Genomic DNA, 56430 nt, shown 5'->3' with positions numbered 1-56430 from the left:
AGGCGACGACGACGCTGGTGGCCAGGGCGGCGCGGATCTTTTCCATCGTCAGCACCTTTTCCTGGATCAGGTACTGGCCCACGCCGAAGTCGCGCACCACCTGGGCCACGCCGACCAGCACGGCGCCGACCGAGTAGACGCCGATCTCGGCCGGCGTCAGCACGCGCGACAGCACCATGCTGGCGCCTATGCCCAGCAGCAGCACCGTATACTTTTCGGCGAAGGAAAATAGCAAGGAGGTGCGGGTGGCGTTCACGGCCGCCCCGTCACACCAGGCCGCGGTAGAAATCCAGCACCTGCCGGCGCAGGCGCGCGTCGGAATACGTGGCCAGCGCTTCGCTGCGGCCCAGGCGCGCCATGTCGGCGCGCCGCGCCGGGTCGGCCAGCAGCGCGGCCACGGCGGCCGCCGCCGCGTCCTCGTCGTCGAGCGGCACCAGCATGCCGGCGCCGCTGCCGCGCAGGATGTCGGCCGTGCCGGGCACGTCGGTGCCGACGACCGGCACGCCGCAGGCCATCGCCTCGATGGTGGCGATGCCGAAACCCTCGTTGCGGCTGAGCAGCAAGTGCAGGTCGAAGGCCGGCATCAGGGATTCGACGGCGCCGCAGTAGCCGGTGAAGCTGACGTGGGCGGCCACCCCGGCCGCCTCGGCCTGGGCGCGCAATGCCGTCTCCAGCGGACCGGCGCCGGCCAGCACCAGGCGCAGGCCGGGGAACTGGCCGCACAGCGCGCAGAACAGCCGCAGCAGTGCCTCCGGCCGCTTCTGCGGCGCCAGCCGCGCCACCGAGCCGAGCACCAGCGCCTGCTGCGGCAACTGCAGCGCCGTCCGCGCCGCCGCCCGCGCCGCCGCCGACGGCACGAAACGCTGCGTGTCGACGCTGTTCGGTATCACCGCCAGCCGCGTCGCCGGGCCGATGTAGTCGGCGTACAGCGCCAGGAAATGCTGCATGGCCGAATCGGACACGGCGTAGATGCCGCGCACCGAGGTGAACGCGGCGGCCAGCAGCGGCCGGTGCCAGGCGCTCATCTCGGCCGGCGGAAAGGCATTGTGCACGCTCAGCACGCAGGGCAAGCCGCAATCGTGGGCCAGCCACAGCGCCGAGGCGCCGTAGGTGTGCCAGCAAAACGCCACATGCACCAGGTCGGGCCGGTGGCGGCGCAACTGGCGCGCCGCGCCCAGCCTGGCGCGCCATTTGTTCAGGCGGCGCCAGCGCCACTGCTCGAACACGGGCGGCGGGTCGAACACGGCCACGCCGACGCCTTGCGCGCGCAGCGCATCGGCCCAGGCGTCGAAGCCGGGAAAGCGCCGCACGGCCAGCGTGCTGGCATAGCCGGCCCCGGCCAGCAGGCGCGCCTCCTGGCCCATGCGCAGCTCCATGCCTCCCAGCTCGCCCGAATAACTGGTCACCAGCACCCTTGGCGGCCCGCGGCGCCGGTACAGCACGGCCTCGTGCAGATAGCCGCGCAACTGGGCGCATTCCCAGCGCCGCAGGAACAGTTGCTCGGCGTCGCCGGCCAGGCGCGCCCGCAGCGCCCCCCACAGCTCCTGCGCCAGCCGGCGCAGCATCCAGCGCGGCACGCCGGCGGCCGCGCCGGCGGCCCCGCAGTCCTGCCGGTACTTGCCGCGGCCGAACAGATAGGCGCGCCGCAACACATAGCCGGCCTCGATCTGCCGCGCGCGGATATGGTGGGCCACCCGGGCCGACGGGCAAAACCAGGACAGATAGCCGTCGCCGAACAGGCGCCGCGTCAGCTGGGTTTCGCTGCCCATGGCATACGCGGCCCGGGCGCCGTTCGGCCCCAGCGATTCGTCGAAGCGGTAGCCGGCGTCGAAAATGGCGCGCCGCAGCGCCATGTTGGCGCCCCATACGAGGCCGGGAAACACGGGGCCGTCGGCCAGGCCGGGGTCGGTGATGCCGAAGGTCAGGCCCAGCGGCGCCAGGCGCAGCAGCCAGTCCGGCGGCGCCGCGGCCCAGTCGGCGACGATGGCGCCGCCGAACACGGCATAGTCGGGCCGCGCGGCGGCGCATTCGGACAGGCGCAGCAGCCAGTCCGGCTCCGGCGCGGCGTCGTCGTCGGTGAATACGAACAGCGACGCCACCGTATCGGCCAGCGCCACCGCCACGCCCGCGTTCAGCGCCGCGTTCTTGCCGCGCCTGCCCTCGTACAGATAGCGCAGCGGCAGGCGCGCGCCGTACTCGCCGAGCACGGTGGCGGTGGCGTCGTCGCTGCCGTTGTCGACGACCAGCAGCGACCAGCCGCCGGCCGGCGCAATCAGGCGGCAGTAGGCTTGCAAGACCTTCGGCAAGGTGCGCGCGCCATTGTAGCTAGCCATGAGAACGGTCAACAAGGGCGCCCCTCCTCTGTCTTACTATTCCAAATGCATCACCACGCAGTGTACTGATCGCCCCCTGTCGGCTTGTTGACAGTAGTCAAACCTATCGCCGCGAAAGCCCCAGCGACCCATGCGCGACATTCTCATCACCCTGGCCATCTTCGCCTCGCTTCCCCTGATCTTGAAGCGTCCGGCCATCGGCGGCCTGATGTGGGTACTGGTCAGTGTCATGAATCCGCACAGCCAGGGCTGGGGCTACGCGACGCGCATGCCGTTCGCCTTCATCATCGCCGTCGTCACCATGTTCAGCCTGCTGCTGTCGCGCGAGCCGAAACACCTGCCGCTGACGCCGGTCAGCCTGACGCTGATCGTCTTCGTGTTGTGGATGAACGTGACGACACCGCTGGCGCTGCAGCCGGCCGCGTCCTATGTGCAGTGGAACAAGGTCATGAAGATCATGCTGATGACCTTCGTCGTGCTGATGGTCATCCGCAGCCGGCGCGACATCCAGCGCCTGATCTGGGTGCTGGTGATCTCGCTGGGTTTTTACGGCGTCAAGGGCGGCATCTTCACGCTGCGCAGCGGCGGCACGGAAAGGGTGTGGGGGCCGGCCGACAGCTTCATCGGCGACAACAACGCGTTCGCGCTGGCGCTCATCGTCACCATCCCGCTGATGTACTACCTGTACCAGCACAGCGCCAACAAATGGCTGCGCCGCGGCCTCGGCGCGATGATGGCCCTGTCGGCCCTGTCGGCGCTGGGCTCCTACTCGCGCGGCGCGCTGCTGGCGATCGCCGTGATGACGCTGTTCATGTGGTGGCGAAGCGGCCGCAAGCTGGCGCTCGGCAGCCTGCTGGTCTGCTGCGCGCCGCTGTTCTTCCTGTTCATGCCGCAGCGCTGGGCCGAGCGCATGGACACCATCGGCAACTACCAGGCCGACGATTCGGCGATGGGCCGCATCAACGCCTGGCGCATGGCCTACAACCTGGCGCAGGACCGCCTCTTCGGCGGCGGCTTCGAAGTCTCCGTGCCATCCGTGTTTGCCCGCTACGCGCCCAACCCGAACGACGTCCACGCGGCCCACAGCATCTACTTCCAGGCGCTCGGCGAGCACGGCTTCATCGGCCTGGCCCTGTACCTGGCGCTGGGCATCGCCACCTGGCGTTCGGCCAGCTGGATCGTCCAGCGCGCCGGGCAACGCGCCGACCTGGCCTGGGCCGGCGGCCTGGCGACGATGATACAGGCGAGCATAGTGGGCTTTGCCGTGGGCGGCGCCTTCCTCAGCCTGCTCTACTTCGACCTGCCCTACTACCTGATGGCCGCCATCGTCGCCACCCGCGCCCTCGTCGAACAGCAATTGCGCGACGAGGCGGCGGCGCCGCAAGCCATCGGCGCCGCCCGGGCCACGGCGCGCACCCGGGCGGCGGCCGGGCCATGAGGCGCTGGCCCGCGCCGACGCTGTCGGTCTTGATCTACCACCGCGTGCTGGCGCGCGCCGACCCGCTGCTTCCCGCCGAGCCGGACGGTGCCGCCTTCGAGCGCCAGCTGCGCCTGCTCAAACGCTGCTTCACGCTGCTGCCGCTGGGCGAGGCCGTGCGCCGGCTGCGCGACGGCGGCCTGCCGGCCCGCGCGGCCAGCCTGACCTTCGACGACGGCTACGCCGACAACGCCGAAGTGGCCCTGCCGCTGCTGCAAAAACACGGCTTGAGCGCCTGCTTCTTCATCGCCGGCGGCTATCTGGACGGCGGCATGATGTGGAACGACCGCATCATCGAGCGCGTGCGCCGGGCCGGCGACGCCGAGCTGGATTTGACGGCGCACGGGCTGGGCCGCCATCCGCTCGGCAGCGCGGCGCAGCGCTGCCAGGCCATCGCCAGCATTCTCGGCAGCCTGAAATACCTGCCCTTCGCGCAGCGCCAGGCCAGCGCCGCCGCCATCCACGGCGACGCCGGCGAGGCGCTGATGATGAGCAGCGCGCAGGTGCGCGCGCTGGCCCGCGCCGGCATGGAAATCGGCGGCCACACGGAGCGCCACCCGATCCTGGCGACACAGACGGAGGCCGAGGCGCGCAGCGACATCGCGGACGGCAAGCGCCGGCTCGAAGCATTGATCCAGGCGCCGCTGACCCTGTTCGCCTATCCCAACGGCAAAGCCGGGCGCGACTACGACGGGCGCCATGTCGCCATCGTCCGGGCGCTGGGCTTCGAGGCGGCCGTGGCGACCGACAGCGGCGTGGCCCGGCCCGGCTGCGACCTGTTCCAACTGCCCCGCTTCACGCCGTGGGAGCGCAACCGCCTGCGTTTTATGCTGCGCATGGCGCAGAACATGCTGCGCCCGTAGGCGGCGCGCCGGGCCGGCGCCCTGCCTTGCAGGCCGCCCGCCTACGCCGCCGTCACGTGCAGGCCGCGCAGCAAGGTCGCCGCCAGGCTCGCGGCAAAGGCGGCGTCGAGCGGCGCGTGCCCCAGCAGCAGCCGGAAAAACAGCGGCCCGTAGATCAGGTCCAGCGCCACCTCCAGGTCGAGGTCGGCGCGCACCTCGCCGGCCGCGACGGCCCGCAGCAGCAAGGCCCTGCCCTCGGTCCGTCGCGCCAGCACGAAATGGTTGCGGAAAGCCTTGGACAATTCCGTGTGGGGATCGGCCGCCGCGATCAGCGTCGCCACGTTGCGCCCCGTGCGCGAGGCCAGCGTCGCGACGATCCCCTGCAGTTGCTGGGCCAGCGCCTGCAGCGGCGCCTGCGCGGCGGCGCCGCCGGCGTCCGGCGCCGGCGCCTCCATCAACGCCGCCATCGTGACGGCGTGGCGGTCCGGCCACCAGCGATACACGGTCGGCTTGCCGACCCCGGCCTTGGCGGCGAGCGCCTCCATCGTCACGCCGGACGGGCCGAGCTCATCGAGCAGCGCGCGCGCGGCGTCCAGGATCGCCGCGCGCAGTTCGAGGTTGCGCGGCCGGCCGCGCGGCCGCGCTTGCACAGTTTTGTTGACAATTGTTTTCATTTATGGAACGATGCGTAACGTAATAAAACCGCTATTTTATCAAGGAGATCAACATGAGTACACCACTAGCCGTGCCCGCCAACTGTTTGACGCCATACCTGATCATCGCCGACGCCGCCAAGGCAATGGCATTTTACCAACGCGTGTTCGGGGCCACGGAACTGTTCCGCCTGGCCGACGCCGCCGGCAAGATCGGCCACGCCGAGATGCGCATCGGCGAGGCCACGCTGATGCTGGCCGACGAGTACCCGGATTTCGGCGCCCTCGGCCCGGCGCGCGTGGGCGGCACGCCCGTCACGCTGCACCTGTATGTCGCCGACGTCGACGCGACGGTGGGCTTGGCGCTGGACGCGCAGGCGACCTTGCTGCGTCCGGTCAAGGACGAGTTCTTCGGCGACCGCACGGCCACCATCGTCGACCCGTTCGGCCACCGCTGGCACCTCGCCACGCGCGTCGAAACAGTGTCGCCGGAGGAAATGCAACGCCGCTGGGACAGCGCGATGGCCGGCTGAGGCTGCCCGGGACTAGGCCGGCGCCCTCAGCTGGCCTTTAACGCCGAGCAGCACCGTGTAGGAAGTGGCGACGTGGCCGAGGAAACGCAGCGGCGGCAGCGCGCGGATCAGCCATAGGGCGATACGCGCCAGCGCGCCGCGTCCGGACACGTCCATCATGTCGAAACGGTCCATGCAGGCGACGCCGCGCGCCGCCAGGTGGTCGCGCAAGCCATAGTAGGTGAACCAATTCACGGCCGGATAGACGGCATAACCGGCCAGCTCGGGCCGCGTGCTGCGCGCCAGCGCGACGACGCGGCGCTTGAGCGCGCCCGGATACCAGGCATACAGCGGCAGCGTGAACTCCTCCTGGCGCGGACACAGGCGGTTGCTGGTGCTCAAAAACAGCGCGCCGCCCGGTTTCAGCACGCGCACCAGCTCGGCCAGCACCCCCTGCCAGTCGGCCACATGTTCAAGCAGCTCGGGCGCGATGCACAGGTCCATCGACTGGTCCGGCCACGGCAAGGCGGTGGCCGAGGCGACCTCGAAACTGATCTCCAGGCCGGCCTGCAGCGCCCGCTTGCGCGCCAGCGCGATCAGCGCCGCGTTGATGTCGACGCCGTAGACGCGGTGGCCGTGCTCGGCCCACATGCGGCATTGCGTGCCGGCGCCGCAACCGATATCGGCGACCGCCAGCGGCCGGTGCGGCCGTCCCAGCAAGCGCAGCAAAGTCGCCTGGATGGCGCCGAAGCGCTGCCGCGCCGCCTCGCTATTGCTCTCCTTTTCATAATAGGCGTAGAAATCCCCGTGGCTGCCGCTGTCCCAGACCGGCTCATCCGCCGGCGCTTTCTCGCTCATCGCGCCCCCTGACAAAGTCGGCCGCGCCGTCATGGTGCTGCCGCAACCACTGTTCCAGCATCATCAACACCCATACCATCGTGCCGTGGTAGGCCGGGTGTTCGGCCAGATGGCGGCTTTGCAAGGTGTCGATAAAGCCGGCGCGCACGATGCCGCGGCCCTTCAAGTCGCTCAGGCTGTCGAAGGCCAGTTGGCGCAAGCCCTGGTGCTGCTGCACCCACAAGCCGAAGGGCAAACCGAAGCCGTGCTTTTCCTTGCGCAGGATGGCCGGCGGCAGCGTGTCGCGCAGCGCCTGCTTGAAAAAATAGCGCAGGCGCGTGCCCTTGAGCTTTTGCCGCGGCGCCAGCCTGGCCGAGAACGCCACCATCGCGTCGTCGAGGAAGGGAAAGGCGGCCTCGACGCCGGCCAGTTCGCACGCCCCCGCCACTTTCGGCAAGTCGTTGTCGGCCAGCGTGAACTTCATGTCCATCGCCAGCATCTGGTTGATCTGGCTGTGGCCCTGGGTCAGCCAGTACGCCTCGTTCAGGCTGGCGAGAGGCGCGTCGGGGTCGACGTCGCGCAGGAAATCGTCTTCGAGCACGCTGCGGTGGCCGTAGCGCTGCAGCAGGTTGTAGCTCTCCATGCGCGCCGGCAGCGGCAGCGACGCCTGCTCGATGTAGCTGCGCGCCTTGCACAGCAGCTTATGGCGCTGGCCGACGGCGACCTTGAACAGCAGCGGTTCGACGATGACCTGGCGCAGCAGCGAGGGCACCCTGTCGTAGCGGGCGAACAAGGCTTGGCGGGCGTAGCGCTCGTTACCGCCGAACAGTTCGTCGCCGCCGTCGCCGCCCAGCAGCCGCGTGACGCCGTCGGCGCGGGCCATTTGCGCGCAGCAGTAGGCGGCCACGGCCGAGGCGTTGCCGAAAGGCTGGTCGAAGACGGCGGCGATGCGCGGCACGGCGTCGACGATGTCGTCGGCCGTCACATAGCGTTCGTGGTGGACGGTGCCGAAATGACGGGCGGCCAGGCGCGCATACGCCATTTCATCGTAGCCGGGCGCGTCGAAACCGATCGAATAGCTGCGCGCCGGCCGGCCGCTCACCTGCCCCAGCACGGCGGCCAGCGTCGAGCTGTCGGTGCCGCCGCTGAGGAAGGTGCCCGTGCCGGCGCCGGCGCCTTCCACGCTGCGCTCGACGGCGCGCCTGAGCGTGCCGAGAAACTCCGCCTTGAGCGTCTTGAACGGCAGCGTCTCGCACTCCTGGTACGCCATCGTCCAATAGGCGGCCCGGCTCAGTTTGCCGGCGCGGTAATGCAGGTATTCGCCCGGCAGCAGGCGCCGCTGGCCGGCGTAGACGGCGCCCGGCCCCGGCACCATATGGAAATACAGATAGTTGTAGAGGGCCTGGGGGTCGAGCGCGCGCGCGGCGCCCGGATGGGCCGCCAGCGCCTCGGCCGACGAGGCGAACAGCAGGCCCTGCTGCGGCGTACACTGGTAATGCAGCGCGTGGACGCCGCCGCGGTCGACCGCCAGCAGGGCCTCGTTGGCGAATTCGTCGAGGATGCACAGCGCGAACGGCCCGGCCAGCGAGGCGCAGGCCGTGGCGCCGTAGTTGCGCCACAATTGCGCCATGCGCGCCGCCAGCGCCGGATCGGCGCCCGGCGCGCCGGCCAGTTGCGGCCGGCCCCACAGCGCGATCAGCAAGCCGTCCTTATGGTACAAATGGCTGGCGCCGGCGCCGGCCGCGACGGCGGCGGCGCTGCCGTTGCCGACCACGGCCGTCAGCGCGCTGGCGTCATAGCGCGACAGCGGCGCCGCCATGCGCGCGATGAGGCGCGCGTTGGCCCGCGTCGCGTCGGGGGCCTCGTGCGCGGCCAGCCAGCCGCACAAGCCGCTCATACGAGCACCTCCAGCGCGGCCGGATGGCCGAGGAAGGCGGCCGGGCTGGCGCTCAGGCCGTAGGCGCCGGACTGGAACACGACGACCAGGTCGCCGGCGTCAGCCTTGGCCATTTCCATCTGGTCGGCCAGCAAGTCCAGCGGCGTGCACAGCGGCCCGACCACGGACACCGTCTCGCGCGGGCCGCCGGCGAGGCGGTTGCCGATCGCCACCGGGTAATTCTTGCGGATGACCTGGCCAAAATTGCCGGACGCGGCCAGGTGGTGGTGCAGGCCGCCGTCGGTGATGAGGAAGACGCGCCCGCGCGACACCTTGCGTTCGAGCACCCGGCAGACGTAGACGCCGGCCTCGGCCACCAGGTAGCGGCCCAGCTCCAGCACCAGCCGCGTCGCCGGCGAGGCCGCGCGCAGCAGCGCCATCTGCAGCGCCAGCGATTCGCCCAGCGCGCCCAGGTCGAGGGGCCGCTCGCCGGGGAAATACGGCACGCCGAAGCCGCCGCCGATGTTCAGCAGCCGCAGCGGCGCCGGCGCCTGCGCCGCCAGCGCCAGCGCCAGTTGCACGCTGCGCGCCTGGGCCTCGGCGATGGCGGCCGCCGCCAGGTTTTGCGAGCCGCAGAAGATGTGGAAGCCGAGGAAATCGAGGCCCAGCTGGCCGAGCCGGCGCAGCAGCGCCGGCACCAGTTGCGCGTCGACGCCGAACTGGCCCGCGCCGCCGCCCATTTTCATGCCGGAGTGCTTGAGCTCGAAATCGGGATTGACGCGCACGGCCACGCGCGGCGTCAAGCCCTGCCGCTCGCCGACGATGGCGATGCGCTCCATCTCGCGCTCGGACTCGACGTTGAGCAGCACGCCGGCGGCCACCGCGCAGGCCAGCTCGGCATCCGTCTTGCCGGGGCCGGCGAAGCTGATGCGGGCCGGCGGCAGCGTCGTGTCCAGCGCCGTCTTCAGCTCGCCGCCGGAGGCCACGTCGATGCCGTCGACCAGCGCCGCCATCATGTGCACCAGCGCCGGCATCGGATTCGCCTTCATCGCGTAATGCAGCTGCACGCCGGCCGGCAGCGCCTGGCGCAGCGCCGCGACGCGCTGGTGGATGTGGCCGCGCTCGTAGGCGTAGAACGGCGTGCGCCCGACCCGCTGCGCCAGCCGGGGCAAGGCCAGCGCGCCGATCTGCAGGCAATCGTCGTGGACGGCGAACTGGCGCTGCGGCGCATGCAGCGGCGCCGTCATCGGGCGCCGCCGCAAAACAGATCGGCCAGCTCGGCGGCCAGCAGCTTGCGGTCGATCTTGCCGTTCGGGTTGCGCGGCAGCGCGCCGGCGCGCACCTCGATCCAGGCCGGCGCCATATACGCCGGCAGCTTCGCCTTGCAGGCCGCCATCAGCGCCTGGCGCTCCAGCGCGACGCCGGGCGCGGCCGTGGCCAGCAGCGCGATCGCCTGGCCCAGCACCGGATGGCTGACGCCGATCGCCGCCGCCTCGCCGACCAGGCCGGTGGCGTACACCACCGCCTCGATCTCGGTCGGGCTGACGCGGTAGCCGGAGGTCTTGATCATCTCGTCGTTGCGGCCGACGAAATACAGGAAGCCCTCGGCGTCGCTGCGCACCGTGTCGCCCGACCACACGGCCAGTTCCCCGAGCGCCAGGCCGTCCTGGCGCGGCGGCAGGGGGCGGAAGCGCTCGGCCGTTCGCTCCCGGTCGTTCCAGTAGCCCATCGCCACCAGCGCGCCGCGGTGCACCAGCTCGCCCGGCTCGCCGCTGCCGCACGCGCTGCCGTCCGGGCGCAGCACCATCACCTCGGCGTTCGGGATCGCCTTGCCGATCGAGTCCGGGCGCGCATCGAGCTGCTCGGGCGCCAGATAGGTCGAGCGGAACGCCTCCGTCAAGCCGTACATCAGGTAGATGCGCGTGTGCGGCAGCGCCGCGCGCAGCTTGTCGAGCGTGCCGCGCTGCATCGCCCCGCCGGAATTGGTGATATAGCGCAGGCCGGGCAGCGCCGGCCAGCTCAGCTGCGACAACTGTATCCACAGCGGCGGCACGGCGGCCAGCGCCGTGATGCCTTCCTGCTCGACCGTCTCGACGATGTCGCGCAGCAGCAGGTAGTTCATCAGCACGGCGCAGGCGCCGCGGGAAAACGCCGTCGTCAGCTGGCTCAGGCCGTAATCGAAGCTCAGCGGCAACACGCACAGGATGCGGTCCTGGGCCGTGTTGCCCAGGTAGCTCGCGACGCTGTCCGCGCCCGCCACCAGGTTGCGGTGCGACAGCACCACGCCCTTCGGCATGCCGGTGCTGCCCGAGGTGTACAGGATGGCCGCCATGTCGCAGTCGATGGCGCGGTGCGGCGCGCCGGGCGGGGCGTGGGCCAGGCATTCGGACCAGGCGACGAAGCGCAGGCAGCTCACCAACGGCGGAGCCGCCGCCTCGGCGCCGACGACCAGCACCGTGTGCAGGTCGGCGCAGGCGGGCAGCACGTCGAGCAGCAGCCGCAGACGCTCGCGCGAGGTCACCAGCAGGCGGGCATTGCAGTCGTTCAGGATGTAGGCCAGTTGCTCGGGCTTGAGCAGCGGATTGACGGGCACGAAGACGGCGCCGGCGGCGGCCGCGCCGAACATGGCCACCACGGCCTCCTCGCGCTTTTCCAGATACACGGCGACGCGCTCGCCGCGCCCCAGTCCCAGTGCCAGCATGGCGCCGGCGGCGGCCCGCACCGCCTGCGCCAGCGCCGCGTAACTGAGCGGCACGCCCTGGTAACGCAAGGCCGGGGCCAGCGGCGTGCGCTGCGCGGACTGGAAAATGAACTCCTGTATCAGATGCGCCATGTCTCCCTCGTTGTCGATCAACGATAGGCGCGCCGTCACGCCCGCCTCACTATCGCTATGATTGGGACAAACGGCGCCGCCCTCATTGATTTTTGTCAATAAAGCAAGAAGGCGCGGCGGGCACGGCCGCGCCGCCGCCGGCCTTGAGCGGACTCAAGCCGCGCGCCGCCGGGGCGGTGTTAAATGGACTGCATCGGCCTGCGCGCCCCGTTTCCTTTCCCTGTCATGGCGAACCGTCTCATCCAGAGCGTGGCACAACTGGGCAGCCTGAACGCCGCCCTGTACGCCTGCGACCGCGTGCTGCGGCGCCTCTCCGGCGGCCGCTGGGCGCTCTATAAATACCAGTTTCTCGCCCAGGCCGTCGGCGCCGCGCCGCTGTGCGGCGGCCGCGGCGCGCGCATCGCCGTGCGCCTGTGCCGCAGCCTGCACGAGCTGCCGTCCGGCTATCCGCGTCCGGCCGCCGTGTTGCGCGCCCGCTACGCCCAGCACGCCTGCAGCCTGGCGGCCGTCCGCCACGGCGAACTGGTCGGCTTCCTGTGGCTGCTGTTCGGCGCCTGCCAGGAAGACGAGGTGCGCGCCCGCTATCTGCTGGCCTCGCCGCACTCCTGCTGGGACTTCGACGTCTGGGTGCGTCCGCAGGAGCGCCTCGGCCTGGTCTTTCCGCGCCTGTGGGACGAGGCCAACGCGCTGCTGCGGGCGCGCGCCGTGCGCTGGTCGTGCAGCCGCATCTCCGCCTTCAACCCGGCCTCGCTGGCCGCCCACGCCAGCATAGGCACGGTCGCGCTGGGCAGCGCCACCTTCCTGCGCTGCGGCCGCTGGCAATGGATGCTGGCCACGCTGGCGCCCTACTTCCACCTGTCGCGCCACGCCGGCGCGTTTCCGCGCCTGTGCTTCGACACCGGCACCCTCCCTCTCCCCCCCGTCCCGGAGTCGCCATGCCCCACCTCGAAGCCGTAAAACACATCCTGTCGACCACGCTGGGCATCGGCCAGCAAGACCTGTGCGCGGAAACGCCGCTGCTGGGCAGCGTGCCCGAGCTGGACTCGATGGCCGTCGTCGGCGTCATCGCGGCGCTGGAAAGCCACTTCGGCATCGCCGTCGACGACGACGAAATCCACGCCCGCCATTTCGCCACGCTGGGCAGCCTGAGCGACTTCGTGCACGCGAAGCTGGCCAAATGACTGCCATGCCGTTCTTTCTGCCGGCCAGCCCCGGCGAGCGCTACTGCCTGTTCCACCCGGCGGACGCGCCGGCGCCGCGCGGCGCCATCCTGTACGTGCATCCCTTCGCCGAGGAGCTCAACAAAAGCCGGCGCATGGCGGCGCTGCAGGCGCGCGCCCTTGCCGCGCTCGGCTACAGCGTGCTGCAGATCGACCTGTACGGCTGCGGCGACAGCAGCGGCGAATTCGCCAGCGCCCGCTGGCACATCTGGAAGCGCGACCTGGTGCTGGCCTGCGAATGGCTGGCCGAGCGGGTCGGCGCGCCCGTCAGCATCTGGGGCTTGCGCCTCGGCGCGCTGCTGGCGCTCGACCTGGCCAACCGCGCGCCGCTGCCGCTGGAGCGCCTGATCCTGTGGCACCCCGTCTTCAAGGGCAAGGCGCATATCGACCAGTTTCTGCGCATGCGCCTGGCCAGCCGCATGCTGGCGGCCGACGCCGGGGCCGACGGCGCCGACGCCGCGCCGACGGCGCGCCAGGAACTGGCCAACGGCGCCGGCGTCGAGGTGGGCGGCTATTTGCTCGCGCCCGAGCTGGCCAACGCCATCGACAGCCTGGACGGCGGCGGCATGCTGCCGCGCTGTCCGCTGCTGTGGCTGGAAATGATCGCGCCCGACGGCGACGTCGGCCCGGCCGCCGCGCGCCAGGCGGCCAGCTGGCGCGCCGGCGGCGCCGCGCTGACGCTGCTGCCGGTGCGCGGCCAGCCCTTCTGGGCCAGCAGCGAACTGCTGGAATGCCAGCCCTTGCTGGCGACCACGACGGCGGCGCTGGCATGATCGTCGAGCAGCGCGCGCTGCGCTTCCAGTGCCAGTCCTGCTGGCTGTTCGGCATCCTCAGCCTGCCGGAGCGGCCGCGCCCGCGCGGCGTGCTGATCGTCACCGGCGGGCCGCAGTACCGCATCGGCAGCCACCGCCAGTTCACGCTGCTGGCGCGCGTGCTGGCCGAGCGCGGCATCCCTGTGCTGCGCTTCGACTACCGCGGCATGGGCGACAGCGAGGGCGCGGCGCGCAATTACGAGGACGTCGGCGCGGACATCGACAGCGCGCTGCGCCAGTTCTTCGCCGCCGTGCCGCAGATGCGCGAACTGGTGCTGTGGGGCCTGTGCGACGGCGCCACCGCCGCCGCGCTGCACGCCTGCGCCGACAGCCGGATCTGCGGCCTGATCCTGCTCAACCCCTGGGTGCGCACGACGCCTGGACTGGCGCGCGCGACGCTGCGCCACTACTATCTGGCGCGGCTGCGCGACCCGGCCTTCTGGCGCAAGCTGGCGGGCGGCGGCCTGCGCCTGGCCGAGGCGCTGCGCTCGCTGCTGCGCCTGGCCGGCGCCGCGCGCGCGCCCGACGCCGAGCCGGCGAAGTCGGCGCCGCAGCGCATGTTCGAGGCGCTGTCACGCTTCAAGGGCCGCGTGCTGATCATCCTCAGCGGCGACGACCTGACGGCCTGCGAATTCGCCGACCTGCAAAACAGCAGCCCGGCCTGGCGCAAGATCAGCGCCGGCCCGCTGCTGCGCCAGGTGCACCTGGCGCAGGCCAACCACACGTTCTCGCGCGCCCTGTGGCGCGACCAGGTGGCGCAACTGAGCGTCGACTGGATCACGTCATGGTGAAGCGCGTGTTGATGATCGCCTATCACTTCCCGCCGTACACCGGCGGCAGCGGCATCCAGCGCACGCTCAAATTCAGCGAGTATCTGCCGCAGTCGGGCTGGCAACCGATCGTGCTGACGGCCAGCGCCTGCGCCTACCGCCGCGACGGCGCGCCGGCCGACGCCGTCGCCGCCCACGTGACGCTGCGCCGCAGCTTCGCGCTCGACAGCGCGCGCCACCTGGCGCTGCGCGGGCGCTACCCGGCGCTGCTGGCCCTGCCCGACCGCTGGATCTCCTGGTGGCTCAGCGCCGTGCCGGCCGGCCTGGCGCTGATCCGCCGCCACCGCCCCGACGTCATCTGGTCCAGCTACCCCATCGCCACCGCGCACCTGATCGGCCTGACGCTGCACCGCCTCAGCGGCCTGCCGTGGATCGCCGACCAGCGCGACCCGATGAGCGACGACGGCTATCCGGCCGACCCGCGCACCCGCCGCCTGCACCGCTGGATCGAGGCGAAAATCCTGGCGCACAGCGCCAGCATGGTGTGCACCACGCCGGGCGCCGTGCGCGCCTACCGGGCGCGCTTTCCGCTGCTCGGGCAGGAACGCTTCAGCCTGATCGAAAACGGCTACGACGAGGCCGACTTCGCCGCCGCGCCGGCCGCCGCGCGCGATGGCGGCCGCTTCCGCCTGCTGCACAGCGGCGCCGTCTACCCGTCCGAACGCGACCCCAGCGCGCTGTTCGCCGCGCTGGCGCGGCTGCGCGGCGAGGGCGTGCTCGGCCCGGACAATTTCCAGCTCGTGCTGCGCGCCAGCGGCCACGACGCGCACCTGCGCGCGCTGGCCGGCGCCGGCGGCGTCGCCGAGCTGGTCGAGCTGGCGCCGCCGCTGCCCTACCGCGCGGCGCTGGCCGAGATGCAGGCGGCGGACGGCCTGCTGCTGCTGCAGGCGGCCAACTGCAACGCGCAGATCCCGGCCAAGCTGTATGAATACCTGCGCGCCGGGCGGCCGCTGCTGGCGCTCACCGACCCCGCCGGCGACAGCGCGGCGGCATTGCGCCGCTGCGGCATCGACACCATCGGCAAGCTCGACTCGGCAAGCGACATTGCGCACGCCCTGACGCGCTTCCTGTCGCTGGCCCGGCAAGGCAGGGCGCCGCTGGCCAGCGCCGCCGCCGTCGCCCTGCACTCGCGCCAGGCGCGCAGCATCGAACTGGCCGCCCTGCTGGAACGCGTCGGCCGCAAGGAGGAAACATGAAAACATCCACCCCGCTGGCCGCGGCGCTGCTGCTGGCCGCCGCAGCGGCCAGCGGCGCGAACTGCGACGACTACGTGCGCCACAACCCCGGCGGCGACTACACCAACGCCGACGACCGGCAAGGACTGGAAGTGGTGGAGAAATTCCACTTCTCCAAGGACGTCGAAAACCTCGTGCGCGGCATGTCGGCCAGCCTGGGCGGGGATATCGGCTACACGCTGGAGCACTTCCCCAACCACCACCGGGCGCTGGCGGCGATGGCCAAGCTGGGTTTGCGCGGCAAGACCGCGCAGCCGGCCGGGGCCAAATACAGCGTTGCCTGCTACTTCGAGCGGGCCATCCGCTTCAAGCAGGACGACGCCGCCGTCAGGTCGATCTACGGCTCCTATTTGCTGGCCGGCGGACACGCCGACGCCGCTTTGCAGCAGTTGCGGGAGGCGGCGCAGCTGGCGCCGGAGCAGCCGACCATCCAGTACAACCTGGGCCTGATGTATGCGAAGAAAAAGGAGTATGCGCAAGCCCTCGCGCATGCGCACAAGGCGTATGCGCTGGGTTTTCCGCTGCCCGGGCTGAAGAACAAACTGCTCGCGGCGGGACAGTGGCGCGAGCCGCCGGCGCGGGACGGCGGCGCGGCGCCGGACTGAGCCGGCGCCGCCGGCCCTTGCTACTTGATACCGTGGTGGTTCATCAGGTCGTACAGGGTCGGCCGGCTCACCCCCAGCAACTCGGCCGCCTTGACGATGTTGCCGTCGGCCCGCGCCAGCGCCCTCACCATCACCTGGTACTCCGCCGCGTCGCGCGCCTGGCGCAGGTTGACGGAGCCCTCGGCCGCCGGCGACTCAGGCAGTCCCAGGTCTTCGACGCCGATCTGCGGCCCGTCCGACATGATGACGGCGCGCTTGATGCAGTTCTCCATCTCGCGCACATTGCCGGGCCAGGCGTAGGCTTCGATGGCCGCCAGCGCGTCGGGGCTGAAGTTCTGCGACGGCCGCCCCTCGCTGGCGCAAAACTTGTTCTTGAAGTGGTGCGCCAGCAAGGCGCTGTCGCCGACGCGCTGGCGCAGCGGCGGTATCGTCAGCACGATTTCGCTGAGCCGGTAGTACAAGTCCTCGCGGAAGCTGCCGGCCGCCGCCTGCGCCTTCAGGTCGCGGTGCGTGGCGCAGACGATGCGCACGTCGACGGCGATTTCGCTGCGTCCGCCGATGCGCTCTATCACCCGCTCCTGCAGAAAGCGCAGCAGCTTGGCCTGCAAGCCCGACGCCATGTCGCCGATCTCGTCGAGAAAAAAAGTGCCGCCGTGGGCCAGCTCGATCTTGCCCAGGGTCTGCTTGGCGGCGCCCGTAAACGCCCCCTTTTCATAGCCGAACAACTCGCTTTCGAGCAGGCTCTCGGGAATCGCCGCGCAATTGATGGCGACGAAGCGCTTGTCCTGGCGCGTGCCGAGCGCGTGCAGGCCGCGCGCGATCAACTCCTTGCCGCTGCCCGAGTCGCCCAGCAGCATCACGGTGGCCGACGACGGCGCCACCTTCTCGACGCTGCGGCACAGCTTGAGCATGCCGGGGTCGCGGCTGACGATGCCCGCCAGCGGCGAGTCGGCCTGGGTCTGCAGCATGCGCCGGTTTTCCTGCTGCATGGCGTGCAGGTAGAAGGCGCGTTCGACCACCAGGGCCAGCATGTCGGCGTCGAAGGGCTTCTGGTGGAAGTCGTAGGCGCCCATGCCGATCGCCTTCAGCGCGTTGGCGCGCTCCTGGTTGCCCGACAGGATGATGACCTTGGTGTCCGGCGCCAGCGCCAATATCTGCTGCAGCGTCGCCAGACCCTCGCTGGCGCCGTCCGGGTCGGGCGGCAGGCCCAGGTCCATCGTCACCACGGCCGGCTGGTGCCGGCGCATGTGCGCCAGCGCCGCCTCGCGCTCGCCGGCCACCAGCACCTCGTAGGCGTCGAAGCTCCAGCGCAACTGCTTTTGCAAGCCCGTGTCGTCCTCGATCACCAGCATTTTTTTCTTGCCCATGCCTCACCTCATTTTCCCCGCGCCGCCGCGGCGCCGTCCCCGTGCAGCGGCAGGATCACCCGGAACGTCGTGCCCACCGCCGGCTTGCTGCTGACCTCCAGCTCGCCGCCCACCTCGCGGATGTATTCGCGGCTTTCAAACACGCCTATGCCCATGCCCGCCGCCTTGGTCGACTCGAAGGGCTTGAACAGGCGCTCGCGGATGAACTGCTCGCTCATGCCCAGGCCCGTGTCGCCCAACTCGACCACCGCGCTGTCGCGCTCGCGCAGCAGGCGCACCAGCACGCGGCCGTCCTTGGCGGTGGCTTCGACGGCGTTCTGGATCAGGTGGCCGAGCACCCGCTCCAAACGCCCACGGTTGGCCAGCACCGTCAAGCCGCCCTGGGCGATTTCCAGCGCCGGCGCCGGCTCCAGCGCGGCCCGCGCCGACACGGCGTGCGCCAGCACCTGCTCGATGAGCAGCGGCGCGGCCAGCTCCTGCGTCTCGCCGCGGCTGAGTTTTTGCAGCAGCGCCGTCATTTTCTTGACCGAATGGTCCAGCGTGTCCAGCATGTCCTGCTGGAACTCCGGCTTGGCCTTATGCTTTTCCGCGTTGCTCAGCAACAGGGACAACTGCGACACCAGGTTCTTCAAGTCGTGGACGATAAAGGTCGACATGCGGTTGAAGGACTCGAACTGGCGCGCCACCAGCAGCGAGTCGGCCGACTCGCGGTGCGCCAGGTAGCTGGCGGCCTGGCTGCCGGCGATCTTCAGCAGGTCGCGCACTTCCCAGTTCAGGTTGATGCGCGTGCGCGGCTGGGCCAGCGCGACGAAACCGAACAGGCTTCCGTGCAGCATCAGCGGCACCACCAGCCACAGTTGCGGCATGGCGCAGGTCCATTGCGGCAGCGGCAACTGGCCGTAGCGCAGCGGGTGGGCCAGGCACTCGGGTACGTCGATCACCCACTGGCGCCGTTCCAGCATCTGGCAAAACGCGCTGTCGGCCGGCTCGCCGGCCGTTTGCGGCGCCATGTTCCAGCTCGCGGCCGGCACGCAGCGGGTCCGCTCGCGGCGTATCCACAGCGCACCGGCCGGGCTTTCGACCAGTTGCGCGACGGCCTGGATGGTGCGCTCGCCCAGGCCGGGGCCGTCCTCGGAGAGCGCGCGGGTGAAGCGCAACCACTCTTCGCGGTAGTCGAAGCTGGCCTGATAGAAATGCTTATTGATGAAGACCTTTAACTTCGAGCGCAGCGCGCCGGAAAACAGTACGCTGGCCAGCAGCAGCACGGCGCCGCCCAGGTAGGCGACCTGCATCACCGGCCCCCAGGCGCCGCCGAAGTAGCGCAGGTAATAGGCGCTGGACGCCATCGCCAGCAGGTAGACGGCCGAGCCCAGCAGCGCGGCCGAGCGGAACATCATCTGGCGCGACATCGCCAGCCCCAGCTCCCAGGCCGGATTACGCGCCGCCGACAAGGCCAGCAGGGGCGCCGTCAGGGCGTTGACGATGCCGCGCGCGGCCCAGATATCGTCGTTGATGGCGCGGAACAGCAAGCCGTCGCTGTACAGGTAAAAGTCGTAGGCGAACAGGCCGCCGATGCCCAGGCAGGCGAATTTGACGCCCCAGCGCTGCGGCGCCGGCGTGTTGCGATACCATTGCTCGACGAGCAGCATGCCCAGCACCGCCAGCAACAGGCGGCTGACGATCAGCGTCAGCGTCGCCGCCACCGCCCATTGCGCCCGCCCGGCCAGCGCGCCGGCCAGCAGCTCGGCGCCGGCGATGCCGCCGATGGCGAAGAAATAGGCGTTCAGGCGCAGCCCGGCCGGCTGCAGCAGCAACAGCACGAACACCAGCCACGCCCCGGAGCGCAGAATTTCCAGGACATTGGCCGGCATCGACAGCGGCCCCGGCCACACGGGCAGCGCCGCCGCGGCCGTCGCCCACACGGCCGTCAGCAGGCAGGCGACGGCCAGCGCGCGGGCATGGCGGCGCGCCCGCCAATTGCCCAGCAACAGCAGCGACAGCCCGAAAAACGCCAGCGAGGCCAAACCGTAGCTCAGCGCGGCGATATCGCCGGACGACAGCGCCGGCGGCGTCACCGGCTGCCCTGGCCGAACAAGACCACCTGCACCGTGTCGAGCAGAATCAGCAGATCGAGGAACAGGCTGTTATTTTTCACATAATACAAATCGTATTGCAGTTTGCGCACCGCGTCGTCGACCGAGGCGCCGTACTGGTAGCGCACCTGGGCCAGCCCCGTCACGCCCGGCTTGATGCTGTGGCGCACATCGTAATACGGCACCTGCGCCTTCAACTGCTCGACGAAATAGGCCCGCTCCGGGCGCGGGCCGACGAAGCTCATTTCGCCGCGGAACACATTGAGCATCTGCGGCAGCTCGTCGATGCGCAGCTTGCGTATCAGCTGGCCGACGCGCGTCACGCGCGGGTCGTCGGCGGCGGCCCAGATCGGCTTGCCGTCGCCCTCGGCGTCCTTGCGCATGCTGCGGAACTTCAGCACCTTGAAGATCTTGCCGTCCTTGCCGACCCGCTCCTGCTGGTAGAAGACGGGGCCGCCGTCCTCGCAGCGTATCCACAGCGCCGCCGCCAGCATCACCGGCAGCGCGGCGACGCAGATGGCGGCGCTGGCGGCCAGGTCGAAGATGCGCTTCGACGTGGCGCGCACAAAACTCTGGTCGAAGCCGCCGCCGTAGGTCAGATAGCTCGGCTGCAGCGAGTCGATGCGGATCTGGCAAGCCTCGCGCTCGAAAAAGGTGGCCGCGTCGATGACGCGCACGCCGCCCAGCGCGCATTCGAGCAGCTGGCGGGCCGGGAAAGCGCCGTTGCGCCTGTCGTTGACGGACACCACGATCTCGCTGGCGCCGTAGCGGCGCGCGATCGCCAGCAGCGAGGGCGCGCCCGGCAGCAGCAGCGCCGACGTCACGCAGCATTCCTCGCCGGGCACGTCGACGCAGCCGACGACGGTGAACTGGTGGTAGCCGACCTTGCTGGCGGCCAGCGCGATGCACTCGCGCGCCAGCGGCCCGGCGCCGACCAGGATCAGGCGCGACTCCAGCATGGCCGAGCCGGCCGAGGTGAACAGCAGCAGGCGGGTGAGCAGCACGCCCACGGCGCCGAGCAGGAAGGCGAGCAGGCCGCCGCGCGCGAAATGGATGGTCGGCACCATGTAGAACAGCAGGCTGAGCAAGGCAAAACCCAGCGCGAACGAGGGCATGATGCGCACCAGGGTGTTGCGGATGTCCTCGCGCGAGCGGTGCTGGTACATGCCCAGCGTGCTCATGCTGAAGACGATGACGAGGGCGAAAGCCAGCGACGACAGATACCAGTCCTCCGCCCGCGCCGCCGTGCGCGCGTCGCCCAGCCAGATGGCCGACACCAGGGCGGCCGAGACGAGCAGGATAACCATTTCCAGCAACAGCAGGATGAAGGCCATCTTCGACACATAATGGCTGAAAATTCGGATCATGATCGCCCCCGCGCACAGATGCGGCCGGGCGGGCACCATGTCCGGACCGGTCGCCTTTCCATCATGGCGGACTGTGCGGCGCAGATGTTGAGCCGCCACAAGCGCGGGGCGCGGGGAAAGAAAGCGCGGCGAATTTAGCGCAAGCCACTGCGTTTCCATGCTAAATGGACTATAGTATGCTTCCTCACAAAAAATCTAATTGTCATGAAATTTGATGTAGCGATTGTCGGCAGCGGACTGGCGGGATTGTCAGTGGCGTTGCACCTGGCTGAAACGCGCACCGTCGCAATCATTTCCAAACGCGCGCTGCTGGACGGCGCCAGCAACTGGGCCCAGGGCGGCATCGCCGCCGTGCTCGACTCCGGCGACAGCCACACCCAGCACATCGACGACACCCTGGTGGCCGGCGGCGGCCTGTGCGACGAAGGCGCCACCCGCTTCATCGTCGAGCACGGCCGCGAAGCCATCGAATGGCTGATCGCCCAGGGCGTGCCGTTCACCCGCGACGCCAGCGCCGAGCTGGGCTTCCACCTGACCCGCGAAGGCGGCCACAGCCAGCGCCGCATCATCCACGCCGCCGACGCCACCGGCCACGCCGTCCAGGTGACGCTGGAGCAGAAGGTGCGCGCCCACCCGAACATCACGCTGTTCGAGCACCATTGCGCGATCGACTTGATCACCTCCGACAAGCTGGAACACAAGCGCAGCCAGCGCAACGCCCAGCCTAAATGCCACGGCCTCTACGTGCAGGACGAGGAAACGGGCAAGGTGCTGACCTTCTCGGCCGAGCAGACGGTGCTAGCCACGGGCGGCGCCGGCAAGGTCTACCTGTACACGACCAATCCGGACACGGCCAGCGGCGACGGCATCGCCATGGCCTGGCGCGCCGGCTGCCGCGTCTCGAACATGGAATTCATCCAGTTCCACCCGACCTGCCTGTACCACCCTTACGCGAAATCCTTCCTCATCACGGAAGCGATCCGCGGCGAGGGCGGCTTGCTGAAACTGCCGCCGCAAGCGGGCGCGGCGGCCGGCACCCGCTTCATGCTGGGCCACGACGAACGGGCCGAGCTGGCGCCGCGCGACGTCGTCGCCCGCGCCATCGACTTTGAAATCAAGAAACGCGGCCTCGACTACGTGCACCTGGACATCAGCCACAAGCCGGCCGCGTTCCTCATCGAACACTTCCCGACGATCTACGCGCGCTGCCTGGAACTGGGCATCGACATCACCAAAGAGCCGATTCCCATCGTGCCGGCGGCCCACTATACCTGCGGCGGCGTCGTCACCGACCTGTCCGGGCGCACCGACCTGCCGGGCCTGTACGCGGTCGGCGAGACGGCTTGCACCGGCCTGCACGGCGCCAACCGCCTGGCCAGCAATTCCCTGCTCGAATGCCTCGTCATCGGCCGCGCCTGCGCGCGCGACATCGAACACAGCGAACGCAAGCCGGTGCCCTATCTGCCGGACTGGGATGAAAGCCGCGTCACCGACGCCGACGAGGAAGTGGTCATCGCCCACAACTGGGACGAATTGCGCCGCTTCATGTGGAACTACGTCGGCATCGTCCGCACGACCAAGCGCCTGGAACGGGCGCAACACCGCATCGCCCTGCTGAAAGAGGAAATCGACGAGTACTACCGCAACTTCCGCATCACCCACGACTTGCTGGAACTGCGCAACCTCGTCGACGTCGCCTCGCTGATCGTCAACAGCGCGCTGTCGCGGCGCGAAAGCCGCGGCCTGCACTTCAGCCGCGACTATCCGGAAACCCTGCCGAAAGCCTTGCCCAGCGTGCTGACGCCGGCGCGCCGCTAAAGCCCCACGGCGGCCCGCAGCCAGCGGCGCCGCCCTCCCCCTCCTTCCCCAAAAACGGCAGCGGCGGGCCGGCGGCCATTCCCGCCATCCGCCATTCGACCTACGCCCCCGCCGCGGCGGCCGGTATTTTCCCTCCCCCAAAAAAAATATCCTTTTAGGATCAGATCCTATTCCCCTAATGTTATCAGATTGCTATAATGAACTTAATAACACTACTGACCATGTGGTAATACCCCGCCACGGACGTCTTCACCATCTCCTTGCCACACGTTAGGAAAGTGCATTTAATATGTTGAGCAGAAAACACGATATACAGGAACTGGGCAGCGAACAGCTCACCATCAAGATCAACGGCCAGCCAGTTGCCGCCGCCCATGGCGAAACCGTGCTGAGCGTGCTGAACGCCGTCGGCATGCGCCAGCTGGCCCGCAACGACAGCCAGCAAGTGATGGGTTCCTATTGCGGCATGGGCGTATGCCATTGCTGCCAGGTGAAAATCGACGGCCGCTACAAGCGCCGCGCCTGCCAAACCATCGTCCAGGCGGACATGCTGGTGGAAACCGCCGTCAACCGCATCGAACTGGAGGGCCTGCAATGAGCTCGCGTCCCCTGATCGTCGGCGGCGGCCCCGCCGGCATGGCCGCGGCCATCGAACTGGCCAAGCACGGCGTCGCCAGCACCATCGTCGACGAGGCGTCGCGCCTTGGCGGCGTGCTCTACCGCGGCCCGCTGCGCCAGGGCGTCACGCTGGACTACCTGGGAGAGCGCTATCGTGACTCGATGCAGGCCCTGCACAAGGAATTCGAGCGCATCCGCAGCGCCGTCGACGTGCGCCTGAACACCCGCGTCGTCGGCGGCGAGGCCGGCAACGCGCTGTATGCCTTGAACGAACAGGAACAGGTCGAACATTTCAGCTACGAACACTTGCTGCTGTCGGCCGGCTGCCATGAACGCAGTGTGCCCTTCCCCGGCTGGACACTGCCGGGTGTGATGATGCTGGGCGGCCTGCAATTACAAATCAAGAGCGGCGTGGTGAAACCGCTGGGGCGCACCGTCATCGCCGGCACCGGCCCCCTGCTGCCCCTGGTCGCCTGCCAGTTGCACCGCGCCGGCGCGGAAGTGGCCGGCGTCTACGAGGCGTGCAGCTTCGGCCGCATCGCCAAGGAAACCCTGGCGCTGCTGAACAAGCCGCAGCTCTTCCTCGATGGCCTGAGCATGCTGGGCTACCTGAAGCGCCACGGCGTCCCCATGCATTACGGCATGGGCGTCGTCGCCGTGCAAGGCCAGAGCGAGCTGCAAGACATCACGCTGGCCCCCTACGACAGCAACTGGAAAGCCGACCTGGCGCGGCAGCAGCAAGTGGTGGCGGAGACGCTGGCGGTCGGCTACGGCTTCATCCCGCGCACCCAGCTGACCCAGCAAATGGATCTGCAGCACGATTACCACGCCGATGGCTACCTGAAGCCGCTGATCAACGAATGGCAGCAGAGCAGCCAATCGCACATCCACCTGGCCGGCGACATCGGCGGCCTGCGCGGCGGTGAAGCGGCCATGCTCAGCGGCCGCATCGCCGCCCTGTCGATACTGCGCCAGCGCGGCGCCATCGGCGACAACGAAGCCGCCTCGATACGCCAGCAATACCTGGGCAAACTGCAGTCCATCCTGCGTTTCCGCGTCGGCATCGACAGCTTTACCGAGCGCGGCAGCGCGCAACTGGCCCTGCCCGACGCCGACACCGTCATCTGCCGTTGCGAACACGTCACCCGCAAGGAAGTGGACACGGCGCTGTCCCAGGGCGTGCAAGACTTGATCAGCCTGAAAATGCGCACCCGCGTCAGCATGGGCGATTGCCAGGGCAAGATGTGCGTCGGCTATTGCAGCGACCGCCTGCGCGAGCACACCGGCAAGGCCGACATCGGCTGGATACGTCCGCGCTTCCCGCTGGACCCGCTGCCGTTCTCGGCCTTTGCCGCGATCGCCACCACAGACACGCTCACCGAAGAGGTTTGAACATGAACAAGAAATACGATATCGTCATCGCCGGCGGCGGCGTCATCGGCGCCTCCTGCGCCTACCAGCTGTCGAAACGGCCAGGCCTGAAAGTCGCCCTGATCGACGCCAAACGCCCCGGCAACGCCTCGCGCGCCTCGGCCGGCGGCCTGTGGGCCATCGGCGAATCCGTGGGCCTGGGCTGCGGCGTGATCTTCTTCCGCATGAATTCCGCGAAGAACAAACGCGAAGCGGCCGGCAACGCCGTCGAAGTCAGCGCCAGCACCCCGCACATCCTGCCGGACAGCTTCTTCAACTTCGCGCTGGCCTCGAACGCCATGTACCCGCAGTTGCACCAGGAATTGATGGACAATCATGGCATGGACTTCAAGTTCGAGGAAACCGGCTTAAAATTCGTCATCTACGACGAACAAGACCAGTTGTACGCCGAGCACATCGCCGCGCAGATCCCCCACCTGTCGGACCAGGTGCGCTGGCTCGACCAGACGCAACTGCGCGCCAACGAGCCCTACATCAGCCACAGCGCCACGGGTGCGCTGGAATTCCTCTGCGACCACCAGGTCAGCCCCTTCCGCCTGACGGACGCCTATACCGAGGCGGCGCGCCAGAACGGCGTCGACATCTACTTCAACACCAACGTCAGCGGCGTGGTGCGCCAGGGCAGCCGCGTGATCGGCGTCGACACGCGCGAGGCGGGCCGCTTCTATTGCGACACGCTCATCAACGCCGCCGGCTCCTGGGCCTCCGAGCTGTGCGAATGGGCCAGCGACCGCAGCATCCCGGTCAAACCCGTCAAAGGCCAGATCGTGCTGACCGAGAAATTACCCAAGCTGCTGCGCGGCTGCATCACCACCAGCGACTGCTACATCGCGCAGAAAGACAATGGCGAAATCCTCATCGGCAGCACCACCGAGGACAAGGGCTTTGACGTCAGCAACACGCTGCCGGAAATCACCGGCCTGGTGCAGGGCGCCAGCCGCTGCATCCCGGAACTGCAAAACGTCAACATCAAGCGCTGCTGGGCCGGCCTGCGCCCCGGCTCGCCGGACGAGCTGCCGATCCTCGGCGCCATGCCCGGCACCGAAGGCTACCTGAATGCCTGCGGCCATTTCCGCACCGGCATCCTGACGTCGGCCATCACCGGCGTGCTTTTGGACAAGCTGGTGCACAAGGAAGCCACGCCGATCGACGTCACGCCCTTCCTGGCCAGCCGTTTCAGCGAATGCCGGCAAGTCGCGGCCCCAGCGGAAGCGGCCTTGGCCGAGTAAGCCATCCAGAGCCGGACCCGGACCTGCGGGTCCGGCTCCGGCCGTGACCTCGCCAGCCGGACCGTCGTCGGACGCTACCTGGGCGGCGCCAATGATATGATCGCCGCATCATGAACCCATTTCTTGACAATATAGCCTGGCACACGCTCGTCGGGCCGCATGCCGGCTTCGCCATCGGCACCAATGAGGCGCGCCGCTATGCGCCGGGCTTTCCTTCCTTTATCGCTTTTCCGGATTTCGACAAGCCGAACTTTGATGCCTTGCTTCCCTACACAGAACCTGGCGAGCTCCTATACTGCGCCGGCTGGGCGGGGGTCGCTCCCGCCGGTTGGCGCGTCGAGGCCGAGTCCATTCTCTTGAGGATGGCCTGGAACGGCCCCATGCCCGCCGTGGACGAGGCGCCCGAGGCCGTGCTGCTCGGCGTGCGGCACGCCGCGGCGGCGCACGAATTGGCCATGCTGACCCGCCCGGGACCGTTCAGCCCGAGAACCATCGAGCTTGGCGACTATTTCGGCGTATTCGACGGGCCGCGTCTGATGGCAATGGCCGGTGCGCGCGTGTGCGCCGGTGGAATAAGCGAAATCAGCGGCGTTTGCACCCATCCCGACTTTCAGGGCAGAGGCTGGGCCAGCCGCCTTATCGCCAAACTGCTCCGGCGCGAAATGCAGCGCGGCGTAACACCGTTCCTGCGCGTCATGCGCGACGGCGTCGCGGCCCAGGGCCTCTATCGGCGCATGGGATTCCGCGACGATGGCGAGGCGGTGGCCAGAATGATTTCGCGCGACTGATACTGCCGCGGCGCGGCCTCGTTCGCTGGCGAACCGCCCGACTGGGGAGCGGCCGCGATCTACAACAGGAATTTACGCTCCGCCACATCAAGCCGGCCGCCCTCCGGCGTCTCGTCCTTCAGTTCGACGCCGGACAATTGCCGCCGCCGCGACTCCGCCAGCAGGTAGTGCAGTTTGAACGCCGCCTCCTCGTAGCGCAAACCGGCCGGGCGCACGTTCGAGATGCAATTGCGGCTCTCGTCGGTCAGGCCGGCGCGCGGCGCCCATGTCAGGTATAGGCCCATGCTGTCCGGCGAGCTCAGGCCGGGCCGCTCGCCGATCAGCACCAGCGCGGCGCGCGCGCCCAACACCTCACCAACCTCGTCGCCGACCGCCACCCTGCCCTGCTGGACGACGGCGATGGGTGCCAATGCCCATTGCTCCACGGCCAGACGCCGCATCAGTATCCGCAGGAAGGGTAAGGCGTTCTGTTCGATTGCCAGCGCCGACAGGCCGTCGGCGATGACGAAGGCAAGGTCATACGGCTGGGCGCGCAGGGTCACCAGCATCTGCCGCGAGGCCGGGTCGAGCTTGCGGCCCAGATCGGGGCGCTGCAGGTAGACATTGCGACTCTCCGCCGCGCTGCGCAGGGCGACGCCGGGCAGCGCCAGGGCCTGGCCCAGCGATTGCGCCAGCGCCGCGCCGTCCAGCGCCAGATGCACGGCGTCGCGGGCGCGCGCGTGCGCCAGCTGGAATTCGAGCTGCGGCGCGGTCGGCTGGCTGACGCCGGCGCGGCCCAACGCGATGCGCGCGGCGGTGAACTGTCGCAGGGCTTGCCAGGGATTGGCAATCACGGTCTTGTTACTCATGCGCTCCCCTTATGACAATCGCAGCAGCGCCTGCTGGAACGGCGCGGGCAAGGTATCGCCCAGTGTCACTTGCTGGTCCTCGGTAAATATCTGCATTTGCCGCAGCCAGGCGTCGAATTCCGGCGCCGGCCGCAACCCGAACACGCGGCGCGCGTACAGCGCGTCGTGGAAGGACGTGGTTTGGTAGTTCAGCATGATGTCGTCCGAGCCGGGGATGCCCATCACGAAGGTGCAGCCGGCCGCGCCCAGCATCGTCAGCAGGACGTCCATATCGTTCTGGTCCGCCTCGGCGTGGTTGGTATAGCAGACGTCGCAGCCCATCGGCAGGCCCAGCAGCTTGGCGCAGAAGTGGTCTTCCAGCCCGGCGCGGATGATCTGCTTGCCGTCGTACAGGTATTCCGGGCCGATGAAGCCGACCACGGTGTTTACCAGCAGCGGACGGAACTTGCGCGCCACCGCGTAGGCGCGCGCCTCGCAGGTTTGCTGGTCGAGGCCGTGGTTGGCGTTGGCCGACAGCGCGCTGCCCTGCCCCGTCTCGAAGTACATGACGTTGTCGCCGACGGTGCCGCGCTGGAGCGACAGCGCCGCCTGCCGCGCCTCGCCCAGCAGTTGCAGGTTGACGCCGAAGCTTTGGTTGGCCGCTTCGGTGCCGGCTATCGACTGGAACACCAGGTCGACCGGCGCGCCCCGCTCAATGGCGGCGATGGTGTTGGTGACATGCGTGAGCACGCACGATTGCGTCGGGATGTTGTAGCGGGCGATGATTTCGTCGAGCATGGTGACGATCTTGATCACTTGCGGCACATTGTCCGTGGCCGGATTGATGCCGATGACGGCGTCGCCGCTGCCGTACAGCAGGCCGTCGAGCACCACGGCGGCGATGCCGGAGGCGTCGTCGGTCGGGTGATTCGGCTGCAGCCGCGTCGACAGGCTGCCCGGCAGGCCGATGGTGTTGCGGAAGGCGGTGACGACGCGGCATTTGCGCGCCACCAGCACCAGGTCTTGCACGCGCATGATTTTCGACACGGCCGCCGCCATTTCCGGCGTGATGCCGGGCGCCACGGCCGCCAGCGCGGCGCCGTCGACGGCGTCGCCAAGCAGCCAGTTGCGGAAGTCGCCGACCGTCAGGTGGCGGATGGCGGCGAACGCGCCGGCGTCGTGCTCGTCGATGATCAGGCGGGTGATTTCATCGCTTTCATAGGGCACCACCACGTCGTTCAGGAAGCTCGTCAGCGGCAGCGCGGCCAGCGCCATCTGCGCCGCCACCCTTTCCTCGGCACTGCCCGCCGCCACGCCGGCCAGGTAATCGCCCGAGCGGGCCGGCGTGGCCTTGGCCATCAAGTCCCGCAGGTCGCGGAACAGATATGTCTTGCTGCCGACCGTGTGCGCGAATTGGCTCATGTGCTTCCCTCCTCCGTGGTGATGCCCAAGCCTCAAGGCGGACTAAAAATTGCGCGCGGCGCTGACCTGGATGCGCTTGCCGACGACATTCTTGCCGCTGCCATCCATATTAAAGAAGGTCCACAGGGGCTGGCCGTTTTTCTTGTCGTCGCCGTTGTTGTAGACGGCCGCCGCCGAAAAGGTCCAGCTGTCCCAGGTTGTCGTCACGCCCACTTTGACGTCGGCGAAGTTATAGGCGCCCAGCTTGCGCACGCGCTGGTGGCCGGCGTGCAGGTTCAATGTCCATCCCGGCGTCAACTCGGGATTCCAGTTCGCCTCGACGTAGGTCGAACCACGCGAATCGACGATGTCGCCACTGTAGGGATCGACGGCGTAGCCGAACCAGTTTTTGCTCAGCGTCAGCCAAGCGTAGGCGTTGAAACTGCCGACGTTGAGGCCCAGCTTGGCGTCCTGGGTGTCGTAATTGATGCTGCGGCCGCCGGCGCGAAACCGGGCCGCCGGATACCAGTAGGTGACGAGGCCGGCATCGACGTTGCTGTCCTTGCCCAGCGCGTAGCGATAGCCGCCGTACAGGTCGATTTCGGCGCCGCTGCCGTTGTTGTAGGCCGCGTTCGACACGCCCGAGCCGAACACGCCCAGGTAGGCGCCGCTGGCATGGCTGAAGTCGACGCTGGCCTGCGCCGTCGCTTTGCCCTGGGTTTGCGAGACGCCGCGGAACAGGTAATCGGACAGCAGCGTCACATTGCCGCTGACGCCCCATGCGGGCGCCGGGGCGGCCTCGGCGGCATGGACGGACGCCTGGCAGGCGAGCAAGGCGCAGGCGGCAAGCAGCGCGCCGGATCGGGTAAGTGTTGACATGGGCAAGTATCCTGGTGAGATGGTGGGCTGGATTCAAACGGCGTCGTAGATGGCCAGTTCTTCGCGGCTGCCGCGGGTCAGCAGGAAGAAAACATAGCCGAGGGCGAGGAAGCCGGTGAAGATGCCGAATATCAAAGGGTTGTAATAAATCATGGTCGCCATGCACACGGCCGCCCCGAACAGCGCGAACGCCGGGAAATAGGGATAGAACGGCGCGCGGAACGGCCGCGCCATGGCGGGGGCGCTGCGGCGCAGCTTGAACAGGCTCAGCATGCTGATCAGGTACATCGTGATGGCGCCGAAGACCGACATCGTGACGATGTTCGCCGTCAGGGTCTGCCCGCCGATCTTGATCAACTCGTCGCTGTAGATGGCGGCGATGCCGATGACCCCGCCGGCCAGCACGGCGCGGTGCGGCGTGTTGAAGCGCGGATGGATTTTGGCGAGAAAATGCGGCAGATAGCCTTCCCGGGCCAGCGCGAAGATTTGCCGCGAATAGCCGAGGATGATGCCGTGGAAGGAGGCGATCAGGCCGAACAGTCCCAGCCAGACCAGCATGTGCAGCCAGTTGCTGTTTTCGCCGACGATGGTTTTCATGGCCTGCGGCAGCGGATCGTTGATGTTGGCCAGCTTGGTCCAGTCGCCCGCGCCGCCGGCGAACACCATCACGCCCACGGCCAGCACGACCAGGGTCAGGATGCCGGTGACATAGGCGATCGGGATCGAGCGTTTCGGCTCCTTGGCCTCCTCGGCGGCCATCGCCACGCCTTCGATGGCGAGGAAGAACCAGATCGCGAACGGAATCGCCGCGAACATGCCGGGAATCGACGCCAGCGAGAAGCTGTCTTGCCCGGCCCAGCCGCCCTTGGTGAAATTGGCCATCGAAAAGCCCGGCGACACCACGCCCATGAACACCAGCAACTCGAAGATCGCCAGCAAGGCCATCAGCAGCTCGAAGGTGGCGGCCACCTGCACGCCGACGATATTCAGCGTCATGAAGACGAAGTAGGCGCCGACCGCCGCCAGCTTCGGGTCGAGCGCGGGAAACTGCACATTCAGGTAGGCGCCGATGGCCAGCGCGATGGCCGGCGGCGCGAACACGAACTCGATCAGCGTGGCCGCGCCGGCCAGGTAGCCGCCGGTCGGGCCGAACGCCGCCTTGCTATAGGCGAAAGGGCCGCCGGCGTGGGGTATCGACGTGGTCAGCTCGGTGAAGCTGAAGATGAACGTGGTGTACATCGCGGCGATGAAAATGGCCGTGACGGTGAAACCCAGCGTGCCGGCCGAGGCCCAGCCGTAGCTCCAGCCGAAGTACTCGCCCGAGATCACCAGGCCCACCGCGATCCCCCATAGTTGAAGCGTGCTCAAGGTCTGTTTCAGCGCTGGCGCTGCGCCCGATGCCGTCGTCGATTTCATGTGTGTCCCCAATGCAGTGTGTTTCTTATGTTGAATGTGGTGGCGTCCGGCCTAAGCCACCCGCCCTCTGCCAATTGCATGGTGCCGCTGGTATGGAAGTTGCTGCCATTGCAGTATAGGCAGGCCCGGCAAACCAGCGTTATCGAAAATCGGCAAACCTTCAATCAGGCGCGGCGCCAGCCGGAGCGGCTTGAAGCGGCCGCGAGGCGCACAACTGAGAGCGAGATGGATATGCACCAGATTGAAACAGGCGTGTCGCACAACGGCGCAGTATGGAACAGCGGCATGGCTGTTCGCACCGTGCTGACGCGCGACGCCGACGCGCTGGCGCGCAACCTGACGGACTGGGAACAAAGCTACGACCAGATCAGCGCCGGCAGTTTCCAGGGCGTGCTGACGGAGCTGCGCCTGCCGCGCATGCAGGTGTTCCGCGAAAGCATCAGCCAGTCGGTGCGGCAGTCCTGCCGCGTCTGGCCCGGCGCCGTCTGGTTCGGTTTCCCCGACCATCCCGACTGCAGCCGCATCAACGGCCGCCAGGTCGAGCCGGAATTCGTCATGGTCAGGCCCGGCAACAATGAATTCGAGCTGCTGACGCCGAGCAAGCACAGCATTTACGGCATCGTCGTCTGCCGCGAACTGCTGGCGGCAGCGGCGGCGGCCGGCGCCTGCGACATCGACTGGCTGCGCCTGCAGGCCGCGGAAGTGTTGCGCGTCGATCCCGCCGAGCGGCGCCGCTGCGTCCTGATGTTGGGCGAGTTGCTGGCGCAACGGCCGGATGCGGCCGGCGCCGTCCCGCACCAGCTGCTGCGCTGGCAAGGTATGGTGGTCGAAGCCTTGCTGGCCATGCTGGACCACAGCGGCATCGAGCCGGCGGCGGCCGCCAGTTTCCAGCGCCGCTGCCGCATCGTGGCACGCGTGCGCGACTACATTCTGGCGCACCGCGGCGTCGCCATCACGGTGCCGGAACTGTGCGCGCAGGCGCACGTGAGCCGGCGCACGCTGCAATATTGCTTTGAAGATGTGTTGGGAATGAGCCCCGCCCTATACTTGCGGCGGCTGCGCTTGAATGGCGTGCGGCGGGAGTTGCTGCATGCCGGCGCGGCGAACCTGGCGATAGGCGCGGTGGCGGCGGATTGGGGTTTCAGCAACTTCAGCCAGTTTTCCAGCGACTACAGAAAACTCTTCGGCGAATCGGCGTCCGCCTCGCTGCGCCTGCAGACGCCGCATCCATAGCCGGCCGCCTATGGCACCCCGACGTCGAGCTGCTGCCCCAGCCGTTTCAGCTCGCCGCTGTCGACCAGCGCATTGAACACCTGGTTGAACTGGCTGCGCAGCCGGTCGGACTCGGGGCGTTTGGGAAAGGCGAAGTAACCGTTCTGCACGGCGATCACGCCCGGCAGCGGCGCGACGGCGCCGTCGATGCGCAGTCGGGCAATCACGGGCTCCGTATTCCGGCGGTTGGTGGCGAACAAATCGACGTGCTGCGACGTCAGCATCTTCAAGCCATTTTCCACGGCATTGGTCACGCTGACCCGCAACTGTGGCCGCGCGCGCTCGAAGTCCGGGCCATACGCCCAGCCGTTCAGAATGACGATGCGGGTGTCCCGCAAGGCGGCGAAATCGCCGCTCCACGGGGTCGCCGCGCCGGAGCGGGCATAAAACACCATTTCGTCCTGATAGAAGGCCCGTTCCGAGAACGCCAGGGTGGCCAGGCGTTCGCTGGAGCGGTACGGCCCGACGAGAATGTCGGCCAGGCCCTGCGCCACCATCGCCTGGGCGCGCGCCCACGGATAAATCTGGAATTTGACGCGGTAACCCATGCGCTGCGCCACGCTGCGCACCAGCTCCGGCCCCATGCCGACGAAACGCCCATCCCTGGCCTGTTCAAACACGCGCTCGAAATGGGCGCCGACAACGAGCAGTTCCGGCTCCTCGGCGGCCGCCGGAAACGCAGAAAAACACGCCAGGAAACATGCCGCGAACAGCAAGACGCAGCGGTTCCAGGGCCGCCGCCGCGATTTGTCGATTTGTCTCACCGCAAAATTTTTCCCCGGCCTGATGGCAGGCATGACAACATATCACGCCATGATGTATCTGGAAATTTTCTGATTGTGAAGCTCCGCGCGCAGGGCTCGCCCCGCCCGCGCCGTCTAGCCGATAATGCGCAGCGAGTAATCGGTCGCGCGCACGTCCTTGGTCAGGCTGCCGATGGAGATGCGGTCGACGCCCGTTTCGGCGATCGCGCGCACCGTGTCGGCATTGATGCCGCCGGACGCCTCCAGCAAGGCCCGGCCGGCCGTCAGCTTGACGGCTTCGCGCATCATGTCGGTGCTGAAATTATCCAGCAACACGGACTTGGCGCCGGCGGCCAGCGCCTCGTTCAGCTCGTCGAGGTTTTCCACTTCCACCTGGATGCTGACGCCCGCTTCGAGGATGTGGGCATTGTTCAGCGCCTGCGTCACGCCGCCCGCCGCCGCGATGTGGTTTTCCTTGATCAGGATGCCGTCGTACAGGGCCAGGCGCTGGTTCTTGCCGCCGCCCACGCGCACCGCGTACTTCTGCGCCAGGCGCAGGCCGGGCAGCGTCTTGCGCGTGTCGAGAATGGCGGCGGCGGTGCCGGCCACCACGTCGACATAGCGGCGCGTCGCCGTCGCCACGCCGGACAGCAGTTGCAGGAAATTCAAGGCGCTGCGTTCGCCGGTCAGCAAGGCGCGGGCCGGCGCCTCGATGCTGCAGACGGGACTGTCGGCGCGCATCAGCTGACCCTCGGCATAGTACCAGTCGATGGCGATGCTGCGGTCCAGGCTTTTCATGATGCCCTCGAACCAGGGCGCGCCGCACAGCACGGCTTCCTCGCGCACGACGACGCGGGCGGTGACGATGCTATCGGGCGGCACCAGCTCGCCGGTCAGGTCGCCGCTGCCGATGTCTTCCAGCAGCGCGGCCAGCAGGTTCGCCTCAAAGGCGCGCGCCAGCGCCGGGTCGAAGGGCGCGAACGGGTTCAACAAGGTACTCATGCCGGGCCCACTCCCGCGAACAGTTTGCCTTCCTTGGCCAGGTCGGCGCCCGGCTGCACGCCGGCCTTCTTCGCCGCGGCGAAGTCGAGCATGCGCTTGATCGATTTGACGGCTTGCAGGCCGACGGCCGGCGCCACTTGAATCTCGTTTGTCATATTTTCCAGTACCTCGGCCAGGTTAAGCAGGCCGTTCATGGCCATCCACGGGCAATGCGCGCAACTCTTGCAGGTGGCGCTGTTGCCGGCGGTGGGCGCTTCGATGAAACGTTTGCCGGGCGCGGCGGCGCGCATCTTGTGCAGGATGCCGTTGTCGGTGGCGACGATGAAGGTGTCGGCGTCCATGTTTTGCGCGGCGGCGATCATCTGCGACGTCGAACCGACGACGTCGGCCAGCGCCACCACGTTGGCCGGCGACTCCGGGTGCACCAGCACTTTCGCGTCCGGATACTCGGCCTTCAGCAAGTCCAGCTCGATGCCCTTGAACTCGTCGTGGACCAGGCAGGAGCCTTGCCACAGCAACATATCGGCGCCCGTTTGCTTCTGGATGTAGGAACCCAGGTGCTTGTCCGGCGCCCAGAGGATTTTCTTGCCCTGGGCGTGCAGGTGGGCGACGATGTCCAGGCCGATCGACGACGTCACCATCCAGTCGGCGCGCGCCTTGACGGCGGCGCTGGTGTTGGCGTACACCACCACCGTGCGGTCCGGATGGGCGTCGCAGAAGGCGGCGAACTCGTCGGCGGGACAGCCGAGGTCCAGCGAACAGGTGGCGTCCAGGTCGGGCATCAGCACGCGTTTTTCCGGGCTGAGGATTTTCGCCGTCTCTCCCATGAAGCGCACGCCGGCGACGACCAGCGTCTTGGCCGGGTGGTCGCGGCCGAAGCGGGCCATCTCCAGCGAGTCGGAGACGCAGCCGCCGGTTTCCTCGGCCAGGTCTTGCAAGTCGGCGTCGACATAGTAATGGGCGACGAGGACGGCTTCGCGCTCCTTCAACAGGCGCTTGATGCGGGCCTTGAGGGCGATTTTTTCGTCTGGGGAAGGCGTGGCGGGCGTGCGCGCCCACGCGTGCGCGGTACAACTGGCACCGTCTTGCGGATGCTCGTACTCGACGCTTTTGATGGCTAAAGTTTGCATGATGATTCGTCAGCGAAAAACGGAGGGGGAAATGACACTATCGCATATCGGGGGCATTCCTGCCGGCGCCTGCGGCAGGGGAAACCGGCGCCAAACGGCGGGGGCGCGCCCAAGTGGCCGCCCCCGGCCCGGCCGGCTTAGTCGATACCCTGGCTCTTCAGGTAATCCTCATAATTGCCGTTGTAGTCGACGACTTCGTTTTCCTTGATTTCGATGATGCGGTTGGCCAGCGAGGAAACGAACTCGCGGTCATGCGAGACGAAAATCAGGGTGCCGGCGTATTTCTCCAGCGCGATGTTGAGCGATTCGATCGACTCCATGTCCATGTGGTTGGTCGGCTCATCGAGCAGCAGCACGTTGTGGCGGCCCAGCATCAGCTTGCCATACATCATGCGGCCCTTTTCACCGCCGGACAGCACCTTGACGGCCTTCTTGACGTCGTCGCCGCCGAACAGCAAACGGCCCAGGATCGAGCGCACGGCCTGGTCGTCGTCGCCCTCCTTGGTCCACTGGCCGATCCAGTCGGTCAGATTGGTGTCCTTGGCGAAGTCCTCGGTCGGATCTTGCGGCATGTAGCCGACGTTGGCGTTCTCGGCCCACTTGACGCGGCCCTGGTCCGGCTGCAGACCGGCAATGTCGCCGGCGATGCAGCGCAACATCGTCGTCTTGCCGGCGCCGTTGGCGCCGATGATGGCGATGCGCTCGCCCGCCTCGACCATGATGCTGAAGTTCTTGAACAACTGGCGATCAAAGCCCTTCGAGATGTTTTCCACTTCCACCGCCAGGCGGTGCAGCTTCTTCTCGCCGTCGAAGCGGACGAAGGGATAGGCGCGCGACGAGGGCTTGATATCGTCGACCTTGATTTTCTCGATCTGCTTGGCGCGCGACGTCGCCTGGCGGGCCTTCGACTTGTTCGCGGCGAAGCGGCGGACGAATTCCTGCAGCTCGGCGACCTTGTCCTTGGCTTTCGCATTGTTGGCCAGTTGCTGGTTGCGCGCCTGGGTCGAGGCGAACATGTACTCGTCGTAGTTGCCCGGGTAGATCTTCAGCGTGCCGTAATCCATGTCGGCGACGTGGGTGCAGACCTGGTTGAGGAAGTGGCGGTCATGGGAAATGATGATCATGGTGGAGTTGCGCTCGTTGAGCACATCTTCCAGCCAGCGAATCGTGTTGATGTCCAGATTGTTGGTCGGCTCGTCGAGCAGCAGGATGTCGGGATTCGAGAACAGCGCCTGCGCCAGCAGCACGCGCAGCTTCCAGCCCGGCGACACATTGCTCATCGGCCCCTGGTGCAGCTCGATGGCCACGCCGGCGCCCAGCAGCAGTTCGCCGGCGCGCGACTCGGCCGTGTAGCCGTCGTACTCGGACACCTTGCCCTCCAGCTCGGCGGCGGCCATGTAGTCGTCGTCGGTCGCCTCCGGATTCGCGTAGATCGCGTCGCGCTGCTGGATCGCGGCCCACATTTCCGTGTGGCCCATCATGACGACGTCGAGCACGCGCATGTCTTCAAACGCAAACTGGTCCTGGCGCAACTTGCCCAGGCGCTCATTGGTATCGAGCATGACGTTGCCGCCCGACGGGTCGAGGTCGCCGCCGAGGATCTTCATGAAGGTCGATTTGCCACAGCCGTTCGCGCCGATCAAGCCGTAACGGTTGCCGTCACCGAACTTGACGGAGATATTTTCGAACAATGGCTTGGCGCCAAATTGCATGGTGATGTTTGCGGTCGAGAGCACGAATAAAGCCTTTAGAAGCGGATGTGATTAACCGGGCATTCTACCATTTCGCGGCGCCGCCATGTCCCGGCAGCCGTAAAAAAGCCTGCGGCGGCGCCAAGGAAGGCGCGGATTTCCCCCGCGCCCGCCGATCCGTCGCCTGACTACATTCATAATATTCACATTTTTGCAATAAAAAGTGAATTTTACACCATGGAAAGTGTTGCAAAAGAAATATTATCAATGCAACATTGTGTTGCAGTTATGTTACTCTTTCGTTTCCAATCCGGAAAACATGATTGAACCATAAGGAATGACAATGAAGCGCTTAGCTATTCTGAGTATCGCCCTGGCGGCAGCGGGCATGTCGCACGCAGCCGAAATCTACAACAACGGCCCCGTCGTCGACGCCAAAGGCCGCTCCGTGATCGCGCCCGGCTACAGCAGCTACGGCTATGGCGCGAACGGCGCCAACGGCCAAGCCGTCGCCGACGACTTCAACATCGCCGAAGGCCAACGCTGGAACCTGACGAGCATCGACTTCTTCGCCTATCAAACGGGCGCCGGCGGCTTCACGCTGCAGAGCGCCACGTGGAGCATCGTGTCCACACACGTCAATTCCGACGTGGTGCTGGCATCCGGCACGACCTCTCTGACTAACGGCGGGCGCGAAGGCTACCGCGTCTCGTCCACCGGCCTGAGCAACACACAGCGCGGCATCTATCGCGCCCAGGCCGACATCGCCGACATCACCCTGGGCGCCGGCCACTACTTCCTGCGCTGGAGCCTGACCGGCAGCGGCGCGTCGGGCCCGTGGCAGGCGCCGGTGGCCGACGGACGCAGCGGCAACGCCGGGCAAGCGGACGCCAGCGGCGAATACCTGAAACTGGTCGATAGCGCCTCGAATCTGACGGTGGAACTGCCGTTCGCCCTGCACGGCACGGTGAGCGCCGTGCCGGAACCGGAAACCTACGCCATGTTGCTGGCGGGCCTGGCTTTGGTTGGCGCGGCCGCGCGCCGCCGCAAACAGGCTTGATCGGGCTCGCGTAAGGCCAGGGAAAACGGGGCTGCAGCCTTCGGGGCCGGCCCCGTTTTTCTTTGCTTTCCCGTAAACTGCCGGCGGCCGGCCGGTGCTATCATCGGGATGCCCTAGCGACCAACGGAGCTTCCCATGCCAGAAGAGCTGTATGACTACTGCGGACACGCCATCAAGATTGTGCTGATCGAGGACGATGAAGGCGAGTGGACGGCGGCCTACTCCATCGACGGCGACACCACCCATGAAATGCGGACGAAACCGAAAAAATCGCGCGGCCTGATGCTGGCCGAAGCCAGGACGGCGGCCCAGCGCCACGCCGACGCGCTGAAACGCTGACGCGGCCTCAGCCTTCGTCCCATTTCGCCAGCAATTGCGTCAATTCCCCGCTTTTCGCCAACTGGGCGATGGCCGCCCTGACCCGCTCGGTGGTGCCGGCCGGCAGCGATTTCGACAGCACCATATAGAATTTTTGCGTGTCCATATTCGTCGGCAGCACCTTCACCTTGCCGATGACGCCGGCGTTGCGGATTTCCGCCTTGATGCCGGGCGAGCGGTGGTAATAGAAGCGGCCTCGGCCGGCAAGCAGTTTCTGGAAGTTCAGCGCCGACGTATTGGCGCCGGAATCGACCCGCAGGCCGCCGATTTCATCGAGCCGCCTGGTGATGGCGAAACCGTGTATCAGCAAAATGATGCCCTGGTCGCCCAGCTTGCGCACATCGTCCCAGTTATTGATCTGGATGTCGTCATCGGCGCGCACGGTCAGGTAATACTTCACGACAAATAGCGGCGTATCGACGAAATTGAACTGGGTTTCGCGCTGCGGGTTGCGCACGAAGCCGCAGGCGGCGTCGAGGTCGCCGTTGAGCACGCCCGCCTCGACCCGTATCAGCGGCTGCATGGCCTGGTCGCCGACGAACTTCAGGCCGGGGTCGACGCGCTCGACGGCGCGCATGATGTCGACGCACAGGCCGACGACATGGCTGGCGCCGCCGCGCTTGGCGACGATGAACTTCGGCTCGGTGGCCGTTTGGCCCGCCGTGCGTAGCAGCGTGACGGCGGCGGCCGGCACGCAGCAGCCCAGCGCCAGCGCAACGGCGGCAATGCGGCCGGCACGGCCGGCGCAACGGTCAAACCAGCTCATGGGCATCTCCAATCGGCCCGCCCCATCAGGGCCGCGCCAGCACCGGGTAGTCGCGCAAGGTCAGCGCAAAACCGTCCGCGTCCGACACCAGCTGCGCCTGGGCGCCCACCGGCAGCGTGACACGGCGCGGGATGTGGCCGAATTCCAGGCCCGTCAGCACCGGCACGGGCAGGCGCGCGCGCACATGGGCCAGCATGGCGTCGAAGTCGTAGCCATTGTCCTGCGGGCTCAGGCGGTAATTGGAGAAGTCGCCCAGCAACACCGCTTTCTGCCGTCCGATCACGCCGGCGTGCAGCAGTTGCAGCAGCATGCGCTCGACGCGGTAGGGATGTTCGTTGACGTCCTCGACGAACAGGATGCCGCCGTCGATGTGCGGGAAGTACGGCGTGCCCAGCAGATGCACAAGCATTGCCAGGTTGCCGCCCCACAGCAGGCCGCCGACGTCGACGCGCGGATTGCCGGCCACGGCGGCGGCGACGCGGTGCGTCGGGCCGGCCAGGCAATCCCACAACTGGCGCAGCGTGAATTCGACCGGCTCGTCGCGGATGAAGTCGTCGCAGAACATCGGGCCGGCGAAGCTGGCGCGGCCGGTGCGCGCCAGCAAGCCCATGTGGAAGGCCGTGAAGTCGCTGTAGCCGACGAACAGCTTGCCGCTGGCGGCCATGGCGTCGAAATCGATGTCGGGCAGGATGCGGCTGAGGCCGTAGCTGCCGCGCAGCGCCATCACCACTTGCACGTCGGCGTCGGCGGCCGCCGCGTTCAGCTGGGCCAGCCGGCCGGCGTCGGTGCCGCCGAAGCGCTGGAATTTGTGGGCCGGATCATAATAATTGTGGACTGTGCAACCCTGGGCGCGCAGGCGCGCGACGCCGCGCTCCACTGCCGCATCGTCCAGGGCGGCGCCGCCGGGGGCGACGATGGCAATGCCGATATTAGGTGTACTCAAGAAATCTCGATCAAGGTTGGGGCATGAATGGCCGGAAACGCGCCGGCGCAGCGGCACGCCAGCCCGGGGCGCGCCGCCGACGGGCCTAGGTCGCGCCGACCCGGCCCGGGTGCGCCACCATCTTACCGTGCAGATGAGTATCGATCAAGGCCAGCAGGCGTTCGATCAGTTGCGGCGGCAGGTCGTGGCCCATGCCCTCGATCACATGCAGCGTCGCATCCGGTATCGCATGCGCCGTGTCGATGCCGCAGGCGACGGGGATCAGGGGATCGGCCGCGCCGTGTATCACCAGCGCAGGGCAGCGTATGCTCTTGAGCAGCTCGCTGCGGTCGTCCGCCGCCGCCACGGCCACGATCTGGCGCGCCATGCCGGCGCGGCTGGGATTGCGCTGCAGCGCCACCTCGACCATGCTGCGCAACTGCCGGTCGGACGTCGGGTAGGCCGGACTGGCGATGACGCGGAAGGTTTTCATCATGTGGGCAATCAGTTGCGCGCGGTCGCGCGGGTCGCGCGGGCCGCGCAGCAAGGCTTTGCGGGCCGCCCGCGTCGGCCCCGGCAGCGTGCGCCGCCCGCTGGTCGACATGATCGAGGTCAGCGACAGCACGCGGCGCGGCGCCCGCGCGGCCATGATCTGGGCGATCATGCCGCCCATCGACGCGCCGATCACATGGGCCTGGCGGATATTCAGCGCCGCCAACAGGGCCAGCGCGTCCTCGGCCATATCGTGCAGCGTGTAGGCCGTTTTCAACGGCCAGCCGAGCACATGCTTGAGGAAGGCCAGCGCCAGGTTGGGCGCGCCCAGATGGTCGAACTTGCTCGACAGGCCGCAGTCGCGGTTGTCGAAGCGGATCACGTAAAAACCCTGTTCGGCCAAGCCTTCGACGAGGTCGAGCGGCCAGGACGTCAGCGGCGTCCCCAGTCCCATCACCATCAGCACCGGCGGCGCGGCTGGATCGCCGTGGGTTTCGTAGGCTATCGTTATGTTGTTTGCGATAATGGTTGCCACGGCATTGCCTTTCTTCCACTTGGCACATAACTAACAGCCCGTCAGGCGACGGCGCGCGCAACGGCAATGGATGGCGGGCAGTGCGGGCAAGGCGGCCGGCGCTGGCGCGCAGATGGGATCAGCATACCATTTTTCGACGGCGCCAAACGCGCGCATGGTGGCGCGTTTGGCTTTTTGGCGACAGAGAAAAGAACAAAAGCAACAGCCGGGGGCCGGCCCGGCGGACGGCCCGCCGTCTGGCTTACTTGGCCGCGCGCGGCAGGCTTTGCGCCAGGTCGACCCATGCCTTCGGCTGCGGCGTCGCGCGGGCGCGCACGCCGAAGAAGGTCACGGACAGGTCGCCGTTCTTGTCGAAGAATTCCACCGAGGTGACGCCGCTGCGCTTGACCACCCAACCGCTTTTCAGGCCGCTCTCGCGCAGGTGCAGATTGAAGGCCGGGTCGAGCACGTTGTACCAGTCGCCGGCGGCGGCCGTCTTGCTGATCTTGCCGCTGAAAATTTGCGTCACGGCGTCGTTGCCGACGAAGGCCATGATGGCCACCTGTTGCTTGGCGGCGCCGTCGAGCAGGTCGCGCACGGCGGCCGGCGCGATGCGCTCCGCATAGCCGGCCGGCGCCAGGCGCAGCGCCTGCTCGCGCGACAGGCCGAATTCGCCGACGATCTGGCTGAACTCGTGCACGTCCGTCATTTCGGTCCATGCCAGCTGGAATTCCTTGACGTCGATGCTGGCGTCGGGTTTTTCAGCAGCCTTCGGCGCGGCGGCCGCGATCGCCAGCTTGCCGCTTTGCTCGGCGCTGCGGAAGTCGGCGACCAGCTTGTCGAAGACGGCGATGCCGGCCTCGTTCTTCAGGTAGATCTTGTGCGCCGACGTGCCGCTGGCGTCGAAAAATTGCAGGCTGCGGCTGAGGGCGCCGTCGCGGCCCGGCTGCACCACGGCGTAGGCGTGCTTCCAGTTGCCGAACTGGAAGCGCAGGTCAATCTCGCCGCCCAGATAGCCGCCGGCGATGTTGCGCATGCGCGCGGCGCGCTCGGTGTCGGCATCGGCGCCGGCGCCGCCGGACTCTTCCTGCTCCTTGAGCTTGCTGGCCACGCCGGTGCGCTCGATGACACTGTACTCATTGCGCGTCGTCGCCAGCACCGTGCCCAGGTCGAGGGCGCGGCGCATGATTTCGCGCGGCGCGTCGCCGTCCGTCTTCAGGCGGGTGACGCCCTTGCCCAGGTTGGTCGCCAGCAGCTCCGCCTCGGACACGCCAAGGGTGCGGGCGGCGTCGCGGATTTGCAGCTTGGGCTGCTCGGCGCGCAAGGCGGCCCAGCGTTCCGCGACGGCGTCGGGGGCCGCGTGGGCCTGGCAAATCAAGAGGCTGCCGAGCAGCGCGAGGGCAAGTTTTGAAAGCATGGTGGTATTTCCCTGAGTGAAAAATGAAAGGAAGGAGGCGCCGCGCGCCTCCCGAGGTGCTGCTTAGTAATTGACGCTCAGGCTAACGGCGACGTTACGTCCGGCCAGGGCCTGGCGTTCGATATCGGCGTGGCTCACCGGGCCGGTGTCCGGCGCCAGCGAGCGCGAGGAGGCGTAATCCCAGTACTTGCGGTCGCCCAGGTTGAACACGCCCAGCGTCAGTTTGGCGTTCTTGCTGATGTTCCAGTACGCCGACAGGTCCACCAGCGTATAGGCCGGCACGGCGAAATGCGCCGTCTCGAAGCCGCTGGCGACGCTGACCGGCGCCTGCTTGCCGCCGGCGCGCGTGACGATCAAGTCTGCGCCGAACAGTTGCGAAGGATGGTGCTCGTAGCCGAAGGTGAAGCTGGCCTTGTACGGCGCGGCCGAGGCCAGCGTCTCGCGCACGCCCGTCGTCGTATCCTCGCTGCTGCCGCGGGTCAGGCCGGCGGCCAGGTCGACGTGGAAGCCCAGCATGGCCGGCGCCCACGCGCCCAGCTCCATGCGCCCGCTCACTTCGCCGCCCCAGGTGCGCACCTTGCCGATGTTTTGCGCGCGGTACAGGCCGCGCGTGATGGTCGGGTAGTTGACCGGATCGTCCGGCTGCAAGGCATAGTCGATCAGATTGTTATAGGTCGTGTAGAACAAGGCGCCGCTGAAAGTCAGGCCCTTCGCCGGCGCGCCCTTCAAGCCGATCTCGAAGGCGTTGCTGGTTTCCTTGCTGAGATTGCGGTTGCCCAGCACGGCGTAACCCTGGACCGAGCCCGTGTAGCTGAACGAATCATAGGTCCCGGTGCGCTCGGCGGCCGTCGGCAGGCGGGTGCCGCGGCTGTACTGGGCGTAGGCATCCAGGCCGGGCGCCACCTCCACGGACAGGCCGACGCTCGGCGTCAGCGCGGTGTCCGACTCCTCCTTCACTTCCTTGGCGGCGTTCGGCACGGCAATAGCGTACTTGTCCAGGTTCTTCGGCTTCATCTTGCGGTACTCGGCGCGCAGGCCTGGCGTCAACGTTGCCTTATGACCGGCCAGATCGAAACTGAAATCGTCGCGCAGATGCAGGAGCACGCGCGTCGTGTCCATGTCGGCCATGCGGTTCTTCGGCGTAATCTGGTGCGCGCCCGTGGCGAGCACGGTGCGGTCTTCGCGCCACGGCCGGGTCGTCTCTGTCTGCTCCAGGCTGACGCCGTAGGCCAGCGTGTGCGCCGCACCCACCTGCTTGACGGCGTCGGCGCCGATGCCGTAGCTCTTGTTGTTGTAGCTGGTGGCGATATCGCGCAGGTAAGGCTGCTTGCCGGTGATGTAGCGCGCGTGCGTCAGATCGTCCACCTTCGCGTCCTGCACATAGACGCGGCTCGACAGCGTGTCGAACAGCGGCACACCGACCGCCGTCCAGTAGTGGCCGAGGCTGACGCGGCTGCGCTTCGTCGTCGAATTCTGCTGCGCCCCCTCGGGGTAGGAGGCGCCCTGCTTGTTATTGAACGCGCGCGCGTTCTTGCGCTTGAAGGCGTCGATGGTCAGGTCCAGCTTCTGGCCGGCGGCGAGGTCCCACAACCACTTCGACAGCACGGCGTCGGATTTCCAGTTGTCCGGGTTGCGCGGCGCGTCGCCCTTGCTGCCGCGTTCGTGGCCCTTGCGGTGCACGAACAGGGCCAGCGCGCGCAACTGGCCGAAGCGCGCCGCGCCCGTCAGCGTGTGGGCGTCGGCGCCGTCGATCGAGGTGCGGCCGAACTTGTAGCCGACATAACTATCCTTGCCCTCGACCAGATAGTCGTCCGGCGACTTGGTGACGAAGCTGACGCCGCCGCCCAGGCCGGGCGCGCCGGCGCCGGCCGCCGACGTGCCGGAATTGACGCGCACCTCGCGGAAGGTTTCCGGATCGAAGTAGTCGCGGCCCACGCCGAAGCTGTTCATCGAGTTGGCGTCCGGCTTAGGTGCCGCGTCCGGCAGCGCGATGCCGTCCACGTCCAGGCTGACGCGGTTGCCTTCGACGCCGCGGATGTTGTAGCCGGTGTTGCCGGAACCATCCCAGATCGCACCGGCGCCGCTCGCTTCGAGGGGGGCGCCGATCAGCGGCTCGTAGCGCATGATGCTGCCCATGTCGGTGGCGCCGCGGCGCGACAGCTCGTCGGCGCCGATCACGGTCTTGCTGCCGGCGCGGACCCTCTCTTGCGTGGCCTTGACGAGAACTTCAGGGAATACGGCCTGGCGCTTGGCGTCGACGGCGGCCTCGGCCGCCTGGGCATGGGCCGGCAATGGCAGCATGGGAGTGGCAAACAGCCCCAGCAGCGCGGCCCTGACGGCCAGATTCAGCAGGCGCGGCGCCGGCGCGGCCGCATGATTTACTTGATGAAAATGAAAAGGCGCGGCCGACGGCCGCAGGTGCAGTGTGCTCATGTTGATCCGGGTTAAAGAGGTAATGGCTGGCTCTGTAACCCGCCCGCGCTAGCGCGAGATGGAAGATTGCTGGCAATGCGCGCAATTTAACACGAATGATTCTCATTTGCAAACTGCGCCGGCGCAAAATCGTGGCGCGCCTGCCCGGCAAGCCCTGGCGGCGAGTTAATCGTCGATCTTCCAGGTGTACTGTAGCGGCGCCCAGTCCTCCGTCGGCTTGCCGTCCACGATCGCCGGCGTGAATACGCAATGCTGGATGCTCTGCCGCGCGGCCTCATCCAAGAGGGGAAAGCCGCTGGACTTGGTGATCTTCGACTGGCGCACCACGCCGTCTATACCGACAAGAAATAACAGGTCGACGGTTCCCTGCTGGTTGAGGCGCAATGCCTCTTCCGGCCATTCCGGCTTGAAATCGCAGGAACTCATGCTCGCCGCCACAGTCCGCTTCACCGGCTTTCGCCATTGGTAAACGTAGGGAAACCAGGCGGGCGCGGCCACCCCGTCCTTCATCGCGGGCACAAATTTACAGCCCATCATGGCGCTGCTCACCTGGCTGTCGCGGTCGGCACTGCCGCTGCTTCTGATGAGCCGCGTGCCGCCAACCTTGCCATCGGCGCCAACCAGAAGCAGCAGCGCGACCATGCCCTCGCCTGAATTGACCGGCACGGGCATGGCGCAGGTCTGCGCACTGGCCGCCAGCGCCGGCTTGGTGCTGACCTCGACGCCATCAATGGGATCAAGCGCGGCCGCGTGGACCGCCGCGCCGGCCAGGCAGCACAGCATGGCGATCAGGGGCCGCAGGCGATGAGGGTGAGCAATCTGTGTGGACGAACGATACCAAGGCGCGCGCGATGTCATATCTATTTATTAAAATGAATGGGGGCGCAACATACCACGCCAGCGCCCCGGAGCGCCAGTGTGGCTATTCCGGCAGCGCCGCGGCGCCCGCCGCCAGGCGTTGCGCCGCCTTGGCGCTGCGTCGCTCGGCGAAGAAGCGTTTCAGAAAAGCGCCGCACTCCTCGGCCATGACGGCGCCGGCGATGTCGGTCTGGTGGTTCAGTTGTTCCTGCGCGAACAGGTTGACGACGGAGCCGCAGGCCCCCGTCTTCGGGTCGCTGGCGCCGTAGACGACGCGCGACAGGCGCGCGTGCAGCATCGCGCCCGAGCACATCACGCACGGCTCCAGCGTCACGTACAGTTCGCAGCCGGGCAGCCGGTAGTTGCCGAGTTTTTCGGCGGCGGCCCGCAGCGCGACGATTTCCGCGTGCGCCGTCGGGTCGTGGCGCCCGATCGGCTGGTTATAGCCGGTGGCGATGACGACGCCGTCCTTGACCACGACGGCGCCCACCGGCACCTCACCCAGGTCCCATGCGTGCTGCGCCTGCGCCAAGGCCAGTTGCATGAAATCGGCGTCAGGCATCGGTGATCTCTGCCCAGCAGTTCGGGGTTTCGTGCAGCACCAGCTTGTGCAGGTGCAGGCCGGTGCCGAAACGGTCCTGGTACGCCGCCTTCAGGATCTCGAAGGCGATCTGCGCCAGGTTTTCGACGGTCGGGATGCGGTCGATGACGACGGTTTTGTGGTCCGGCAAGGTGGCCAGGAAGTCGCGCACGGCGTGGTCTTTCTCGTAGACGAGGAAGGCGTGGTCCCAGACGTCGACCAGGTGTTCCTTGGCCAGCGCCTTGATGTCGGAGAAGTCCATGATCATGCCGTTGTCGGAATTGCCCTCGGCCTGGATGATCTGCCCCACCAGCGTGATTTCCACCGTGTAGCGGTGGCCGTGCAGGTTGCGGCACTGGCTTTTGTGGTCGGGAATGCGGTGGCCGGCGTCGAATTCGAGCTTGCGTGTGATTGTTAACATCTTATGGTATCTGTAAAAGTTTATGGGTTTGCAGGCTCAGTTTCCACTTCGGGTTGCGCTTGCAGGTTTCGATCGCCAGGCGGGTATTCTGCTCGGCCAGCGGGCCGTCCATCGCCTGCACGAAGAAGTTGTCGAAGTCGAGGCCCTCGTAGGCGGCCAGGTCTTGCTGGAACTGGGGGATGACGACTTTGATTTCATTGCCCTTGTGGACCACCAGCTTCGCGCCCATTTTCGGGCTGACGCAAACCCAGTCGACGCCGGACGGCACCGGCAGCGTGCCGTTGGTTTCGATGGCGATTTCAAAGCCGGCGCCGTGCATCGCGGCGATCAGCGCCTCGTCCAGTTGCAGCAGCGGTTCGCCGCCCGTGAAGACGACGTATTTGCTGGCCGGGTAGCTGGCCGGCCACAGGCTGTCGATGACGGCGGCCAGGGCTTCCGGGCTGGCGAACTTGCCGCCGCGCTCGCCGTCGGTGCCGACGAAGTCCGTGTCGCAGAAGGTGCAGACGGCGGCGGCGCGGTCGCTTTCGCGGCCGCTCCACAGATTGCAGCCGGAAAAGCGGCAGAACACGGCCGGGCGACCCGCGTGGGCGCCCTCGCCCTGCAAGGTGTAAAAGATTTCTTTGATGCTGTAAGTCACTGTATTTCCTAAGAGCGGGCCCGCATGGGCGCTCGCCGGCGCGCGGCGAGGGCGGGGCGTCAACGATGACAGCCGCAAAACCCGATTGACAACCCTCTATTATATGCCGGGCCGCCGCCTCCCGTGGGAAAGCCGCCAATTTTTGATGCATACCCGCCCCAATTCCCCTAAAAAATCCGGAATATTTGAGCTTCAACAATGCGCAAGCCGCCGGCCGCGGATATGTTCATGAAAGTGATCCGTTTTCAGACTGCTCAATTCCACGTTGGGATGATGAAGAAGGCCATGAAGTTCACACCGCAACGCCTGGTCCTGGCCGCTTGCGTCGGCTGCAGCGGCGCCCTGACGGCGTCGGCCGAGCCGACGGTCCTCGGCGACACCCTCTGGCAACAACCCGGCGCGCTCGACCTGCCCGCCGTGACCGCGCTGCTGGCCCTGGGCGTCGCCGCCGCGCTATGGCGCCGGCGCCGCCGGGGCGACACCGTGGCCAGCCTGCGCCGCGACGTCGCCCGGCAACGCATGCTGCGCGTCAGCGCCGAGCGGGCCCTGCTCGACACCCAGACCAGCCTGTGCAAGCTGGCCGCCCTGCAGGACGCCATCAAGGAAAACGAGCGCCGCCGCATCGGCCGCGACATCCACGACGACCTCGGCCAGAATCTGCTGGCCATCAAAATCGACATCGCGCTGCTGCGGCGCAGCTGCGCGGCGCTGCATCCGCAATTGCACCAGAAGCTGGGCGTCGTCGCCGAGAATATCGAACTGACCATCCAGTCGCTGCGCTGCATCATCAACGACCTGCGCCCGACGGCGCTGGAGGCCGGCCTGAAGGTGGCCGTGGAACGCCAGCTCAGCGAATTTTCGCGCATCAGCGGCATCGGCTGCGAACTCGACGCCGACGGCGGCGCCCTCGACGGCGCCGCCAACGCCGAGCTCGACACGATGGTGCTGCGCGTGCTGCAGGAGTCGCTGTCGAACGTGGCCCGCCACGCCAAGGCCAGCGCCGTGCAGATCGGCCTGCACCGCAACGCCGCCGCACTGACGATGACGGTGCGCGACAACGGCGTCGGCATGCCGTCCGAACACACGCCCTGCGGCTGCGGTTTGCTGGGCATCAAAGACCGGGTCGCCGCCGCCGGCGGCCGTTTCGCCATCGACAGCCGGCCCGGCCAGGGCACCGCGCTGTCGCTGTCCATCCCGCTGGCCCTGGCCTTGCCAGCCTGCTGAGGAGGCCCGGCGGCCGCCCGTCCTAACGCAATAACCGGTGAGAATGTTGCGTAATGTCAAGCGTGCCCGCCGTCGCCGGTAGCAGAATCAAAACTTGTATCCGATAACTATTTATCATCATCAACAACAATGTCCGGCGTGCGCCACCAGCATCGGATAAGGACCCGCTCATGACCAGCCATCCCAACGTCCAGCACCTGGAGTATCCGCAGTCCGAGCAACAGCACGGCTTTGCGATCAAGATGATGGAACTGCTGGTGATCCCGACCTTCGTCCTTGACGGCAATTGCAAAGTGATCATCTGGAACCGCGCCTGCGAACGCCTGACCGGTGTCTCGGCCTACGAGGTGCTGGGCACCTCGGACCACTGGCGCAGTTTCTACAGCGAGGCGCGGCCGACGCTGGCCGACCTGGTGGTGCAGGGGCGCACGGCCGACATCCACAAGCTCTACACCCAGCACGGCCACCGCAACGACGCCGGCAACAACCTGTGCGTGGAAAACTGGTGCGACATGCCGCGCGTGGGGCGGCGCCGCTACCTGGCCGTCGACGCCAGCCCCATCTACGGCGGCGACGGCAGCATCGTCGCCGTCGTCGAAACCTTGCGCGACATGACCGACGAGAAGCGGGCCCAGATCGCGCTGGAGCAACTGGCCACGCGCGACGGCCTGACCAGCCTGGCCAACCGGCGCTGCTTCGACGACACCCTGCGCGCCGAGTGGCAGCGCGCCCTGCGCCAGCAGCAGGCGCTGTCGCTGCTGATGGTCGACGTCGACAATTTCAAGGAGTACAACGACGCCCACGGCCACCTGGGCGGCGACGAATGCCTGCAGCGCATCGCCGGCGCCGTCGCCAGCGAAATGCGCGCCAACGACCTGGTGGCGCGCTACGGCGGCGAGGAGTTCGCCGTGATCCTGCCGAACCAGTCGCTGAAGGGCGCCGCCATCGTGGCCGAGCGCATCCGCAGCCGCGTCGAGCAGCTGCAACTGCCCAAGCGCAAGCAGGGACGCGACTACGTCACCGTCAGCATCGGCGCCGCCACCGCCCTGCCCTCGCCCGCTTCGTCGCCCAGCCAGTTGGTGGCGACGGCCGACACGGCGCTCTACCGCGCCAAGCACATGGGCCGCAACCGCATCAGCCTGCCCGACACCGACACCATCTAGTCAATCAGGGCCGCCCAGGCGGCGCACGCCGGCCGGCGTGCGGATAAGGGCAAGCAGGTAAGGCTGCGCGCCGGCCTCAAGCTGCGCCACCCGCACCGGCCCGGCGCAGGCCAGGCCGGCCAGCATGGCGCGCAGCCGCCCGGCGTCCGGGTGGCACACCTCCAGGCCCAGCAGCGAGCAGCCCAGGTCCGGCATGGCGGCCGCCGGATGGGCCGCCACATCCCATTCGATCAAGGCCGGCGCGGCGCCATCGAGCGCCAGCCGGCCGTCCGGCGGAATCGTGATGCGCCAGCTCAGCGCCCCGCGCGTCATCGGCTCGACGGCGCCGGGCGCGAACGCGCAGGCCGCCGCCGCGGCGTCGATGGCGGCGACGCGCACCACCCAGGTCGCCAAACGCGGCCGGCAATTGTATTGCGCGTCGTCCAGCTGGAACCAGCGCGGCCGGCTCGGAGGCGCGGCGGCCGGGTCCGCCGCGATCACTTCCAAAAACAAGTCCGCACCCAGCCTGAGCAGGCGGTTGTGGGTGCCCATGCGCGGGTGCGCGCCGCCCGCCTGGGGCGCCACGCCGAGCGCCTCGCGCACATAGGCCACTCCCTCGTCCAGCGAGGGGGCCGTCACGGTGATGTGGTCGATATAACCGGGAGTCATGCGCCATGATATGCTATTTTCAACAACATTCCGGGCGCCGCGCGCGCCCCGGCCGGCGCACAGATTGTCCTAGGCATTCCGGCTTGAATATTTTATGCTTCGGCCCTTGCACTTTCCCATAACAACAACGAAGGAGCTTTCGTGTCAAAACTCGTCCCCATTTTCGCCCTGGCCCTACCTTGGCTGGCCTCGTCCGCGCTGGCCGCGGACCTGCCCGCCGGCGCGGCCAAGCCGGTGCCGGCAAAAGCCGACCTGCTGCCGTTCAAGGCCACCGAAAAAACCCTTTCCAACGGCCTGAAGATCATCGTCGTGCCGACCGGCTTCCCGAATCTCGTCTCGCTGCACATCCCCGTACAGACCGGCTCGCGCAACGAGGTCGAGCCGGGCAAGTCGGGCTTCGCCCACTTCTTCGAGCACATGATGTTCCGCGGCACCAAGGCCTATCCGCCTGAAAAATACCAGGAAATCATCACCAAGGCCGGCGCGCGGCAGAACGCCTACACCAGCGACGACCTGACCAATTACCACACGACCTTCGCCAAGGACGACCTGGAAACCATGCTCAAAGTCGAGGCCGACCGCTTCCAGAGCCTGTCCTACCCGGAAGACGCGTTCAAGACCGAATCGCGCGCCGTGCTGGGCGAGTACAACAAGAACAGCGCCAACCCGGTGTCGAAGCTGTTCGAGGTGATGCGCGACGGCGCCTACCAGAAGCACACCTACAAGCACACCACGATGGGCTTCATCAAGGACATCGAGGACATGCCGAACCAGTACGCCTACTCGAAAGTGTTCTTCGACCGCTGGTATCGCCCGGAGCGCACCACCATCATCATCGCCGGCGACGTCAATCCGCAGCAGGCGGTCGCGCTGGTGGAAAAATACTGGAGCAAATGGCAGCGCGGCAGCGTCCAGGCCGCCGTGCCGGTCGAGCCGGCGCCGCAGGGCGCCATCTACAAGCATGTGCCTTGGCCGACGCCGACCCTGCCCTGGGTCACCGTGTCCTTCCGCGCGCCGGCGTTCTCCACCAAGGTCAAGGACCAGGCCGCGCTGAGCACGCTGCTGGCCCTGTCCTTCGGCCGCACCTCGCCGCTGTACAAGCGCCTGGTGCAGGACGAGCAAAAGATTGACCAGCTGTTCGACTCGACCCCGGGCCGCGTCGATCCGACGCTGGCGACCATCGGCGCCCGCGTCAAGAAACTCGACGACGCCGTCTACGTGCGCGACGCCATTATGCAAACCGTGGCCAAGCTGCGCAGCACGCCCGTCAGCGAGAAAGACCTGGCCGACGCCAAATCGGCGCAGAAATACGGCCTGATCCGCTCGCTCGACAACACCGAACAGATCGCCGGCACGCTGGTGTCCTTCGTCCACTACGAGCGCTCCTACGCCACCATCAACGAATACTACCGCCTGATCGACGCGCTGACGCCGGCCGACCTGCAGGCCGCCGCCCGCAAATACCTGGTCGACGACGGCATGGTCGTGACGACGCTGTCGAACCAGGCCATGCCCGCCGCCATCGCGGCGCTGCCGACCCTGGCCAGCTTCGAGCCGAAGCCCGGCGCCGCCAAGTTCGACGTGCTGGTGCAGGCGTCGGCGCTGCCGCAGATCCGCTTCAAGCTGGTCTTCGCGGCCGGCTCGGCGCACGACCCGGCCGGCAAGGAAGGGCTGGCGGCGCTGACGGCGGCGATGGTCGCCTCGGCCGGCTCCAGCGAACGCAAGATCGACGAAATCAGCAAATCCCTGTTCCCGCTGGCCGGCAGCTTCAGCGAGCAAACCGACAAGGAAATGACCACCTTCACCGGCGCCATCCACAAGGACAACTGGAGCCAGTTCAGCGCCATCGCCATGCCGATGCTGCTGGCGCCGGGCTTCCGCGAGGACGACTTCCGCCGCCTGAAGGACGCGCAGAAAAACGCCCTGCTGCTCGACCTGAAGGACAATAACGAGGAAGAGTTCGGCAAGGAACGCCTGCAAACCAATGTCTACGCCGGCACGCCCTACGGCCACCCGGCGCTGGGCACGCTCAAGGGCATCGAGGCGATCACCCTGGACGACGTCAAGCAATTCTGGCAAAGCGCCTACACCCAGGGCGCGGTGCGGGTCGGCATCTCCGGCGCCGTCAGCGAGGCCATGACGGACTCCCTGAAACTGGCGCTGGCCAAGCTGCCCGCCGGCGCCGGCCTGCCCGCCACGGCGGTGCCGGCCGGCCACAAGGCGGCCGGACTGGAAGTGGAAATCATCGAGAAAAACACCCGCGCGACGGCGATCTCCTTCGGCCTGCCGACGAGCGTCACGCGCTCCCATCCGGACTTCCCGGCCCTGTGGCTGGCCAAGACCTGGCTGGGCGAGCACCGCGCGTCGAACTCGCACCTGTACCAGCGCATCCGCGAAATGCGCGGCATGAACTACGGCGACTACGCCTACATCGAAGCCTTCCCGCGCGGCATGTACCAGTTCTTCCCGAGCCCGAACCTGGGCCGCAAGGCGCAACTGTTCGAAGTGTGGATCCGTCCGGTCGCGCCGGAAAACGCCCACTTCGCGCTGCGCGTCGCGCTCACCGAACTCGACAAGCTGATCGCCAACGGCCTGACGCAGGAACAATTCGAAACGACCCGTGGCTACCTGATGAAAAACGTCTTCGTGATGACGTCGACGCAAGACCAGCAACTCGGCTACGCGCTCGACTCGCAATGGTATGGCACGGCGGAATTCACACGCATGATGCGCGAAGGCTTGAGCAAACTGAGCGCGGCCGACGTCAACGCCGCCATTAAACGGCACCTGTCGGCGCAAAACCTGTCCGTCGTCATGATCGCCAAGGACGCCGCCGGCCTGAAGGACAAACTGCTGGGCGACGCCTTCTCGCCGATCAAATACGACGCCGACAAGCCGAAGCAACTGCTCGACGAAGACCAGCAAATCGGCAAACTCAAGCTCAACATCAAGCCTGAGGCGGTGACCATCACACCGGCCGCGCAAGCCTTCGCCAACTAAGCGGGGCAAGCGTCAAAAAAGGCGCTGACGGCAGGTTTGCCGCCAGCGCCTTTTTTATGGGCGGGTGCAGCGCCTACTCGAAAGGATTGGCGACCGTGCGCACGGGCGGCTTGGGCAAACTGGCCGGCAACTCCTGGCCCTCCAGCGTCGCGACGATGGCCGCCAACAACTGCTGCAACTGCTTCGCATAAGCCAGCCCGGCCTGATCGGCCGTCAAATCCACATCGCCGCTGAGCGTAATCCGGTCGAGCCGGTTCTCGACCATCAAATGGCCGACATGCACCACATCGCTCTCATTCGCATACGGAACAAACTTACGTGCACTCATCTTCTACTCCTCAAAATGTTTCAAACACCCCTGGGGTCAGGTCTAGACATGGCGGTTTTCCAGCCAAAAACCGCCATGTCTAGACCTGACCCCATTGTTGCATATGCGGCAGCTGTGGTTTTTTCGCAAAAACCGTCATGTCTAGACCTGACCCCAGCGTTTAGCGGCGCGATTTCTTTTTGGCGCGGACCGCTGGCAGGCGTAGTATGGTTTCTTTTTGGCGCGCTGTCAGCGACGGCAGCAGGTTGATGCCGATGGCGTTTTCCAGCGCCGCGACGCTCAGGATTTCGTAGTCGTCCGTGGCTTTGTTTTCGATGAAGTAGGCGGCCCCGGCGCGCTGCCGCGGACTGTAGACGACTTTGTAGATGTGGCTGGGGACGAGGACGTTGCCGATTTTTTGCAGGTTGCCGCCGATGAAGGCGGGGCCGGTGATGATGTAGAGCTCGCCCTCCTTTTGCGCCAGTTTGCGCACCGCCCCTTCGATGCCGGCCCAGACGTGGCGGTTGTTGTCGCCGTCTTGCGGCACCATGTTGGCCAGCGTGAAGCTTTCGTGCTGGCTCTGGCGGTCCGGCATGTCGCCGTTCGGCGCCATGTGGCCACGGTCGAAGCCGCTGCGCGCGTAGTCGGCCAGTTCGGCCCGCTGCGCCGCCGGCAGCGCCGCTTCGGCGTGGAAGGTATTTTCGCGCGACAGGGTTTGCGCCGCCGCGATGTTGTCGGCCGTCAGGTGTTCGGCCGACCACAGCGAGGTGCGCGTCAGGCCCGAGTGCATGATGCCGAATACGCCGTAGCACAGTTCGCGGGTCGCGTTGTTGAGTTTGGGGTTGCGGATTTCCGGCAGGCGGCCGTCGACGTAGTGGGCCGGGCAGCCGCCCGCGTGGGCGAGGTTGGCGGCCAGGGCGCCGCACGCCAGCAGCAGGCCGGCGATGGTGTGTTGAATCATGTTTCCTTCGGGTTGGGCGGTGGATGCCCGCCAGCCCGCGCGTCGGCGGTCAGGCGGCCCGGCATTCTAGCGGACCGCGGCCATTTCGACAGCCGTCCTGTGCGGACTGCGCCGTTCTCGCATGTCGGCACCCGCACCAACATGATGCATTTTGGATATAATAGTGTAAATTGAATGCTATTTTACTAATTTTCGTGCTAGCATGAATCGAGGTGGGCATCGATCTCACCTTGAAATTTTCCGAGGAATATATGCTCAAGAAAACTGCTGTCGTATCCTCTTTTCTGTTCTTCCTTCTTGCCGTCTTCGCGGCGGGCCAGCCCAGCACGTATAAATTACAGCGCGAAGTGACGATCAAGGCGCCGCCGGAGAAAGTCATGGCGCTGATTAACGATCTGCACAACTGGGCGCTCTGGGCGCCTTGGGAGGGGGACGACAGCCAGTTGAGTCGCACCTTTATCGGCGCTGAACTGGGCAAGGGGGCAGCCTATCTGTGGCAGGACAAGGAGGAGCGCAGTAGCGGCCGCATCGAAATCACCGACTCTTTCCACCCGTCGCGAGTCTTTGTCGATTTCGATTTCCTTCAGCCTGAGCAGATTCACAGTAGCGCCGAATTCACCCTGGTGTCGTTCGGAAACTCAACCAAGGTGGTGTGGCAGATGCGCGGCCCCACGTCCTTCTGGACCAAGCTGAAGGGCCTGTTCGGCCGCCGCGAGCATCCGCTGGGCGGCAGTTTCGAATCGGGCCTGGCCAGGATGAAGGCGGTGGCGGAAAAGTGAACGTGCCGCCGTTGGCGCCCGCCCGGGGCGCCGACGGCGTTTAGAATTGCTCGATCCAGGCCGCCAGTTGCGACGGCGTCAACGGCAATTCCGCCTGCGCCAGCCGGCATTGCAGGCCGGCGTCGCCGCGCGTCAGTTGCAGCGACCAGCCGCGCTTGGCCAGCCACAGCAGGCAGGCCAGCCAGAACGCGTGCGCCCCGGACACGGGGGCGTTGCTGGGCGTTTCCAGGAATTCGGTCAGGTCCCGCCCGTCGCGGAAGATGGCGCTGCCGGCGCCGACGCTGTGCAGGCGCTCGCCGAACGCGGCCGCCAGCATTTCGACGGCTTGTTCGACGCCGCGCTCCGGGTAGTCGCGTTCGATGCGCCCGAACTGGTCGCGCACGGCGGCGCCGAAGGCGGCGCTGCGGAACGCTTCCGCGCTGACCAGGTCGGCATAATCCATCAACAGCCAGTCCGGTTCCGGCGGCGTCAGCCCGGCCGTCAGGGCGGCCGCCAGGTAGGCTTCGACGGGCAGCAGTTGTTCCGGGCCGGCCAGGCTGGCGCACAGGGTGTAGATGGTGCCGATGCGGTTCGCCACCGATTGCTTTTGCCGCACCAGCAGTTTTTCGCGCAGCAGTTGGGCGTGTTCGCGGCGCAGCCGCGCCAGTTCCAGCGCCTGTTTCATTTCCATCCGCAGCGCGGCGATTTCCCACGGTTTCTGGATGTAGCGGTGGATCTGGCCGCGGTTGACCGC

Annotated in this window: 52 protein-coding genes (2 of these 52 cut by a window edge); 21 read left to right on the top strand and 31 right to left on the bottom strand. The window is 67.3% G+C overall.

The window, feature by feature from the left end:
- On the bottom strand, positions 1–256 hold the 5' end (the start) of the coding sequence (locus OIK44_RS04545) for an oligosaccharide flippase family protein (protein ID WP_273669511.1). It extends 1202 nt beyond the left edge of the window; the window shows 256 of its 1458 coding nt (coding positions 1–256); the start codon lies at positions 254–256; its stop codon lies beyond the left edge, outside the window.
- Between the two features lie 10 nt (positions 257–266).
- Positions 267–2333, bottom strand: coding sequence for a glycosyltransferase (locus tag OIK44_RS04540; RefSeq protein ID WP_273669510.1), 2067 nt, complete (start codon positions 2331–2333; stop codon positions 267–269).
- Positions 2334–2463: 130 nt separating this feature from the next.
- Here OIK44_RS04540 and OIK44_RS04535 point away from each other — a divergent pair, with 130 nt between their 5' ends.
- A complete protein-coding gene (locus tag OIK44_RS04535) occupies positions 2464–3771 on the top strand; it encodes a putative O-glycosylation ligase, exosortase A system-associated (RefSeq protein WP_273669509.1) in 1308 nt (435 codons plus the stop codon).
- Positions 3768–4673, top strand: coding sequence for a polysaccharide deacetylase family protein (locus OIK44_RS04530; RefSeq protein WP_273669507.1), 906 nt, complete (start codon positions 3768–3770; stop codon positions 4671–4673). Before OIK44_RS04535 ends, OIK44_RS04530 begins: the two co-directional genes overlap by 4 nt.
- A 41-nt stretch (positions 4674–4714) precedes the next feature.
- Here the strand turns inward: OIK44_RS04530 and OIK44_RS04525 are convergent, their stop codons facing one another.
- Complete coding sequence (locus tag OIK44_RS04525; protein ID WP_273669505.1) at positions 4715–5326, bottom strand: TetR/AcrR family transcriptional regulator; 612 nt, start codon at positions 5324–5326, stop codon at positions 4715–4717.
- A 53-nt stretch (positions 5327–5379) separates the two neighbouring features.
- Between OIK44_RS04525 and OIK44_RS04520 the strand changes: the two genes are divergently transcribed.
- Entirely contained in the window at positions 5380–5838 is a 459-nt protein-coding gene (locus OIK44_RS04520; protein ID WP_273669504.1) for a VOC family protein, read from the top strand.
- Between the two features lie 12 nt (positions 5839–5850).
- Here the strand turns inward: OIK44_RS04520 and OIK44_RS04515 are convergent, their stop codons facing one another.
- From OIK44_RS04515 to OIK44_RS04500, 4 genes are read right to left on the bottom strand one after another with little or no spacing between them, the layout of a single operon-like run.
- Positions 5851–6675 carry a class I SAM-dependent methyltransferase gene (locus OIK44_RS04515; RefSeq protein ID WP_273669503.1) on the bottom strand — a complete coding sequence of 275 codons (825 nt, stop codon included), beginning with the start codon at positions 6673–6675 and terminating at the stop codon, positions 5851–5853.
- A complete protein-coding gene (locus OIK44_RS04510) occupies positions 6650–8551 on the bottom strand; it encodes an asparagine synthetase B family protein (protein ID WP_273669501.1) in 1902 nt (633 codons plus the stop codon). Before OIK44_RS04510 ends, OIK44_RS04515 begins: the two co-directional genes overlap by 26 nt.
- Entirely contained in the window at positions 8548–9777 is a 1230-nt protein-coding gene (locus OIK44_RS04505) for a pyridoxal-dependent decarboxylase, exosortase A system-associated (protein ID WP_273669499.1), read from the bottom strand. The genes OIK44_RS04510 and OIK44_RS04505 overlap by 4 nt, the downstream gene beginning before the upstream one ends.
- The gene (locus OIK44_RS04500) at positions 9774–11363 is read right to left on the bottom strand and encodes an acyl-CoA ligase (AMP-forming), exosortase A system-associated (protein WP_273669496.1); all 1590 of its coding nucleotides are present in this window, start codon (positions 11361–11363) and stop codon (positions 9774–9776) included. The genes OIK44_RS04505 and OIK44_RS04500 overlap by 4 nt, the downstream gene beginning before the upstream one ends.
- A 183-nt stretch (positions 11364–11546) precedes the next feature.
- Here OIK44_RS04500 and OIK44_RS04495 point away from each other — a divergent pair, with 183 nt between their 5' ends.
- From OIK44_RS04495 to OIK44_RS04470, 6 genes are read left to right on the top strand one after another with little or no spacing between them, the layout of a single operon-like run.
- Positions 11547–12320, top strand: a complete 774-nt coding sequence (locus OIK44_RS04495; protein ID WP_273669494.1) for a hypothetical protein — start codon at positions 11547–11549, stop codon at positions 12318–12320.
- Positions 12299–12544, top strand: coding sequence for an acyl carrier protein (locus OIK44_RS04490; RefSeq protein ID WP_273669492.1), 246 nt, complete (start codon positions 12299–12301; stop codon positions 12542–12544). The genes OIK44_RS04495 and OIK44_RS04490 overlap by 22 nt, the downstream gene beginning before the upstream one ends.
- Before the next feature lie 5 nt (positions 12545–12549).
- Positions 12550–13356: a hydrolase 2, exosortase A system-associated gene (locus tag OIK44_RS04485; RefSeq protein WP_273669491.1), complete on the top strand. Its 807-nt coding sequence runs from the start codon at positions 12550–12552 to the stop codon at positions 13354–13356.
- On the top strand, positions 13314–14186 hold the full coding sequence (locus tag OIK44_RS04480; protein WP_273669490.1) for a hydrolase 1, exosortase A system-associated: 873 nt from the start codon (positions 13314–13316) through the stop codon (positions 14184–14186). Before OIK44_RS04485 ends, OIK44_RS04480 begins: the two co-directional genes overlap by 43 nt.
- Entirely contained in the window at positions 14180–15421 is a 1242-nt protein-coding gene (locus tag OIK44_RS04475; protein ID WP_273669488.1) for a glycosyltransferase, read from the top strand. The genes OIK44_RS04480 and OIK44_RS04475 overlap by 7 nt, the downstream gene beginning before the upstream one ends.
- Complete coding sequence (locus tag OIK44_RS04470) at positions 15418–16065, top strand: tetratricopeptide repeat protein (protein WP_273669487.1); 648 nt, start codon at positions 15418–15420, stop codon at positions 16063–16065. Before OIK44_RS04475 ends, OIK44_RS04470 begins: the two co-directional genes overlap by 4 nt.
- A 20-nt stretch (positions 16066–16085) precedes the next feature.
- On the opposite strand, the gene prsR is transcribed toward OIK44_RS04470, so the two are convergent.
- Genes prsR through OIK44_RS04455 form a run of 3 tightly spaced genes read right to left on the bottom strand, consistent with a single transcriptional unit; the run spans position 16086 to position 20892 of the window.
- On the bottom strand, positions 16086–17432 hold the full coding sequence (prsR, locus tag OIK44_RS04465; protein ID WP_273669485.1) for a PEP-CTERM-box response regulator transcription factor: 1347 nt from the start codon (positions 17430–17432) through the stop codon (positions 16086–16088).
- Positions 17433–17440: 8 nt separating this feature from the next.
- Complete coding sequence (gene prsK / locus OIK44_RS04460) at positions 17441–19507, bottom strand: XrtA/PEP-CTERM system histidine kinase PrsK (RefSeq protein ID WP_273669483.1); 2067 nt, start codon at positions 19505–19507, stop codon at positions 17441–17443.
- A complete protein-coding gene (locus OIK44_RS04455) occupies positions 19504–20892 on the bottom strand; it encodes a TIGR03013 family XrtA/PEP-CTERM system glycosyltransferase (RefSeq protein WP_273669481.1) in 1389 nt (462 codons plus the stop codon). Before OIK44_RS04455 ends, prsK begins: the two co-directional genes overlap by 4 nt.
- A gap of 204 nt (positions 20893–21096) precedes the next feature.
- On the opposite strand from OIK44_RS04455, the gene nadB reads away from it, so the two are divergent.
- The 5 genes from nadB to OIK44_RS04430 all read left to right on the top strand — a co-directional run bounded on the left by nadB (position 21097) and on the right by OIK44_RS04430 (position 26776).
- Positions 21097–22710: an L-aspartate oxidase gene (gene nadB / locus OIK44_RS04450; protein ID WP_273669480.1), complete on the top strand. Its 1614-nt coding sequence runs from the start codon at positions 21097–21099 to the stop codon at positions 22708–22710.
- 289 nt (positions 22711–22999) lie between these two features.
- Positions 23000–23308 (top strand): 2Fe-2S iron-sulfur cluster-binding protein, encoded by a 309-nt coding sequence (locus OIK44_RS04445; protein ID WP_273669479.1) that lies wholly within the window; start codon positions 23000–23002, stop codon positions 23306–23308.
- Positions 23305–24720 (top strand): FAD/NAD(P)-dependent oxidoreductase, encoded by a 1416-nt coding sequence (locus OIK44_RS04440; protein WP_273669478.1) that lies wholly within the window; start codon positions 23305–23307, stop codon positions 24718–24720. Before OIK44_RS04445 ends, OIK44_RS04440 begins: the two co-directional genes overlap by 4 nt.
- 2 nt (positions 24721–24722) lie before the next feature.
- Positions 24723–25988, top strand: a complete 1266-nt coding sequence (gene hcnC / locus OIK44_RS04435; protein WP_273669476.1) for a cyanide-forming glycine dehydrogenase subunit HcnC — start codon at positions 24723–24725, stop codon at positions 25986–25988.
- Positions 25989–26098: 110 nt separating this feature from the next.
- A complete protein-coding gene (locus tag OIK44_RS04430; protein ID WP_273669475.1) occupies positions 26099–26776 on the top strand; it encodes a GNAT family N-acetyltransferase in 678 nt (225 codons plus the stop codon).
- A gap of 59 nt (positions 26777–26835) precedes the next feature.
- Here the strand turns inward: OIK44_RS04430 and eutC are convergent, their stop codons facing one another.
- Genes eutC through eat form a run of 4 tightly spaced genes read right to left on the bottom strand, consistent with a single transcriptional unit; the run spans position 26836 to position 31299 of the window.
- Positions 26836–27624, bottom strand: a complete 789-nt coding sequence (eutC, locus tag OIK44_RS04425) for an ethanolamine ammonia-lyase subunit EutC (protein ID WP_273669474.1) — start codon at positions 27622–27624, stop codon at positions 26836–26838.
- Between the two features lie 9 nt (positions 27625–27633).
- The gene (locus OIK44_RS04420; protein ID WP_273669473.1) at positions 27634–29025 is read right to left on the bottom strand and encodes an ethanolamine ammonia-lyase subunit EutB; all 1392 of its coding nucleotides are present in this window, start codon (positions 29023–29025) and stop codon (positions 27634–27636) included.
- Between the two features lie 42 nt (positions 29026–29067).
- Positions 29068–29883, bottom strand: a complete 816-nt coding sequence (locus OIK44_RS04415) for a TorF family putative porin (RefSeq protein WP_273669472.1) — start codon at positions 29881–29883, stop codon at positions 29068–29070.
- Positions 29884–29916: 33 nt separating this feature from the next.
- Positions 29917–31299, bottom strand: a complete 1383-nt coding sequence (eat, locus tag OIK44_RS04410; RefSeq protein WP_273669471.1) for an ethanolamine permease — start codon at positions 31297–31299, stop codon at positions 29917–29919.
- A gap of 285 nt (positions 31300–31584) precedes the next feature.
- Here eat and OIK44_RS04405 point away from each other — a divergent pair, with 285 nt between their 5' ends.
- A complete protein-coding gene (locus OIK44_RS04405; protein WP_273669470.1) occupies positions 31585–32532 on the top strand; it encodes a helix-turn-helix domain-containing protein in 948 nt (315 codons plus the stop codon).
- Between the two features lie 8 nt (positions 32533–32540).
- On the opposite strand, the gene OIK44_RS04400 is transcribed toward OIK44_RS04405, so the two are convergent.
- The 4 genes from OIK44_RS04400 to OIK44_RS04385 all read right to left on the bottom strand — a co-directional run bounded on the left by OIK44_RS04400 (position 32541) and on the right by OIK44_RS04385 (position 37182).
- Entirely contained in the window at positions 32541–33335 is a 795-nt protein-coding gene (locus OIK44_RS04400; protein WP_273669469.1) for a substrate-binding periplasmic protein, read from the bottom strand.
- Positions 33336–33449: 114 nt separating this feature from the next.
- On the bottom strand, positions 33450–34316 hold the full coding sequence (gene nadC, locus OIK44_RS04395) for a carboxylating nicotinate-nucleotide diphosphorylase (RefSeq protein WP_273669468.1): 867 nt from the start codon (positions 34314–34316) through the stop codon (positions 33450–33452).
- On the bottom strand, positions 34313–35446 hold the full coding sequence (gene nadA / locus OIK44_RS04390) for a quinolinate synthase NadA (RefSeq protein WP_273669466.1): 1134 nt from the start codon (positions 35444–35446) through the stop codon (positions 34313–34315). Before nadA ends, nadC begins: the two co-directional genes overlap by 4 nt.
- A gap of 137 nt (positions 35447–35583) precedes the next feature.
- The gene (locus OIK44_RS04385; RefSeq protein WP_273669465.1) at positions 35584–37182 is read right to left on the bottom strand and encodes an ABC-F family ATPase; all 1599 of its coding nucleotides are present in this window, start codon (positions 37180–37182) and stop codon (positions 35584–35586) included.
- 298 nt (positions 37183–37480) lie between these two features.
- Here OIK44_RS04385 and OIK44_RS04380 point away from each other — a divergent pair, with 298 nt between their 5' ends.
- The gene (locus OIK44_RS04380; protein WP_273669464.1) at positions 37481–38197 is read left to right on the top strand and encodes a PEPxxWA-CTERM sorting domain-containing protein; all 717 of its coding nucleotides are present in this window, start codon (positions 37481–37483) and stop codon (positions 38195–38197) included.
- A gap of 135 nt (positions 38198–38332) precedes the next feature.
- Positions 38333–38536, top strand: coding sequence for a hypothetical protein (locus tag OIK44_RS04375; RefSeq protein WP_273669463.1), 204 nt, complete (start codon positions 38333–38335; stop codon positions 38534–38536).
- A 7-nt stretch (positions 38537–38543) separates the two neighbouring features.
- Here OIK44_RS04375 and OIK44_RS04370 read toward each other — a convergent pair whose 3' ends face one another.
- The 9 genes from OIK44_RS04370 to queE form a co-directional block, all read right to left on the bottom strand.
- The gene (locus OIK44_RS04370) at positions 38544–39341 is read right to left on the bottom strand and encodes a substrate-binding periplasmic protein (protein WP_273669462.1); all 798 of its coding nucleotides are present in this window, start codon (positions 39339–39341) and stop codon (positions 38544–38546) included.
- 25 nt (positions 39342–39366) lie between these two features.
- Positions 39367–40284 (bottom strand): muramoyltetrapeptide carboxypeptidase, encoded by a 918-nt coding sequence (ldcA, locus tag OIK44_RS04365; RefSeq protein ID WP_273669461.1) that lies wholly within the window; start codon positions 40282–40284, stop codon positions 39367–39369.
- A gap of 85 nt (positions 40285–40369) precedes the next feature.
- Complete coding sequence (locus OIK44_RS04360; protein ID WP_273669460.1) at positions 40370–41290, bottom strand: alpha/beta fold hydrolase; 921 nt, start codon at positions 41288–41290, stop codon at positions 40370–40372.
- A gap of 241 nt (positions 41291–41531) precedes the next feature.
- On the bottom strand, positions 41532–42686 hold the full coding sequence (locus OIK44_RS04355; protein WP_273669459.1) for a hemin-degrading factor: 1155 nt from the start codon (positions 42684–42686) through the stop codon (positions 41532–41534).
- Positions 42687–42749: 63 nt separating this feature from the next.
- A complete protein-coding gene (locus OIK44_RS04350; protein ID WP_273669458.1) occupies positions 42750–45119 on the bottom strand; it encodes a TonB-dependent hemoglobin/transferrin/lactoferrin family receptor in 2370 nt (789 codons plus the stop codon).
- 165 nt (positions 45120–45284) lie between these two features.
- Entirely contained in the window at positions 45285–45977 is a 693-nt protein-coding gene (locus tag OIK44_RS04345; protein WP_273669456.1) for a TonB family protein, read from the bottom strand.
- A 64-nt stretch (positions 45978–46041) separates the two neighbouring features.
- Positions 46042–46539, bottom strand: a complete 498-nt coding sequence (gene tadA, locus OIK44_RS04340; RefSeq protein WP_273669455.1) for a tRNA adenosine(34) deaminase TadA — start codon at positions 46537–46539, stop codon at positions 46042–46044.
- Positions 46532–46978 (bottom strand): 6-carboxytetrahydropterin synthase QueD, encoded by a 447-nt coding sequence (gene queD / locus OIK44_RS04335; protein ID WP_273669454.1) that lies wholly within the window; start codon positions 46976–46978, stop codon positions 46532–46534. Before queD ends, tadA begins: the two co-directional genes overlap by 8 nt.
- A gap of 1 nt (position 46979) precedes the next feature.
- A complete protein-coding gene (gene queE / locus OIK44_RS04330) occupies positions 46980–47615 on the bottom strand; it encodes a 7-carboxy-7-deazaguanine synthase (protein WP_273669453.1) in 636 nt (211 codons plus the stop codon).
- 285 nt (positions 47616–47900) lie between these two features.
- On the opposite strand from queE, the gene OIK44_RS04325 reads away from it, so the two are divergent.
- Both OIK44_RS04325 and OIK44_RS04320 read left to right on the top strand, forming a co-directional pair.
- Positions 47901–48839, top strand: a complete 939-nt coding sequence (locus tag OIK44_RS04325) for a sensor histidine kinase (RefSeq protein ID WP_273669452.1) — start codon at positions 47901–47903, stop codon at positions 48837–48839.
- A gap of 170 nt (positions 48840–49009) precedes the next feature.
- Positions 49010–50002, top strand: a complete 993-nt coding sequence (locus tag OIK44_RS04320) for a sensor domain-containing diguanylate cyclase (RefSeq protein WP_273669451.1) — start codon at positions 49010–49012, stop codon at positions 50000–50002.
- Here OIK44_RS04320 and OIK44_RS04315 read toward each other — a convergent pair whose 3' ends face one another.
- Positions 50003–50650 (bottom strand): VOC family protein, encoded by a 648-nt coding sequence (locus tag OIK44_RS04315; protein WP_273669450.1) that lies wholly within the window; start codon positions 50648–50650, stop codon positions 50003–50005. It abuts the gene before it with no gap.
- 141 nt (positions 50651–50791) lie between these two features.
- On the opposite strand from OIK44_RS04315, the gene OIK44_RS04310 reads away from it, so the two are divergent.
- Positions 50792–53650 (top strand): M16 family metallopeptidase, encoded by a 2859-nt coding sequence (locus OIK44_RS04310; RefSeq protein WP_273669448.1) that lies wholly within the window; start codon positions 50792–50794, stop codon positions 53648–53650.
- Between the two features lie 73 nt (positions 53651–53723).
- Here OIK44_RS04310 and OIK44_RS04305 read toward each other — a convergent pair whose 3' ends face one another.
- Positions 53724–53978 carry a hypothetical protein gene (locus OIK44_RS04305; protein ID WP_273669446.1) on the bottom strand — a complete coding sequence of 85 codons (255 nt, stop codon included), beginning with the start codon at positions 53976–53978 and terminating at the stop codon, positions 53724–53726.
- A gap of 160 nt (positions 53979–54138) precedes the next feature.
- Positions 54139–54918, bottom strand: a complete 780-nt coding sequence (locus OIK44_RS04300; protein ID WP_273669444.1) for a DNA/RNA non-specific endonuclease — start codon at positions 54916–54918, stop codon at positions 54139–54141.
- Between the two features lie 212 nt (positions 54919–55130).
- Between OIK44_RS04300 and OIK44_RS04295 the strand changes: the two genes are divergently transcribed.
- Positions 55131–55697 carry an SRPBCC family protein gene (locus OIK44_RS04295; protein WP_273669442.1) on the top strand — a complete coding sequence of 189 codons (567 nt, stop codon included), beginning with the start codon at positions 55131–55133 and terminating at the stop codon, positions 55695–55697.
- Positions 55698–55737: 40 nt separating this feature from the next.
- Here the strand turns inward: OIK44_RS04295 and OIK44_RS04290 are convergent, their stop codons facing one another.
- Positions 55738–56430, bottom strand: partial view of a response regulator gene (locus OIK44_RS04290; RefSeq protein WP_273669440.1) — the 3' portion only. Its footprint extends 294 nt past the window's final position; 693 of the gene's 987 nt are visible here — the last part of the coding sequence; its start codon lies off the right edge, out of view; the stop codon is at positions 55738–55740.

Source organism: Janthinobacterium fluminis (assembly GCF_028595325.1).
Lineage (GTDB): Bacteria > Pseudomonadota > Gammaproteobacteria > Burkholderiales > Burkholderiaceae_D > Janthinobacterium > Janthinobacterium fluminis.
Note: the sequence above shows the minus strand (reverse complement) of the source record. Positions and strands in the feature narration are given on the sequence as shown.

Excerpts from the sequence above, each read along its gene's own strand:
- OIK44_RS04540 (WP_273669510.1), bottom strand. The coding sequence starts at position 2,333 with ATGGCTAGCTACAATGGCGCGCGCACCTTGCCGAAGGTCTTGCAAGCC.
- OIK44_RS04535 (WP_273669509.1), top strand. The coding sequence starts at position 2,464 with ATGCGCGACATTCTCATCACCCTGGCCATCTTCGCCTCGCTTCCCCTG.
- OIK44_RS04530 (WP_273669507.1), top strand. The coding sequence starts at position 3,768 with ATGAGGCGCTGGCCCGCGCCGACGCTGTCGGTCTTGATCTACCACCGC.
- OIK44_RS04525 (WP_273669505.1), bottom strand. The coding sequence starts at position 5,326 with ATGAAAACAATTGTCAACAAAACTGTGCAAGCGCGGCCGCGCGGCCGG.
- OIK44_RS04520 (WP_273669504.1), top strand. The coding sequence starts at position 5,380 with ATGAGTACACCACTAGCCGTGCCCGCCAACTGTTTGACGCCATACCTG.
- OIK44_RS04515 (WP_273669503.1), bottom strand. The coding sequence starts at position 6,675 with ATGAGCGAGAAAGCGCCGGCGGATGAGCCGGTCTGGGACAGCGGCAGC.
- OIK44_RS04510 (WP_273669501.1), bottom strand. The coding sequence starts at position 8,551 with ATGAGCGGCTTGTGCGGCTGGCTGGCCGCGCACGAGGCCCCCGACGCG.
- OIK44_RS04505 (WP_273669499.1), bottom strand. The coding sequence starts at position 9,777 with ATGACGGCGCCGCTGCATGCGCCGCAGCGCCAGTTCGCCGTCCACGAC.
- OIK44_RS04500 (WP_273669496.1), bottom strand. The coding sequence starts at position 11,363 with ATGGCGCATCTGATACAGGAGTTCATTTTCCAGTCCGCGCAGCGCACG.
- OIK44_RS04495 (WP_273669494.1), top strand. The coding sequence starts at position 11,547 with ATGGACTGCATCGGCCTGCGCGCCCCGTTTCCTTTCCCTGTCATGGCG.
- OIK44_RS04490 (WP_273669492.1), top strand. The coding sequence starts at position 12,299 with ATGCCCCACCTCGAAGCCGTAAAACACATCCTGTCGACCACGCTGGGC.
- OIK44_RS04485 (WP_273669491.1), top strand. The coding sequence starts at position 12,550 with ATGCCGTTCTTTCTGCCGGCCAGCCCCGGCGAGCGCTACTGCCTGTTC.
- OIK44_RS04480 (WP_273669490.1), top strand. The coding sequence starts at position 13,314 with ATGCCAGCCCTTGCTGGCGACCACGACGGCGGCGCTGGCATGATCGTC.
- OIK44_RS04475 (WP_273669488.1), top strand. The coding sequence starts at position 14,180 with ATGGTGAAGCGCGTGTTGATGATCGCCTATCACTTCCCGCCGTACACC.
- OIK44_RS04470 (WP_273669487.1), top strand. The coding sequence starts at position 15,418 with ATGAAAACATCCACCCCGCTGGCCGCGGCGCTGCTGCTGGCCGCCGCA.
- prsR (WP_273669485.1), bottom strand. The coding sequence starts at position 17,432 with ATGGGCAAGAAAAAAATGCTGGTGATCGAGGACGACACGGGCTTGCAA.
- OIK44_RS04455 (WP_273669481.1), bottom strand. The coding sequence starts at position 20,892 with ATGATCCGAATTTTCAGCCATTATGTGTCGAAGATGGCCTTCATCCTG.
- nadB (WP_273669480.1), top strand. The coding sequence starts at position 21,097 with ATGAAATTTGATGTAGCGATTGTCGGCAGCGGACTGGCGGGATTGTCA.
- OIK44_RS04445 (WP_273669479.1), top strand. The coding sequence starts at position 23,000 with ATGTTGAGCAGAAAACACGATATACAGGAACTGGGCAGCGAACAGCTC.
- OIK44_RS04440 (WP_273669478.1), top strand. The coding sequence starts at position 23,305 with ATGAGCTCGCGTCCCCTGATCGTCGGCGGCGGCCCCGCCGGCATGGCC.
- hcnC (WP_273669476.1), top strand. The coding sequence starts at position 24,723 with ATGAACAAGAAATACGATATCGTCATCGCCGGCGGCGGCGTCATCGGC.
- OIK44_RS04430 (WP_273669475.1), top strand. The coding sequence starts at position 26,099 with ATGAACCCATTTCTTGACAATATAGCCTGGCACACGCTCGTCGGGCCG.
- eutC (WP_273669474.1), bottom strand. The coding sequence starts at position 27,624 with ATGAGTAACAAGACCGTGATTGCCAATCCCTGGCAAGCCCTGCGACAG.
- OIK44_RS04420 (WP_273669473.1), bottom strand. The coding sequence starts at position 29,025 with ATGAGCCAATTCGCGCACACGGTCGGCAGCAAGACATATCTGTTCCGC.
- OIK44_RS04415 (WP_273669472.1), bottom strand. The coding sequence starts at position 29,883 with ATGTCAACACTTACCCGATCCGGCGCGCTGCTTGCCGCCTGCGCCTTG.
- eat (WP_273669471.1), bottom strand. The coding sequence starts at position 31,299 with ATGAAATCGACGACGGCATCGGGCGCAGCGCCAGCGCTGAAACAGACC.
- OIK44_RS04405 (WP_273669470.1), top strand. The coding sequence starts at position 31,585 with ATGGCTGTTCGCACCGTGCTGACGCGCGACGCCGACGCGCTGGCGCGC.
- nadC (WP_273669468.1), bottom strand. The coding sequence starts at position 34,316 with ATGAGTACCTTGTTGAACCCGTTCGCGCCCTTCGACCCGGCGCTGGCG.
- nadA (WP_273669466.1), bottom strand. The coding sequence starts at position 35,446 with ATGCAAACTTTAGCCATCAAAAGCGTCGAGTACGAGCATCCGCAAGAC.
- OIK44_RS04380 (WP_273669464.1), top strand. The coding sequence starts at position 37,481 with ATGAAGCGCTTAGCTATTCTGAGTATCGCCCTGGCGGCAGCGGGCATG.
- OIK44_RS04375 (WP_273669463.1), top strand. The coding sequence starts at position 38,333 with ATGCCAGAAGAGCTGTATGACTACTGCGGACACGCCATCAAGATTGTG.
- OIK44_RS04370 (WP_273669462.1), bottom strand. The coding sequence starts at position 39,341 with ATGAGCTGGTTTGACCGTTGCGCCGGCCGTGCCGGCCGCATTGCCGCC.
- OIK44_RS04355 (WP_273669459.1), bottom strand. The coding sequence starts at position 42,686 with ATGCTTTCAAAACTTGCCCTCGCGCTGCTCGGCAGCCTCTTGATTTGC.
- OIK44_RS04350 (WP_273669458.1), bottom strand. The coding sequence starts at position 45,119 with ATGAGCACACTGCACCTGCGGCCGTCGGCCGCGCCTTTTCATTTTCAT.
- OIK44_RS04345 (WP_273669456.1), bottom strand. The coding sequence starts at position 45,977 with ATGACATCGCGCGCGCCTTGGTATCGTTCGTCCACACAGATTGCTCAC.
- tadA (WP_273669455.1), bottom strand. The coding sequence starts at position 46,539 with ATGCCTGACGCCGATTTCATGCAACTGGCCTTGGCGCAGGCGCAGCAC.
- queD (WP_273669454.1), bottom strand. The coding sequence starts at position 46,978 with ATGTTAACAATCACACGCAAGCTCGAATTCGACGCCGGCCACCGCATT.
- OIK44_RS04325 (WP_273669452.1), top strand. The coding sequence starts at position 47,901 with ATGAAGTTCACACCGCAACGCCTGGTCCTGGCCGCTTGCGTCGGCTGC.
- OIK44_RS04320 (WP_273669451.1), top strand. The coding sequence starts at position 49,010 with ATGACCAGCCATCCCAACGTCCAGCACCTGGAGTATCCGCAGTCCGAG.
- OIK44_RS04315 (WP_273669450.1), bottom strand. The coding sequence starts at position 50,650 with ATGACTCCCGGTTATATCGACCACATCACCGTGACGGCCCCCTCGCTG.
- OIK44_RS04305 (WP_273669446.1), bottom strand. The coding sequence starts at position 53,978 with ATGAGTGCACGTAAGTTTGTTCCGTATGCGAATGAGAGCGATGTGGTG.
- OIK44_RS04300 (WP_273669444.1), bottom strand. The coding sequence starts at position 54,918 with ATGATTCAACACACCATCGCCGGCCTGCTGCTGGCGTGCGGCGCCCTG.